This is a genomic window from Sphingobium ummariense RL-3, from assembly GCF_000447205.1.
GTDB classification, from domain to species: Bacteria; Pseudomonadota; Alphaproteobacteria; order Sphingomonadales; family Sphingomonadaceae; genus Sphingobium; species Sphingobium ummariense.
Genome location: NZ_AUWY01000022.1, coordinates 56,728 through 107,503, shown reverse-complemented (window position 1 = coordinate 107,503; position 50,776 = coordinate 56,728). Strand labels below are relative to the sequence as shown.

Here is a 50,776-nt window from a genome sequence, read left to right as displayed (position 1 = left end):
GGTGGAGGTTGCGCTCGACGCCTATCTCGACGCCTTCCGTGCCTGGACGCGCCCACCCCGGCCGCAACCTGCGCTGTCGCGCCCTTCGATGACGCGTTAGGCTGCTGCTTACGTCTCCGCGCTAGGAGGGCGGGGATATGGACAGCCGGGGGCCAGGGATGAATCGCTATCGCCGCGACCGGGAGGACGTCGTCCTCCCCTGCGTGCTGGACGATGTCGTCCTGCTCTACCACCGCGCGTCGGGCCAGACGCATATGGTCATCAGCCCGGTGCCGGAGATTTTCGAGGCGCTCGCGGACGGGGTGCCGGCCGGTGCGCGGGACGTGCATGCGCGCCTGTCCCGCACCTTCGACATGGGACCGGACGAGGACGCGGTGGCCGCGATCGACGCGCATCTGGCGCATCTTTCCGCGCTCGGGCTGGTGCGCGCGGCATGAGGCACAGGCTCACGGTCCGCATCGGTCCCGCCTCCTTCCGCATCGGCTCCGCCTGGCGCGCCCCGGTGGAGCAGCTCGCGCGCCTCTACGCCGGCTACCCCCAGGACGACGGCATCGCCGACTTCACCGTCCGGCTCCAGCCCGCCGGCTGGGCGCGCCAATGGCTGCGGCCGTCGATCTTCATCACCGGCGACCACGGCCTCGCCGACGCCGCGCCGATGAGCCTCGCCCACGGACTGCTGGCGGCGGAGATGGGGATGAACCTGCAGATGGCGCTCGGCTGGCGCCGCCATCTCCTCCTCCACGCCTCCAGCGTGGAGAAGGACGGGCGCGTCCTGGTGATGACGGGTGAATCCGGATCGGGCAAGTCGACGCTTGCGGCGCAGCTCGGAGAGCGCGGGTGGCGGCTGATGGGCGACGAATTCGCCCTGCTCGACCTCATCAGCGGCCACGTCTTCCCCTTCCCCCGGCTCGTCTCGCTCAAGAACCGCGCGATCGACGTCCTCGCGGCGGAGGTGCCGGGCGAGCGCATGGGACCGCTGCTGGCCGGAACCGCCAAGGGCGACATCCGCCATCTCGTCCCCCGCGCCGACGCCGTGGCGCGCATGGCGGAGGGCGCGCCCCCCGCGCTGCTCCTCTTCCCCCGCTTCGGCCACGGCCCCGATGTGCGGGCGGTGGGACAGGCGGAAGTCTTCATGCGGCTGACCCAGGCGTCGACCAACTATGTCGCGCTGGGCGAGCCCGGTTTCCGCGCGCTGACCCGCTTCGTCACCACCGTGCCGGCGCGGGCGATCGATTTTCCCTCGGGCGAGGAGGCCGCCGCGATGGTCGACCGGCTCTGGGAGGAACTGGCATGAGCGCGGCGCTGCTGGTGCGCGCGCTGCGTGACCCCGCCAGCGTCGCGGCGCTCGATGCGGACGGCTGGAACGCCCTCATCGCCGCCGCCCGCGCCGAGCGGCTGATCGGCACGCTGGCCCTGCGGATCGGCGAGCAGCCCGTGCCACAGGCCGTCCGCCCGATCCTGGCCGACGCCCGGCTCGACGCGGAGCGGGAGGCGCGGCAGGCCCTCTGGGAGGCCGATCGCGCAGCCGCCGCGCTGGCCCCGCTCGGCGTGCGGACGGTGCTGCTCAAGGGCACGGCCTATGCCGCCGCCGGGCTGGCGGCGGGGCAGGGGCGTTTCATCGGCGACCTCGACATATTGGTGCCGCGGGGTGCGATGGCGGAGGTCGAGCGCGCTCTGCTGGCGGCCGGCTGGGAATGGGTGAAGGAGGACGCCTATGACGATGCCTATTACCGCCAGTGGATGCACGAGCTGCCCCCGCTGATCCACCGCGATCGCGACCGGATGATCGACGTCCACCACACCGTGCTGCCGTTGACCGCCCGCCAGACCCCGGACGCCGCCGCGATGATCGCGGACGCCGTGCCCCTCGCCGGCGGGCTCTGCATTCTCTCGGCGGAGGACCGGGTCTGCCACGCCGCCGCGCACCTGCTGGCGGACGGTGACCTCGCGGGCGGGCTGCGCAACCTGTGGGACATCCACTGCCTGCTGGAGGAGGCCGATTCGCGGGCGCTGGACCGGCGCGCGGCGCTGCACGGTCTGTCGTCGCACGTCCGCCAGGCCCGGCGGATCGCCGCTGCCCTCTACGGCACGGGCGCATGGCTGACGCCCTGGGACCGGATCGTGGCGGCGCGGTTGCTGGCCCGCGACGGCTGGGGCCGGGAAAGGCGCAAGCTGCTCGTCTTCGCCTTCTACCTGCGCTCGCACTGGCTGCGCATGCCGCCGCTCATGCTCGCCCGGCATCTCTGGACCAAGTGGCGCAAGGGCTACCGGCCCGCCTGAAGGGATGTCCCATCCCCCGGCTTAACCATTTCCTTACCCCGAGCCGGCATGCTGGCGCCGAACCATGCGGCCAGGGCCATGAACGCGGAAAGACTGAGCAGTTCCGAGCGGACGAGCCGCCAGGCGGAGCGATCCTATGTACAGATCGGCGTCCGGGTCCGCCGCCCCGGCGAAACCTGGTTCAACAGCCGCGTCATGGACCTATCCCTCACCGGATTTCGGTTGCAGAGCTTCATGAAGCTGACCGTCGGCGGCGACCTGTGGGTGATGCTGCCGGGCTTTGAAGGGCGTCGCGCCCGCGTGCTCTGGACCCGTGCCCATGAATCGGGCTGCGCCTTCGAACGGCCGCTGCATCCCGCCATTCTCGATCACCTCGTCCGGCTGCACGGCAAACGTAGCGCCTGACGGTCCGGTTTCGCCCGGCCTCAGCCGACATCCTCGAACTGCAGGCTTGCCAGCCGCGCGTAGAGCCCGCCCCGCGCCACCAGCGCGGCATGGTTGCCCTGCTCGACGATCCGGCCCTGGTCCAGCACGACGATCCGGTCGGCCGCGCGCACCGTCGCCAGCCGGTGCGCGATGACGATGGTGGTGCGGCCCTGCATCAGCCGGCCGAGCGCATCCTGCACCAGCCGCTCCGATTCCGCGTCCAGCGCGGACGTCGCCTCGTCCAGCAGCAGGATCGGCGCATCGCGCAGCAGCGCGCGGGCGATCGACAGGCGCTGGCGCTGCCCACCCGACAGGCGCGCGCCGCCTTCGCCCAGCTGGCTGTCCAGCCCCTGCGGCAGGGCGCGCAGGAAATCCTCCGCATTGGCCGCCCGCGCCGCCGCCCACAGCGCCTCGTCGCTCGCGTCCCACCGGCCGTAGCGCAGATTGTCGCGCGCCGACGCGGCGAAGATCACGCTGTCCTGCGGCACCATCGCCATCATCGCGCGCAGCACGCCCGGGTCCGCCTGCGGCAGCGGCACGCCGTTCAGGCGGATCGTCCCCCGCTCGGGATCGTAGAAGCGCAGCGCCAACTGGATCAGCGTCGATTTGCCCGCGCCCGACGGCCCCACCACCGCGACGGTCTCGCCGGGCCGGATGTCGAGGTCGATGCCGTTCAGCGCCGCCTGGTCCGGCCGGGTCGGATAGTGGAAATGCACGTCCTCGAACTGCAGCCGCGCGCCCCGCATCTCCTGCGGGACGGGCACCGGCACGGGCGGCGGCGTGATCTCCGGCTCGGCGGTCATCAGCTCGTGCAGCCGGCTCGCCGCGCCCGCCCCGCGCAGCAAATCGCCCCAGGTTTCGGACAGCGCGCCGAACGCGCCCGCCACCAGCCCGCCGGTCAGGACGAAGGCAGCGATGCTGCCGCCGGAAAGGCGCCCGGCCGCCACGTCCAGCGCGCCCTGCCACATCACCGCCGTGATCGCCCCGAACACCAGCGCGATGACGATCGCGGTCATCGCCGCGCGCAGCCGGATGCGCTGGCGGGCCGTCGCGAAGCCGGACTCCACCGTCGCGTCGAACCGCGCCGCCTCCCGTGCTTCCTGCCCGAAGGCCTGCACGATCCGCATCGCGCCCAGCACTTCCGAAGCCATGCTGCCGACCTCCGCCAGCCGGTCCTGGCTGGCGCGCGACAGCTTGCGCACCCGCCGCGCCAGCCCGACGACGGCCAGGACGACCAGCGGGATGCCCAGCAGCAGCAGCGCGGCGAGCTTGGGCGCGAGGGCAAAGAGGTAGATCAGCCCGCCCACGCCCGTCACCACGTTGCGCAGCGCGACCGAGACGGTGGAGCCGACCACCTGGTCGATGATCGCCGTGTCCGCCGTCATCCGCGACGCGATCTCCGACGGGCGGTTCTCCTCGAAGAAGCGCGGCGCCTGCCGCAGCAGGTTGGCCTGCGTCGCGGACCGGATGTCGGCGACGACGCGCTCGCCCAGCCAGGACACGAAATAGAAGCGGAAGGCGGTCGCGATGGCCAGCACCACGACGATGAAGAACAGGTACTGGAACCAGCGGCCGATGTCGCCGCCACCCATGAAGCCGCGGTCGATCACCAGCCGGAAACCGCTCGGAATCGCCAGCGTCGCGGCGGAGGAAACCAGCAGAGCGACCGCCGCCCCCGCGATCCGGCCCGGATAGCGTCGGGCGAAGGCCCACACCATGCCGAGGCTGCCGATCGGCGGCCGCTCGCGGCGCGCGGTGGACTGGTCGCTATCCCTCATGGCCGGCGCTTAGCAGCCCGCCGCCCTTGCCTCAATGGGTGCGGGTGGCGGGATGGAGCCGCCTTGGCCACACGCGGACGCAAGGATCAAAGGCAGCTAGGCGTTGGAAGGGTTCCATTTCCTGTATCACCGGCGAAGATAGGGAAGATGCGCGCTTCCTCGATGGACGGAGAAGCGCGATACCAGCATGAATGACCGCGAAACGCGCGGAGACTCCCTGGCCTTCGTGTCCGGTGGCATCAATGGACGACAAATCTTGGGGTGAGGAAAATTCTGAAAGTGGCGGAATGGCAATGAAGGGGGGAAGCGTTGGTGTCGTTCTGGCTCAAAGATAATAAAGGAATTTTATAAGGCCGCTGCATCCAGTCGGATTGTCAAGGAATTAATCATTCGGAATCGGAGACATCTTCTGCTTTCAGAATGATAATCCGCTTCAATCGACCATCCACAGCTTCTACCCTGGCAAATGTGAGCCGGATTGGCGCAGGCAGCTTATTCGCATATCTGTTAATGCCAGCGGATAGAACGGTCATTGTTGACGGATCAGCATCCCGCGATACTCGAAAAGGAATGGTGCGATTTAGATCCAGAAAATAGGCTCGCCCTGTTCGGTCATTTACATTCAGCGCAGAGATCGCAACGTCTTGAACATCGTCGTCAGCTTCAACGCTGTCCTTCAAATATCTTTTTGAAGCGCTATCGAATTTTACTAGGACTCGGCGCGTGCGAGTTTCTTCGATTACGATTTCATTCATAGTTTCACCGATGCCATAATGCGCCTTTTTCAAGGCTGGCTCTATAGCTTCGACCAGAGCATCAATGTCTCCACTCCTGTCTTTATTTATTGCGTCAACCTGCTGGCTGATACCTGTCGGTTCCTCGCCAATAGCGCGTCCAATTGCGAGCTTCCCCAAATCATAGAGACCGTTTGTGGCGAGGCCTAACGCCAATGAACCAGCGATGGTGACTGTTAACTTCCAGTTGAAACTGCCTTGCTCAGTCCCCTCAAGATAAAACTGCACAGTCTCGTCGAACGGGAAGCGGTGCCGAACTGATCCCGTTGCGGCGTAATGTCCGATCAGTGTAAGTGCACGCGCAATGCCAGCCGCGCTTTCGATACCGGCAAATGCTTCGACATGACCCCTATCAGCATCCCTCCCGCGAAAAATAATGGTCAGACCGTCCATCTCAGATCCCCTCGGCAAACGATATTCAAGATAAAAATCAATTACTCGAGAAAATCGAGAATAAGCTATATTTGTCTTTACCGAAACGGCTATTTTAGGCTGGGAGTCCTATGATGCAGAGGGAAGCGTAGTATCGAGTAGGCTCCCTATCGGCAGGCAACGAATGACCGGCTTCAAGCGGAGGAATTTCTCACACGAATATCAAAAACTGCTCGATTCCCAACCATCCGAACGTCCCACATCCCGACTCTATCTCTCCACATCGCCTTCCCCGCGACCACTTCCAATGTAGGATAATCTCTGGTCTATCCTTGTCGATGGAACAGAACCTCACCCCCAATCCGCCCGCGCAGCCAGCGCTGTCCTCCACCCGCCGGGGCAGATGGTCGGCCGACCGGCAGCGCCTCTTTCTCACCGCCCTCCTCGCCACCGGCAATGTCTCGCAGGCGGCGCAGGCGGCGGGCATGTCGCGGTCGAGCGCGCATCGCCTTCGCCGGCGCCTGGCAGGCACCGGGTTCGACCGGACGTGGGATCGGGCGCTCGCGCTCTACGCGCAAGGCCTCGCCGATCCCTTCGCACCCGGTCCTGCCGGGCCGCGACAGGCGCGGGGGTGAGGCCTTGGTGGCGCGTTCCTGTGGCCTCGCTGTGGCTTCACTGTCGCGTCGCTGTGGCCTTTGTGGCGCGTCCCTGTCGCGTCGCCGTCGCTTCGCCGTGACTATCGGCCCTTTTCAGCTGCCAAAAGCCCGACAACGGTGTGAACTTCGGCGCTGTCGCCTAATTGTTGCCGCCGATGAAGTCGCCCAGCTCGCCCAGCAGCGATCCTTCGCCGCGATTCTGGCCGCCCCGGCTTCCCGCCGCCGCCAGCATTCGACCGGCGAGGCGGGAGAAGGGCAGGGACTGGATCCACACATGCCCCGGCCCGCGCAGCCGCGCGAAGAAGGCGCCTTCGCCGCCGAAGAACATCGACTTGACCCCGCCCGCCGCGATCAGGTCGAAATCGACGGTCGGCGTCATCGCCGCCAGGCAGCCGGTATCGACATGCAACTCCTCGCCGGCCGCCAGCTCCTTCTCGACCAGCGTGCCGCCCATCTGCACGAACACCCATCCGTCGCCGGACAGGCGCTGCATGATGAAGCCTTCGCCGCCGAACAGGCCGGTCATGATCCGCTTCTGGAAATGGACGCCGATCGACACGCCCTTGGCGGCGGCGAGGAAGCTGTCCTTCTGGCAGATCAGCGTGCCGCCATATTGATCCAGCTTCAGCGGCAGGATCGACCCGGGCGTGGGCGATGCGAAGGCGACCCGCGCCTTGCCGCTGCCCTGGTGGGTGAAGACGGTGGTGAACAGGCTCTCGCCCGTCACCAGCCTTTTGCCCGCGCCCAGCAGCTTGCCCATGAAGCCGCCGTCCTGCCCGCCGCTGCCGTCGCCGAACACCGTGGTCATGGCGACGCTGCCGTCCTTCCACACCATCGCCCCGGCCTCCGCCACGGCGCTTTCGCCGGGGTCGAGCTCGATCTCCAGGAACTGCAGTTCCTGCCCCTTGATCGCGAAGTCGATGTCGTCGGACAGGCCGGCGCTGCGATGATGGCTCCAGGGGGATGCGGGCATGGCGAGTCTCCTGCGGATGGTGCTTCCGTCTATCGCGACGACGGGGACCGGGCCAATGCTCTTTGCTCTGGCCTCGCCGGTAAGGTCCGGCTTCGCCGTTGTCCCATTCCGGGCCATCGCCGCGTTAACCCCGTTCGCGCATTGGCCCGCCTGCCGCGCGGGTCTATCCCGCTCGCCATGCGCACCCTTTCCATCACCCTGCTCGTCTCGGCGGCGATCACCGCCACCGCCTTTGCCCAGAGCGGCCCGTCGCCCTTCACGGTGGCGGAGAGCGGGCAGGGCTTCCCGACGCTCAGCGCCGCCATCGGCGCCATCGGGGACCGCAAGGGCACGGTGATCGTGGCGCCGGGCACCTATCATGAATGCGCGGTGCAGCAGGGCGGCGACCTCACCATCCGCGCCGCGACGCCCGGCACGGCGATCTTCGATGGCGTGCCGTGCGAGGGCAAGGCGGCGTTGGTACTGCGCGGCCGGACAAGCACCGTCGACGGCATCGTCTTCCAGAACCTGCGCGTGCCCGACGGCAACGGCGCCGGCATCCGCCTGGAAAGCGGCAGCCTGACTGTCGCCAACAGCCTGTTCCGCAACAGCGAGGAAGGCATATTGACCGGCGATGGCCCCGGCAGCGTGACCATCGACCGCTCGACCTTCCGCAAGCTCGGCCGCTGCGACCGCGATCTCGACTGCGCGCACGGCGTCTATATCGGACGGATGGCCAGCCTGACCGTCACCCGCTCGCGCTTCGACCAGGGGATGGGCGGCCATTATCTCAAGACCCGCACCGCGCGCGTCGCCATCACCGACAACAGCTTCGACGACAGCGCCGGGCATGTCACCAACTACATGATCGACCTGTCCAACGGCGCGACCGGCACCATCACCGGTAACGAGATGGTGCAGGGCCGCGACAAGGACAATTACAGCGCCTTCATCACCGTCGCGCCGGAAGGGCGGGAACATGGCAGCGCGGGCCTGGTCATCGACGGCAACAGCGCTTCCTTCGTCCCCGGACTGTCGCGCAGCAGCACCTTCGTCGCCAATTTCACCGACGACGCGGTGCGGATCGGCAGCAACCGGCTGGCGGGGGGGATCAAGGTGCAGGACCGGCGCTGATCCCCGCTTGCCAGCGCGGGCGCGCCGCCGGATAAGAGGGGGATGCGCACGACCTACGACACCGCCACCGTCCGCCTCTACCATCTGAGCGGCGGAGAGGAGGGCGGGGCGGCCACCACGCTGTTCTATGGCCCGCTGGCGGAAGCGATGCGGATCGCGGCGCAACAGCCGGAGGAGGTGCAGGACGGCCTGTTCCTCGCCACCGATAATGACGTGGTCGCCTATGTGGACCTGCTGGAAGGCTGAGCCTCAGGCCGGTTCGGCCACCCGGACCGGGAAGGGATCGCTCCAGCCGTCGAGCGCCATCATCCGCTCGTGCCAGCGGCTGACGGCGGGATAGTCCTCGACCGGGATATGCGCCTGCGCGGCATAGGGCAGGGTGACCGCGACCGCGAAGTCCGCGATGGTCGGCGCGTCGCCGACCAGCCATTGCCGTCCGTCCAGATGGCCGTCGAGGACGGCGGCATGGGTGCGAAAGTGCCCCGTCGCCTCCGCCACGGCGTCGGCATCCGGCTCGCCCATGCCGAACTTGGCGCGGATGACATGTTCGAAATAGAGGCTGCCGCCATGGCGGGTGAAATGCTGCGAATCCCAGCTCAGCCAGCGCTGCACCTCGATCAGCCGGTCGTCGAGCGGCAGATAGTCGGGCGCCAGCCGGCGAGCGAGCAGAGCCATGATGGCATTGGCTTCCCACAGCGTCCGGTCATGCTCAACCAGCGTCGGGACCTTGCCGTTGGGATTGATCGACAGATAGTCCGGCGCCTTGTGCTCGCCCTTGCTGAGGTCGAGATAGCGATAGTCGATGTCCGCGCCGACATGCCGGGCGAAGGCGCAGGCCTTCCGCGGCATCAGCACGTCGGAATAGTAAAGCGTGGTCATTTCAGGACTCCGGGAAAGGGGTGGCAGAAGACGCGCGGAACGAAGTGGTCACCGGCGGCCATGTCCTGCAGTGACCAGGCCAGCGCCGCGCTGGCCCCGGTCAGCAGGGCGATGGCGGCCGCCCAGCCGATGGCGCGGCGCCACCGGGCAAGGACTGCGCCCGCCATCGCCGTCAGTGCGAGGAGACAGCACAGCATCGCCGCCGCTCAGGCCGTCACGGCCTCGCCAAGTGCCGTGGCCGGGGACTCATCCTCATATTCGTCATGCCGCCGCATCCATCCCATGATCTCGGTCTCGTTGCGGCCCAGCGGCGCGCGGTCGAGTATCATATAGGTCGCGAGCAACTCCTCCACGCCCCGCGCATAGCTGGAATAGCTGTGATAGACCGTCCCGTCCTCGCCCCGCACGAAGGCGCTGAGGCCAGGCAGTTCGGCTGCCTCCTTGGCGTCGTTGGTTGCGGCCTCGAAATTATAGATTGCGGCATCGTCATCGGCCCGCAGCGACACCTGATAATCATAGTTGAACTCGCTGCCGTTCGACGACACCCAAGGGAAGCGCCAGCCCATGCGCTGCTTGTAGCGCTCGATCTCCCCAAGCGGCGCGCGTGACACCACGAGCAGCGTGACGTCGTGATGGTTGAGATGCGGCAGCGTGCCGTCGAGATGGTCGGCGACGAAGGAGCAGCCCTTGCACCCCGCCTCCCAGCCGGGCGCGAACATGAAATGATAGACCACGAGCTGGCTGCGGCCGTCGAACAGCTGTGCCAGCGTACGGCGCCCGGCAGCCGTGTGGAAAGCATATTCCTTCTCCACCTTCACCCATGGAAGTGCCAGCCGTTCGGCGTTTACGGCATCGCGTAGCCGCGTCTGCTCCTTCTCCCGCAGAAGCAGTGCTTTGCGCGCTTCCAGCCATTGGGCGCGCGACGCGATCGGATGGTCCACCATGTCCTTCTCCTCCTGCAATGGGCTTCGCTCCGCGAGTCCCGCTTGACAGAAAGAGTTGATATCAACATAATTGCGTTATGTCAAAAGACCGGCCTGTTCCGTTCGAAACCACTCTTTTCGTGCGCGATCATTGTCTGTGCCTGCACGCGCAGCGCGCCGCCCGTGCCGTCGCCCGCCGTTTCGACGAGGCGTTGCGTCCGGTGGCCCTGACCAGCGGGCAGTTCTCCCTGCTGATGTCGCTCAACCGGCCGGTGCCGCCGACGATCGGATCGGTCGCGTCGCTGCTGGCGATGGACCGCACGACCCTGACCGCGAACCTCAAGCCGCTGGAGCGTGAGGGGCTCGTGACCGTCGCCGTCGACCCCGATGACCGCCGCAGCCGCCTGCTGACCCTGACCGAAGCGGGACAGGCGGTGCTGGCATCGGCCGTGCCCATTTGGGAAAGCACCCACGCGGCGATCGAAGGCCGCCTGCCGGGCGGCGGACCGGGCGTATTGCGACCACTGCTGGTCGCGCTTTCATAACGGCTACCCGTCCGCAAAGCCGAAAGGCGCGTGCATCCGGCGATAGTCGTCAGCTAGCATCTCGCGGCCGATCGGCGGGGCGGAGCGGGCCATGCACTGGATGCGGTGGCAGAGGCGACAGGTCACCCCGATCGGTGTCGGCTGCATCGGCGCTTCGGGCTGGACATACACCAGCCGGTGCGCATGCTCGGCGGCGCAGCATAGCGCAACGGCGCGTTCGACCTTAGGCGTGCCCCAGCCGCCGCCGCCAGCGGTCACTGTCCGGGCGATCGAGAAGAAGCGCTGGCTGTCAGGTAGCTCCAGCCATTGGGTGATGACTTCGCGCGGCCGCTCGAACGCGCGATGGACCGACCAGAGCGGGCAGGAACCGCCATGGCGAGCAAAGGGGAAGCCTGCGCCGTCCAGCCGCTTGCTGACATTGCCCGCCGGGTCGATGCGAAGGAAGAAGAAGGGCACCCGCTCCTGCCCGGGTTTCTGGAGAGTGGTCATGCGGTGAGCGGTCTGCTCGAAGCTGGTTCCGAACTGGCGCGCGAGCGCCTCGACGTCATAGCGGCGCGCCTCCACCGCCTTGGCAAAAGGGGTGTAGGGCATCAGGATCGCGGCAGCGCCATAGCTGGCGAGCGCGCGCCGGGTCAGACGGCGGCCGCTTTCGGTCGCGAACTGACCGCCCTTCAGAATGGCGTCAAAGATCCCGCGCATTTCCAGATAGGCGATCTGGAGCGCGAGTTGAAATTGCGCGCTCGCTCCGTCGAGCGAATCATCGAGCAGTACGGCGTCACGATGGCGGTCGAGCCGCCGCATCGAGCCTGCCATGACGTCCGAAGGCAGGCGGCGCACGCGCAGATTATGCTTCGCCCTCAGCCATCCGGACAGGCCGCCTGCCTGCTCCGCTTGCGTCGCCAGCGCTTCGGCCGCGTCGTCCAGTGCCGGGAAGCTGTTGCGCCGCGCGGCGACGAAGCGGCGCGATTCAGCCACCGGGTCGGCCTGGTCAGTTGCCTCGGCCCCGCTTGCTTCCTTGTCGGCCAGCGCGAGTTGCTCCTCCCGATAGGCGGTGTGCAGCCGCAGCAGCGCTTCTGTTATGCCGGGATAGTTGACGGCCACGTCGTCTGTGGCGAGTGCGGGCAGGTCTATATCGGCGAACATGGGATCCTTGAGCACCGCATGCAGTCGGGCCGTCTGCTCTGCGCCGCCGTCCCCCGCCACTTCGGCCATGTCGAGCCGGTAAGTGCGTGCCAGGCGCAGCAGCATGTCGGCGGTCAGGGGCCGCTGGTTGCGCTCCAGCAACGCGACATAGCTGGCGGAGATTTCAAGGTCGGCCGCCATGTCAGCCTGGGTCAGGCCAAGTTCCCGCCGCAACCGCCGCAATCGTGGCCCCATGTAAACCGGACGATCTTTCGCCATGCCTGACTCCGTACGTTCCTTACAACTTTACACAGGATTTTTGTAAAGATCGACAACTATACGTCATGGCCTCTGCCGCGTCGCAGAAACGGGTCCTAGATCGAGGCATCTTTCAAGCGATCAAGGACTGACCATGGGTTATCAACAGGAAATCGCGAAGGCCGGAGACCTTATCGGCGGCCAGGCCAGTTGGGACGGTATCGCGCCAGAATCGGTTGCGCGCATGCGCCTGCAGAACCGCTTCCACACCGGCCTCGACATCGCCAGGTACACAGCCGGCATCATGCGCCGGGACATGGCCGCCTATGATGCCGACCCGGCCAACTACACCCAGTCGCTGGGCTGCTGGCATGGTTTCATTGGCCAGCAGAAGCTGATCTCCATCAAGAAGCATTTTGGCACCACCAAGGGACGCTACCTCTATCTGTCCGGCTGGATGGTGGCCGCTCTGCGCAGCGAATTCGGTCCGCTGCCCGACCAGTCGATGCATGAGAAGACGAGCGTTCCGGCACTGATCGAGGAACTCTACACCTTCCTGAAGCAGGCGGATGCTCGCGAACTGGGCGGCCTGTTCCGCGACCTGGACAAGGCTCGCGACACCGGCAATGCGGTGGAGGTGCAGCGCATCCAGCAGGCGATCGATGCCTATGAAACCCATGTCGTCCCGATCATCGCGGACATCGATGCGGGCTTCGGCAATGCGGAAGCCACCTATCTGCTTGCAAAAAAGTTCATCGAGGCGGGGGCCTGCTGCATCCAGATCGAGAATCAGGTTTCCGACGAGAAGCAGTGCGGCCACCAGGACGGTAAGGTCACCGTGCCGCACGAGGACTTCCTGGCGAAGATTCGGGCGGTTCGCTATGCCTTCCTGGAACTGGGCGTCGATGACGGCGTGATCGTTGCGCGCACGGATTCGCTTGGCGCGGGTCTCACCAAGCAGATCGCCTATGTCCGCGAGAAGGGTGATATTGGCGACCAGTATAACAGCTTCCTCGACGTGGAAGAGGTCGATCCGACCGCTGTGGGCCATGGCGATGTGCTCATCAGCCGCGATGGCAAGCTGGCGCGGCCCAAGCGCCTGCCCTCCAACCTCTACCAGTTCCGGCCCGGCACCGGAGAGGATCGCTGCGTGCTCGACTGCATCACCGCGCTCCAGAACGGGGCCGACCTGCTGTGGATCGAAACCGAGAAGCCGCATATCGGCCAGATCGGCGGCATGGTGCGCCGCATCCGTGAAGTCATCCCGAACGCTAAGCTGGTCTACAACAACTCGCCCTCGTTCAATTGGACACTGAATTTCCGTCAGCAGGTGTTCGATGCCTGGACCGAAGCGGGCAGGGACGTGTCGGCCTATGACCGGACGAAGCTGATGAGCGTGGACTATGACGCGACCGAGCTGGCGGCGGAGGCCGACGAGCGCATCCGCACCTTCCAGAAGGACGCGGCGGCGCAGGCGGGCATCTTCCACCACCTCATTACTCTGCCGACCTATCACACGGCGGCGCTCAGCACCGATAATCTCGCCAAGGAATATTTCGGCGATCAGGGCATGCTGGGCTACGTCAAGGGCGTGCAGCGGCAGGAAATCCGCCAGGGTATCGCCTGCGTCAAGCACCAGAACATGGCGGGCTCCGACATTGGGGACGATCACAAGGAATATTTTGCGGGCGAGGCAGCGCTCAAGGCTGGCGGCGCCCACAACACGATGAACCAATTCGCCGCCTGACGGTCGTCGGTGGAAACCGTTCGCGGCCCACCGGTCCGCAACCAACCTGAGTGCGGGGAAGTGCAGACCCCCGCATAGAGGGTGGAGGAACCTTGGCGGCCTGGAGCTTCCCTCCTAGGCCGCCTTTTTCCTATGGTAGTAGTCGGAGTCAGGCGATCCCCGCCCGCTCCCGCACCGCGCTTTTGAGAATGTCCAGCGGCATGGCGCCCAGGGTCAGCACGTCGTGGAAACCCTTGAGATCGAAGGCCGCACCCTGCTTGCGCTTGACCTCTTCGCGCAAGTCGTTCCAGACCGTGTGCCCGATCTTGTAGCTGCACGCCTGGCCCGGCCAGACGGTGTAGCGGTCTATCTCGCCCTGGCTCCGGCCACGGGCGATGCCGGTGGTGGCGATCAGATAGTCGGTCGCCTTCTCCCGGCTCCAGCGCTTGGCATGCATGCCGCTGTCGACCACCAGCCGCGTCGCGCGGAACAGCAGCGACTGAAGATAGCCGACACGCCCGAGCGGATCGCCTTCGAACATGCCCATCTCGTCGGCAAGCTGCTCGGCATAGAGCGCCCAGCCCTCGGAATAGCCGCTATAGCCGCCGCGCCGCCGGATCAGCGGAATGGCGGTCGATTCCAGCGCCACCGACACCTGAAGATGATGGCCCGGCACCGCCTCGTGGTGGGTCAGCGTCGCGAGGCCGAATTTGGGCCGGTCGAACGTGTCGCGCAGGTTGATGAAGTAGATGGCAGGCCGCGACCCGTCGAGCGAGGCATTCTGGTAGTAGCCACCCGGCGCGCCCGCCTGGATCGTCGGCGGCACGCGCCGCACCTCGACCGGTGCCTTGGGCAAAATGTGGAAGGCCTCGCCCAGCCGCGCCTGCATCGCCTTGATCTGGGTGTTCAGCTGGGCGAGCAGTGCCTCGCGCCCTGGGTCTGTGTTGGGGAAGAGCTGGTCGGGCCGCTGGTTGAGCGCCACCAGCCGGTCGCCGACAGTGCCCTGACCCATCCCTTCGCCCTTGAGGATCGTGTCGATCCGCGCGCTGATCTCCGCCACTTGGTCGAGACCGAGTTGGTGGATTTCCTCGCCGGTCATCCGCGTGGTGGTGGCCGCCTCGGCGGCCGCGGCGTAAAAGGCCTCGCCATCGGGCAGGCGCCACACGCCGGCATCATGCACGGCCTTCGCCCGTAAATCCCGCACCAGGGCACGCTGGCGATCGACGGCGGGGAAAATCCGCTCGGTGACGATCTTCTCCGCTTGCGCGGCGCGGTCGGCCGGGAGGCCCGCTGCTGCCAGCTTCTTTGCGAAGGACGCGACCAGCACCGTCTGCGCGGCTGGCTGATCGCGCAGCGCGGCCTGCATCTTCATCGTGGTGTCGAGGATATAGTCGGGCGCGAACACGCCCTTTGCGGCATCGGCCTTCTGCCGTTCCAGTTCGCCGTCCATCGCCACCGGGAAGGCTTCGAGGCGCGACAGATAGGCATCGGCATCCGCCGCGTCCTTCACCCGATGCTGGGAATCGAGGAAATCAGGGGTTTCGCGATAGGAGCCGGTAAGCTGGCTGAGGATATAGGGGGCATATCGCCCCGCCGTCTCGCCATAGCCGAAGCGCTCGCCGACGATGGCCCGGTCGAGCTGATAGGCGACGACGTCGCGGTCGAGCCTGCCGGCGGAACTCAGCTTCGTGCGGTCGATGCCGGCCAGCTGGCGCGCCTGCGCCTTGGTGCGTGCAAGGTCGCGTGCGACCCCGGCGGCGCTGGTGTCACCGAGCTTGCCGCGCAGCGCCGCGCGTGACCCGGTATCGAGCCCGAGCCGTGTCGCCTGCTCGGGCGAATCGTCCAGACGCTCATAGAAGAAGGCATCAAGCATCGTGCGCAGCCGCGCGTCCTCGCTTGCGGGTTGGGCGAACACGCGCTGTGTTGTCATCGCCGCGATCGCGCCGGCGCTGGTGGTGAGGAATTGGCGTCGGTCCACGAAGATACTCCATGAGGGGGCGGGGCAGGGAGGCCGCTCTTGTGACGTGATTGCAAGGGCTTGGCTAGGGCAAGGAAATCGCTTCCACTGCATGGGGGATGCAGTCGGTCGAGGCGGCGCTTTTTTTGTCGCAAGGGCAGAATGCCGGGACAGGCGCCCGCAAATGGCCGGGGGAAAGCTCGTTCATAAGCCTTCCTTATGCAACCCTTGCAAGGTTCCTGCTTTTCCCCGTCATGCGGTCGCCCTATCGGGCGCGCAGGCAAAAAGGGGAGAACCGATGTCCTACACGCTCGTCACCGCCAACCGGAATTATTCGAGCTGGTCGCTGCGGCCCTGGGTGCTGATGAAGGCGCTCGGCATCCCGTTCGAGGACCGGATCGAGCCCTTCACGCAAGCGGTCAACTATGCGGCGTTCCGCAGCTTTTCCCCCACTGGGCAGGTGCCTGTACTGCTCGACGGGGATCGCACCATATGGGATTCGCTCGGCATCGCACTCTATGTAGGAGAACGGCATCCGGGCGTCTGGCCATGGGAAAAGGAAGCGCGCGCCTGGGCGCAATGCGCTGTCGCTGAAATGCACAGCGGCTTCGCGACGCTGCGCAATGACTGCCCGATGAATGTCGGCGTCCGGGTCGAGACGCATCTGCCGTCGCCCGCCCTTAACAAGGATATCGGCCGTCTCAAGGAGCTGTGGGAGGAGGGGCTGGAACGCTTCGGCGGTCCGTTCCTCGCCGGCGCGGCCTTCACCGCCGTGGACGCCTTCTATGCGCCCGTCGCTTTCCGCATGCGAACCTATGGGCTGGATGTCGGACCGGTTGCGCGGACATGGGTCGATCATATGCTGGCGCTGCCCGCGATGCGCGAATGGGAAGCGGCCGCGCTTGCCGAAACCTGGCGGGAGGAAAGCCATGAGGCGGAGGTCGGAGCGGCCGGCCGTATCCTCGAAGATCATCGCGCGATGTAACTTTCTTGCCTCTCGAAGGGGGAAAAGGGCACGAAGCGATCCCTTTCCCCCTTTTCGGACCCGGATTCCGGGTCTAGGGGGAGGGGACCATGGTTAAGCTCCGCACCCTTTATGAGAAGATCTGGGACGCGCATGTCGTCGAGCGCCGCCCGGACGGCACGTGCCTGATCTATATCGACCGTCACCTCGTCCATGAGGTGACGAGCCCGCAGGCGTTCGAAGGGCTTCGTCTCGCAGGGCGCAAGGTGCGCCGGCCCGACCTCACTCTGGCGGTGCCTGATCACAACCTGCCGACCACGGCGCGTCGTGACGCGGCCGGCAATCGCATCCCGATCGCCGATCCGGAAAGCGCGCAGCAGCTTGCCGCGCTGGAGCGCAATGCGCCCGAATTCGGTGTCCGCCTGATCGGCGATGCCGATCCCGAGCAGGGCATCGTCCACGTGATCGGGCCGGAACAGGGCTTCACCCTGCCGGGCACGACGCTGGTCTGCGGCGACAGCCACACCAGCTCGCACGGCGCGCTGGGCGCGCTGGCCTTCGGCATCGGCACGTCGGAGGTTGAACATGTGCTCGCCACGCAGACTCTGCTCCTGAAGCAGTCGAAGACGATGGAAGTCGTGGTCGAGGGCGAGCTGGGCTTCGGCGTCACGCCCAAGGACGTCGCGCTTGCGATCTGTGGCCGGATCGGCACGGCGGGCGGCACGGGCTATGTCATGGAATATCGCGGCTCCGTCTTCCGCGACATGTCGGTCGAAGGACGGCTGACCGTCGCCAACATGTCGATCGAGGCGGGCGCCCGTTCGGGCCTGTTCGCGCCGGATGAAAAGACCTTCGCCTATCTGGAGGGCCGGCCGATGGCGCCCAGAGGCGAGGCGTGGGACGCTGCCGTCGCCTGGTGGAAGACGCTGCACACGGACGAGGGCGCCGTGTTCGACAAGACCGTGGTGATCGACGCTGCCGACATCTCTCCCAGCGTCACCTGGGGTACCAGCCCGGAGGACGTCGTGCCGGTGACCGGCGTGGTGCCAGATCCGGAAAGCTTCGCCGACGCGTCCAAACGGGCCGCCGCGCAGAAGTCGCTCGACTATATGGGTCTCTCGGCCGGGCAGCGGATGGAGGATGTCGCGGTGGAGCACATCTTCATCGGCTCCTGCACCAACAGCCGGATCGAGGATCTGCGCGCTGCCGCCGCGCTGCTGCAGGGGCGCCGGATCGCCGACAGCATCAAGCATGCCATGGTCGTCCCCGGCTCCGGTCTGGTGAAGCGCCAGGCGGAGGCGGAAGGGCTCGACCGCATCTTCACTGCCGCCGGCTTCGAATGGCGCGAGCCTGGCTGCTCGGCCTGCCTGGGCATGAACCCCGACAGGGTGCCCGCCGGCGAGCGCTGTGCATCGACCAGCAACCGCAATTTCATGGGACGGCAGGGGCCGGGATCGCGGACGCATCTCGTTTCGCCGATCATGGCGGCGGCAGCAGCAATCACCGGGCGTCTCACCGACGTGCGCGAATGGATGGATAAGAAAGAGGGGGTTGCCGCGTGAAGAAGATTTTCTGGGTGCTGGCGCTGGGCGCGCTGGCGAGCGCCGCCATGGCCGCCACGCTGGGCCGCGCGGAGGACACCCCCGCTCCGGAGACGAAGCAGGTCCGCTGATGGAAAAGCTCACCAGCGTCGAAGGGCGCGCCTATCCTTTCGGCATGAAGAATGTCGATACCGACATCGTGATCCCGGCCCATTGGCTCAAGACCATCAGCCGCGCCGGGCTGGGCAGGGGCGCGTTCGAGGTGCTGCGCAAGGAGCCGGGCAACGTCTTCGACGATCCCGAATATGCCGGCAGCCCGATCCTGATCGCCGGCGATAATTTCGGTTGCGGGTCGAGCCGGGAGCATGCCGCCTGGGCGCTTGGCGACCTCGGCATCCGCGTGGTGATCGCGCCCAGCTTTTCCGACATCTTCTCCGGCAATGCCTTCAAGAACGGCATCCTGACCGTCGTCCTGCCGCAGGAGGCGATCGACCGGCTGATGGAGGTCGCGAAGACCGATCCCATCCACGTCGATCTGGAGAGCCAGACCGTCACGACCGAATTTCAGGACCGCTTCGGTTTCGACATCGACCCGTTCCGCAAGCATTGCCTGCTCGGCGGTCTGGACGAGATCGGCCTGACCCTGGATGAGGCGGATGTGATCGACCGCTATGAGGCGCAGGTCGCCGGGGAGCGCCCCTGGCTTGTTCCCGCCATTGCGTAAGCGGGCCGATCCGCATATCTGCGGATCGATAACCTCCTTCTACAGGGCTAGAGCATGACCACTTTCGACGACCGCGAGCGCGCCTTTGAGAATATGTTCGCGCACGACCAGGAAATGCAGTTCCGCATTCAGGCGCGGCGCAACCGCTTGCTGGGTGAATGGGCGGCTGCAAAGATGGGCCTCACCCCGGAGGAAACCGATGCCTATGCCAAGGCTGTGGTGCAGGCCGATTTCGAGGAAGCCGGCGACGAAGATGTGATCCGCAAGGTGCTGGGCGACATGACCCAGGCTGGAATCGACATCGACGAGGCTGGCGTGCGCGCGGCGCTGGAAGAGCAACAGGTCGTCGCTCGCCGTCAATTCATCGAAGCGCAGTAAGCGGATCGCCCATATGCCGATGGCCGCCGAGGAAATCGCCGACATGATCCGGGCCGCGATCCCGGACGCGCAGGTCGAGATTACCGACCTTGCCGGCGACGGGGATCATTATGCCGCGCGGGTGGTGGCGGAAAGCTTTCGTGGCCTCAGCCGGGTGGCGCAGCAACGCGCGGTCTATGCGGCACTTGGCGGGCGGATGGGCGGCGTGCTCCACGCCTTGCAACTGACGACCGCCATTCCCAACTAGACGATCAACGGAATTTGCGTTCCTCGACCGAAGCGAGGATGCCTGACAGGAAGACCAGGATCATGACCGACGCCGTGCAGCAGCGGATTGCCGAGATCGTCAACGGCCACGACGTGGTGCTCTTCATGAAGGGTACGCCGCTCTTCCCGCAATGCGGCTTCTCCAGCCGCGCGATCGCGATCCTGGAGCATCTTGGTGTCGCCTATGACACGGTGGATGTGCTGCAGGACCAGGCCATCCGCCAAGGCATCAAGGCTTTCTCTGATTGGCCGACCATTCCCCAGCTTTATGTGAAGGGCGAGTTCGTCGGCGGCAGCGACATCATGATGGAGATGTATGAGGCCGGAGAGCTGCAGCAGTTCATGACCGATCAGGGTGTCGCCGCAGCGAACTGAGCGCCGCCCCGCGGCCGTCGAATTGCCGATGTCGGACATAAGCCGTCCGATCCCGATCATTGAATAGAGAACGAAATCCACCGGGTGGGGGATGCGGCGGAGACTGCCGGCATCCCCCGGATAGTTGAACGGTGGAACACTCTTTTCCTCGCAATCCGCGTGCCAAGCCGCAGAAAAGGCGGCATTTCCTTGCCTTCGAGGGTTAACGCAGCGAGCTGTCTTGTTCCCGCTGTAAACCCCACCGACGCTTTGCTTCTCGCTATTGACTACAGACGTAATCAGTGCGATTACAGCTGTAGATGAAATCCAGCGTGAGTCGGGACGGCGTGAGCGAGAAGATCAGCGAAGCGGAACTGGTGGTGATGGAGGCGCTGTGGGAGCATTCGCCACAGACTGCCAACGACGTCGCCGATCGCGTCGCTGGCGCGAGAGACTGGAGCGTGCAGACGGTAAAGACGCTTCTGTCCCGTCTCATGGCCAAGGAGGTGATCGCCGCCGACCAGGATGGCCGCCGCTTCCTTTATCGCCCGCTGATTGCGCGTGACGATTATGTCGCGAGCGAATCCGGTCGGCTGGTCAACCGCCTGTTCGGCGGCCGCGTCTCACCGCTGATCGCCCAGTTCGCGCAACAGGACCAGCTGACGGCGGAAGACATTGCTGAGCTTGAGGACATCCTGAAGGGATTGAAGTCATGAGCGTATGGATGGCCGAGACGCTGATCGCCACCACCTTGCTAATGGCGCTCGTGATGATGTTGCGGCGGCCGGTGGCGCGCTGGCTGGGGGCGGGCGCGGCCTATGCGCTCTGGCTGCTGCCGCTGGCGCGGATGCTGTTGCCGGTCATTCCGCGCGAAGTCGCCGACCCCTCGCCGTTGCAGGCCGCCGTCGACCAGGTCGGCCTGCCCATGCTGTTCGCGCCGGCTTCCGCTTCGCTGCCGGCAGCGGTGGAGTCGGCCCCCTCAATCCCCTGGCTGGAGATCGGTGTTGGCATATGGCTGCTGGGCACGCTTGCCTTCCTGGTCTTGCAGACGGTCGGATATGCTCGTTTCCGCGCCCAGATTCTGCTTGGATCGACCTTAGTCGGGGAGGAGGGGCGGCTGCGTATCGTCACCAGCCCGGCCGCTGCGGGCCCACTCGCCTTCGGCGTGCTGCGCCCGACGATCGTGCTGCCCGTCGATTTCGCCCTGCGCTACGACAGTCAGGAGCAGGAGATGGCGATCGCCCATGAGCGCGCCCATCATGAACGGGGTGATCTGGCTGCCAACATGGTGGCGCTGGGGCTGCTGGCGCTGCACTGGTGCAATCCGATCGCCTGGATCGCCTATCGCGCTTATCGGGCGGACCAGGAACTGGCCTGCGACGCCCGCGTGCTGGCGCTCTACGGCCAGGATCAGGCCCATGCCTATGGCCGCGCCATTTTGAAGGCGGCCGGTGGCCGCCCGGTCGCCGGCGCCTGTCATCTCACCCGACTTGCAACCCTGAAGGGGAGGCTCAAGATGCTGTCCACCCATGAAAGCTCTCTTCAGCGCATCAGCTGGGGAATGGCCGCCGTCGGCCTCGTTACCGCCACTGGCCTGGCTCTTACAGCGTCGGGCAGCCGCGCCGCGCAGCAAATGGCGGCCATTACCGAAAAGGTTGGCGATGTTGACTTCGCTCGCCTGAGCGACTTTGTCGCTCAGCCTGCCCAGGCCAGCTTGGCGGACGTACCGCAAGCGCCCGAGGCTCCTGCTGCCCCGGCCGCGCCTGCCGCGTCGAAGTTCGCCAAGGGCGACATCGCCATTCCGCCGGTTCCATCCGTCCCCGCAGCGCCGCCCGTACCCCCCGTCCCGGCCGTCGACATGGTGCCGCCCGTGCCGCCGATGCCACCGATCCCTCCTGTCTCGGTGCATAGCGAGAATGGCCGCATCACCGTGCGTCATCGCGATGGCCGGGTCGAAACCCATCGCATTCCGGATGCTGCTGAGATCGCGCGCCGGGTCCCGCAGGTAGACGTGCGCGAGGGCTGCGAGGGGGATGAGCCAGTTTCGCGGCGCGAGAGCGTGAACGCCGATGGCCGCCGCGTCATCCGGGTTCGGATCTGTCAGGCAGCGATCGAGAGCCAGGCGCGGGCTGCTGGACGCCAGGCGGAGCGTGCCGGCCGGATCGCCGAGGCCCAGGCACGTTCGGCGGAACGCATGGCAGAGCGAATCGCGGCGAATGCGGAGCGTAACGCCCGGCACAGCGAACGTTCTGCCCACATGGCTGCGCTGAACGGCCTGCGTACCTCCCGCGCGATGATCGCGCGTAACACTTCCATGCCAGAAAAGGCCCGCAGCGAAGCCCTGCACGACATCGATGAAGAGATCGCCGACATGCGCCGGGAATTGGACGGCCTCGACGATTGAGGTTGCTCTGGCCAGTTAGACCCTGACAATTTCCGGCAGGATCGCGTCGAGTAGCAGCATGCCCGCCGGTTCGACGTACAGTGCTGCCTGATCCTGCGACAAAAGGCCGAGCCGCCTCAGGCGCGCGATCGCATCGGTGTCCACGAGCTGCGCAGGCGGGAGGCCGGACAGGGCAGCAATGCGGTCGAGGTTGACGCCCTCTCGCAGGCGAAGCCCCATCAGCAGCGCTTCGCGCGCACGGTCCTCACCGCTCAACGCGTCCTCGCTCTGCAATCCGTGCCCGTTGCGCGCCAGGGCGCTCGTCCAGTTCTCCGGTTTCCTGTGCCGCAGCGTCGCCAATCCGCCGCGCCGGCCATGGGCGCCCGGCCCCACGCCGACATAGTCGCCATAGCGCCAGTAAGTGAGATTGTGCCGGCTTTCCTGACCGGGCCGGGCATGGTTGCTGATTTCATAGGCGGGAATGCCCGCCGCTGCCGTTATCCCCTGCGTCAGTTCGTAGAGGTCGGCGGCATGATCCGGATCGGCGGGCGTAAAATCACCCTTCGCCACGAGCGTAGCGAAGCGCGTGCCGGGCTCGATCGTAAGCTGGTAGAGCGACAGATGATCCGTCCCGAAGCCCAGCGCCTTTGTCAGCTCGGCCTCCCATTCCGCCTCGGTCTGTCCTGGGCGTGCATAGATGAGGTCGAAATTCACCCGTTCGAACACGGATTGCGCAACGTCCAGCGCTGCCAGCCCCTCGCCGACATCGTGCGCCCGTCCCAGGAAGTGCAGTGCGGTGTCGTCGAGCGCCTGCAGGCCCAGGGACACGCGGTTGACCCCTGCCGCTGCCAGGTCCGCGAAACGTGCTGCCTCTACCGAGCTGGGATTGGCCTCCAGTGTGATCTCGACATCGTTCGTCATCCGCCAGTGGTGGCCCGCCGCCTCGATCAGCGCGGCAACCGTGGAAGGCGGCATCAGCGAAGGCGTGCCGCCGCCGAAGAAGATGGAGGATAGAGGGCGCCCGCCGGTCAGTGCCGCCTCATGGGCGAGGTCGGCCAGCAGCGCGTCGCGCCACGCCCTCATGTCTACTTGCTCGCGCACATGGCTGTTGAAGTCGCAATAGGGGCATTTCGACACGCAGAATGGCCAATGCACGTAAAGTGCGATAGGATCGGCGGATGCTGATGGGGGCAGGGCGAATGGGGATGGCATGGGCGGGAGCTTCCGTAGACTGATCGGGGCCGCAGGGCCAGCGCTGGCGTTGCTGGCGGCAGGGCAGGCGATGGCGGCGGACTCGGTGCGAGCGGGTTCCTCCATGAGGCCTGCTGCCTACTATGGCATGGAAGAGGCAGAGCGATCGGACCGGCAGCTGCGTGATGCCATGCTGACGGCGCACAATGAGGAACGGGACGCCTGGAAACTGCCGCCGCTTGCCTGGGACGAGGCGCTGGCCTCAGATGCCGCGCGCTACGCGGCGCAGATGGCGCGCACCGGCGCCTTCCGTCATTCCGCCCGTACCATGCGCACCATACCCAGCGGCGAGAACATCTGGATGGGAGTTCGCGGTGTTTACAGCTATGCCATGATGGCCGACACCTTCCTGAAGGAAAGGGAGATGTTCCGTCCTGGCGAGAAACTGCCAGCCTTCAGCGTTACGAGCCGCTGGCAAGATGTCGGCCACTATACTCAGATGATCTGGCGTGGCACCCGGCAGGTCGGCTGCGCGCTCGGCGAGAGCGAGCAATTCGACTATCTGGTCTGCCGTTATTATCCGGCCGGTAATTCCTTCGGCAAGGGGCCGCTCGACGAAGATGCGCCGGCTTCCCCGCTGGATGGGTCGCAGCATGCCAGCGCTCCCGTCATGCCCGGCGGGAACTGACGGCGATCAGAACACCGCTGCTACCAGCTTTGCGAATGCGTCGGCGCGATGGCTCATCGCGTGTTTCTTCTCGGGCTCCATCTCGCCGAAACTGATCTCATGCCCCAGCGGCACGAACATCGGATCGTAGCCGAAGCCCTGATTTCCCCGCGGCGGCCAGACCAGCGTTCCGTCGACCCGGCCCTCGAACGCCTCGACATGGCCATCGGGCCAGGCGAGCGCCAGCACGCAGACGAAATGCGCGTCATGGCTGGCATCCGGCCCCTTGGCTTCGACCGCGTTCCACACGCGCCGCATCGCAAGGTCGAAATCGCGGCCTACCGTGCCTTGCTGCGGCTCTACCCCCGGCAATCCCGGATCGCCCAGCGCCCAGCGGGCGGAAAAGATGCCCGGATCGCCGTTCAGCGCATCTACGCACAGGCCGCTGTCGTCGGCCAGTGCAGGCAGGCCGGAAAGGTCCGCCGCCTGCATCGCCTTCAGCTCCGCATTGGCGATGAAGGTGGTGCCGGTCTCTTCCGGCTCCGGCAGGTCGAGCGCGGCGGCCGACACCGTCTCAATGCCGAAGGGGGCCAGCAGTTCCCCGATCTCCCGCACCTTGCCCGCATTGTGGCTGGCGATCACCAGCCGGCCGGGCGCCAGCTTGCGGATCGCCTGTTCCTGTCCGAAATCGTCCGACATCAATCGCCCTTTTCGTCATCCCGGCCTTGCGCCGGGATCCCGCTTTTCTTCACGTCAGTCAAAGGGAAGCGGGATGCCGGGTCAAGCCCGGCATGACGGCATTCCTTGTGATGACCGTTTACCGTCCCGTCGCCTTGTCCTGCGCCGCGAAGATCTTCGCACAGCCGATCCGCGCGAGCCGCAGCAGCCGCAGCAATTCTTCTTCGTCATAGGCGGCGCCCTCGGCGGTCGCCTGCACCTCGGCGAACTTGCCGTCGCCGGTCAGGATCAGGTTGGCGTCGGTTTCGGCGTTGCTGTCCTCCGCATAGTCGAGGTCGAGCACCGGCGTCCCCTCATAGATGCCGCAGCTGATCGCCGCGACCTTCTGGATGATCGGGTCTTCCGTCAGGGCGCCGCTTGCAAGCAGCTTGTCGATCGCGATGCGCAGCGCGACCCAACTGCCGGAAATGGCGGCGGTGCGGGTGCCGCCGTCCGCCTGGATCACATCGCAATCGATCACGATCTGACGCTCGCCGAGCTTCTTGAGATCTACGATGGTGCGCAGCGACCGGCCGATCAGGCGCTGGATCTCCTGGGTGCGACCCGACTGCTTGCCCTTGGCGGCCTCGCGCGATCCGCGCATATGGGTGGCACGGGGCAACATGCCATATTCGGCCGTCACCCAGCCCGACCCCTTGCCGCGCAGGAAGGGCGGCACCTTCTCCTCGACCGAAGCGGTGCAGAGCACGCGAGTGTCGCCGAAGCTGACGAGGCAGCTGCCTTCGGCGTGGATGGTGAAGCCGGGCTCCATGGTGATGTCGCGCATCTGGTCGGGCGCGCGGCCGGAAGGACGCATAAAATTCTAACTCCGAAGCGTTCAGGCGGTGGGGATTAGCGCCGGGTGCGGCGTCTTGCCAGTGGCAAGCCAGGAAAAGATGGATAAGAGAGACGATATGGGGATGCGGGCGATCATCATAGCGGCTGGTGCGGTAATGCTGGCGGGCTGCGTAACGGATCGGGAGGCGGAGCTGGAGCCGCCGCGCGCGCCGGGCGATGTCATCCGCTTCACCGCCGGCCCCTGCTTCGGCGCCTGCCCCAGCTACACGCTGCGCGTGACGCCGGACGGGTCGGGCTTGCTGGAGCCGCAGCGCTTCACCGCAGTGCCCGGACCGACCCGCTTTACCGTTACCCCGGTGCAATACCGCCGCCTGCGCACGCTCCTCGCGCCCTATCGTCCGGCTACCGGCACGGAGCGGCGCATTGCCAATGGCGAGAATTGCGTGCGCTTCGCCACCGACATGCCCGGCTACACCGTCGAATGGGCGCGGGGCGCGGGGAAGCCGACCCGGCTGGAGTTCCAGTCGGGCTGCATGGACGCGCGCTATGCCAGGCTGCGCACCGCCATCGCCGCGATACCCAAGCTGCTCGATATCGAGCCGATGCTGAAGCAGTCGGTCAAAGGGTGACTTCCTTCCAGAGGCCTTGTCCTTCCAGCTTGAGCAACGCCGCCCTCTCCCCTAGATAAGCGGCATGGCGGTCACCCCGATCTCCGAGCTCAACGAACGCGCGCGCGACGTCTTCCGGCTGGTGGTGGAAAGCTATCTGCTGACCGGTCAGCCGGTGGGTTCGCGTACGATCAGCCGCCTGCCTACGCTCAGCCTCTCACCAGCATCGATCCGCAACGTGATGCAGGATCTGGAGGAGCTGGGGCTGCTCGCCGCGCCGCACACTTCGGCAGGACGGATGCCCACCGAAACCGGGCTGCGCCTGTTTGTAGACGGCATGATGCAGGCCGCCGAGCCCTCGGTCGAGGAGCGCCGCGCGATCGAGGCCGGCTTGGCGGAAGGCGGCCCGATTGAGGAGGCGCTCTCCGCCGCCACCGCCGCGCTTTCGGGCTTGTCGGCCTGTGCGGGTATTGTAATGGTTCCCAAGCGCGAGCCCATGCTGCGGCAGTTCGGATTCGTGCCTCTCAACGATCGGCAGGCGCTCGCCGTGCTGGTGGGGCAGGACGGATCGGTCGAGAACCGGGTGCTCGACCTGCCCGACGGCGTTACCCCTTCCATGCTGCATGAGGCTGCGAACTTCATGTCGGCGCGTTTCGGCGGCCTCACCCTGCGCGAAGCGAACGAGGCGTTGCGGCGCGAGCTGGAGGCGGAACGCGGCGCACTGGACGGAGCAGCGCGCGACCTTGTGGCGCGGGGCATCGCGATCTGGTCGCACGACGCGGACGACCGCCCGGTGTTGATCGTGCGCGGCCAGTCGCATCTGCTGGACGACGGCACCGCCGCCGACCTGGAGCGTGTAAGGCTGCTGCTGGAGCAGCTCGAGAGCAAGCAGGAGATTCTGGGCCTTCTGCAGGGGGCTCTGGCGGGGAACGCGACCAAAATCTTCATCGGCTCGGAAAACAAGCTCTTTTCCCTGTCGGGTTCTTCGGTCATAGCCGCGCCTTACCGGGGCGGTGACGGCCGGGTAGTGGGCGTGGTCGGCGTGATCGGCCCTACACGCTTGAACTATGCGCGGGTGATCCCCATGGTGGACTTCACTGCGCAGACGCTGTCGAGATTGATGAGATGAGCGAAGACACCAAGAATATCGAGAACACCGAAGTCGTGGACCAGCTTCCGGAGGACGAGGCGCCCGCGGGCGACCCCGTGGCCGAACGCATCGCGACGCTGGAGAACGATCTGGCCGCGGCGAAGCAGGACGTGCTTTACGCCCATGCCGAGACGCAGAATGTGCGCCGTCGTCTGGAAAAGGAGCTGGCCGATGCCCGCGCCTATGCCTCGACCTCCTTCGCGCGCGACATGCTGTCGGTCGCCGACAACCTCTCCCGCGCGCTGTCGGCGATCCCCGCCGATCTGCGCGAGGACGAGAAGTTCAAGGGGCTGGTGACGGGCCTAGAAGCGACCGGGCGCGAACTCGAGGCCGTGTTCGGCCGCAACGGCATCGCGAAGCTGGAGTCGGTCGGCCAGCCGCTCGACCCGAACAAGCACCAGGCGATGATGGAAGTCCCCTCCGCCGATGCCGAACCGGGCACGATCCTGGTCGAGATGCAGGCAGGCTACACCATCAAGGACCGCCTGCTGCGCCCGGCGCTGGTCAGCGTGGCGAAGAAGCCGGAATAAGCTCTCTTCTCCGTTCGGGCCGAGTCTGTCGAAGCCCCGTTCTTTCCTTGAAGAAGTGCAGCCGTTGGCTTCGCCGACCTACGGTTCGACAGGCTCAGGGCGAACGGGGATTTTCACGTGCGCCACGATCTCAACCTCACCATCGATCGCCCGACATTCGTCACCCACCTCGAATGCTCGCTGACCGGCGAGCGCTATGAGGCAGACCGGTTGCACGGCCTCTCGGCGGCGGGCAAGCCCTTGCTCGTGCGCTACGACCTCGACGGCGTGAAGGCCGCGCTGACGAAGGACGCGCTGGCCGCCCGGCCGATGGATCTATGGCGCTGGCGCGAACTGCTGCCGGTTCGCCACACGAAGAATATCGTCAGCCTCGGCGAGCAGGCGACGCCGCTCATCCCCCTGCCGCGCACCGCGGCGCGTATCGGTGGCTCGGGCACGCTGCTCGCCAAGGATGAAGGGCGCCTGCCTACCGCCTCGTTCAAGGCGCGCGGGCTGGTGATGGCGGTTTCCATGGCGAAGGAACTAGGCGTGACTCAGGTCGCCATGCCCACCAACGGCAATGCGGGCGCGGCGCTGGCCGCCTATGCGGCGGTGGCGGGCATGGAGGCGATCATCTTCTGCCCCGCCGACACGCCGGAGGTGAACGTGCGGGAGATCGCGGCGCAGGGCGCTCGCGTCTATCGCGTCAACGGCCTGATCGACGATTGCGGAGCGATCGTGGGCGAAGGCGCGAAGCAGCGGGGCTGGTTCGATTTCTCGACGCTCAAGGAGCCCTATCGGATCGAAGGCAAGAAGACGATGGGGCTGGAGCTGGCCGAGCAGCTCGGCTGGGAGCTGCCCGACGCGATCTTCTATCCCACCGGCGGCGGCACCGGGCTGATCGGCATGTGGAAGGCGTTCGACGAGCTGGAGAAGATCGGCTTCATCGGATCGAAGCGCCCCAAGATGTTTGCGGTGCAGGCGGAAGGCTGCGCACCGATGGTCCGCGCCTTCGAGGCAGGGGAGGAGTTCGCGCCGCGCTGGGAGAATGCCCACACCATCGCATCGGGTATTCGCGTGCCGCGTGCGGTCGGCGACTTCCTGATCCTGCGCGCGGTGCGGGAAAGCGGCGGTGCGGCGCTCGCGGTCTCGGACGAGGCCATCGCGGCCGCGGTCCGCGACGTCGCCCGGGACGACGGGCTGCTGATGTGCCCGGAGGGCGGGGCGACCCTTGCGGCCTATCAGCGGGCACTGGACGAGGGGCTGATCGCCCGCGACGCGCGGGTCGTGCTGTTCAATTGCGCCAGCGGCCTCAAATATCCGCTGGAGGACCAGTCCCGTACCCTCGATCGCCACGCGCCGATCGACTTCGCGGCGCTTTAGCTCCTTTCGCCCCTCCTTCAGGGGAGGGGCTGCTCACCACGCGCTTGAGATATAAAAAGATATATCTTATCCCTTGCGCGATCAGAACATAAGATATATCTAAATGCATCATGACACATATGAAAGGTGCAATGATGCATTTCCATTCCCACCATCTCCATGGCCGCTGCGGTCATGGACAGGGCGACCACGCCCGCTTCTTCGGTCCCGGCTTCATGGAACGGGGCGGCGGTTTTGGCCGCGGCTTCGGCGGCCCCATGGGCGGCGGCCGGCACGGAGGGCCGGGCGGAGGACGGCGCAAGCTGTTTACCAATGACGCGCTCCAGCTCATCCTGCTGAAGCTGATCGCTGACGTGCCCCGCCATGGCTACGATCTGATCCGCGAGATCGAGGCGCTCTCGGGCGAGATCTACGCTCCCAGCCCGGGCGTCGTCTATCCGACGCTGACCCTGCTGGCTGACATGGGGCTGATTGCCGAGCAGCCGGGCGAGGGCAGCCGTAAGCTGTTCGCGATCACCGATGCGGGCACCGCCCATCTCGCCGAACAGGCCGAGGCCGTTACAGAAGCCATGGATCGCCTGGCTTCGCTCGCGAGCAAGGCGGAGCGCACCGACGGAGCGCCGGTGCGCCGGGCGATGCACAATCTGGGTCTGGCCGTGCGTGCGCGCCTGGAGAAGGAAGGTGCCGATGCCGACACGATGTTCGACGTCGCGGCCCTGATCGACGAGGCGGCGCGCAGGATCGAAAGGCTTTGACCATGGCGATCGTCGCAACGGTGCCCACGGCGCATGCCAGCCGCTACCTCCAGCAGCTTTGCAAACATTGGGGGCACAAGTTCGAGACGGCGTTCGACGCGGAAGAGGGGTGGATCGGCTTCCCTATGGGGCCGATCCTCCTCAAGGCCGACGCAGAAGCGTTGACCGTCAGGCTGGAACCCAAAGCGGATGCCGACGTCGGTCGCTTCAAGCAGGTCGTCGCCGAGCATCTGGACCGCTTCGCCTTCCGTGAGGCGCCGCTCCCGTTCGACTGGGCAGAGGGCTAGTTTCCGTTCAGCGGTCGTTCGCCGCAACGGCCAGCGCCCGCATCCGGTCGGCGTCGGGCCAGCGATAGCGCAGCGGGCGATAGTTCTGGGTCCGCCACCACGGCTCGGCGACCTGGAACAGCCCCTTCTCTTCCGCCCGGCGTCCCAGATCCTTGCGGGCCGTGACCGCTGCCAGAACCGGCGCGAGGAAGAGGCCGAGCACCACCGGGACCATCCAGCCGAAGGAAGTGCCCGAGGCCAGCGCCAGGGCGGTGAGGCCGGCGCCCAGCAGGATATGCCATTTGAACAGCCAGATGGCGCTGGTTATCGCCATGCCGTCGCGATCGCGGGTCTGCCCGTTCCAGGACGCCTTTCGGCCCATCATGATGCTGAACAGGTTGATGGTCTGGGTCAGCATGCTGACCGGCGCCATCAGGATCGACAGGCCTATATCGGCGAAGACACCGCGCAGCATCCGGGCCGCGCCGCCGAAGCCGATGCGCCGCGCGGGATCCGCCATGGCCCAGGCCACGGCCAGGAACTTGGGACCGAAGAGCAGCACCGCCGTCAGCCCGAGCAGGCTGCCCGACGGCAGGATCGCGGCGGGGGGCCAGAGTCCTGCCAGCGCGCCGCCCAGCACGACCAGCATCAGCAGCAGCCACAATGGCGAGGTGCAGTAGGCCGACGCGCCCACGAACAGCTGGAAGCGGCTGACGGGGTGCATGCCGGCGATCTTCGCGATCAGCGGGACGTGCTGGATATTGCCCTGGCACCAGCGCCGGTCGCGGGTGAAGAGATCGGGCATCGAGGGCGGGAACTCCTCGAAGCTGTCGTCGGCCGTCACCATGTGCACGTCCCAGCCGCGGCGGCGAAGCAGCGCGGCCTCCAGCATGTCGTGGCTGAGGATATGGCCGCCGAAGGGCGCCCGTCCGGGCAGTTCGGGCAGGCCGCAGCTCTGGGCGAAGGCGCGCACGCGCACGATTGCGTTATGGCCCCAGAACATGCCTTCCGACCCGGCCCACCAGATCATGCCGGCGGCCGAGATCGGGCCGAAGAGGCGGCTGGCGAACTGCTGCCAGCGGGCGAACAGGGTGGCGGCGCCGACCACCGTCGGCACCGTCTGGATGAGGCCGACATGCGGGTGCAGCTCCATATCGACGGCGAGCCGCGCCATGGTCTGCCCGCTCATGATGCTGTCGGCGTCGAGCACGATCATATGGTCGTAGGCGCCGCCGAAGCGCTGCACCCATTCGGCGATGTTGCCGGGCTTGCGACCGATGTTCAGTGCGCGGCGGCGATAGTGGACAGGGCGGGAGAAGGCCTGCCGCATCTCGAGATAGGCTTGCCGCTCGGTCTCGCCATTCTCGGCGTTGGAGTCGCTCAGGATGAAGAATTCGAAGCGCTCCTTGCCCATCACCTGGTCGAGCGAGCGCTCCATGATGGAGACGCGGCCCAGCACTTCCAGGAAATCCTCGTTGCAGACGGGCAGCAGGATAGCGGTGCGGCCCTGCAGCGGGCGGCTGGCGTGGAGCGCTGCGGGGCGAATGCCCTTGCGGCGGGAGACGGTCAGCAGGAGGAAGCCGATCAGGCTGGTGGCGAAGCCGAAGGCGATCCACGCGAAGAGCGGGATGAAAAGAGCGAGATAGACCCCTTCCCAGAAGGAGATGCCGTCGAGGCCGATCGAGCGGCGCATCTCATGCGCGGCCATCGACGCGGGGAGCAGGGCGAGCAGCACGACCAGCAGGCGGCGGGCCCACAGGTCGATGTTGAACCGGCGTCGCACCAGCACCTCCGGCCGCGTGCCGAAATCCTGCACCGGCATCGCCAGCGGCGCTTCCGGCGGCACCTTTTCGAAGGCGCGGGGCGCTGGTTCCATGTCAGCCATGGAGGTGCGAATACCCTTGAACGTCGTCATTGTTAACCCGCCGTCGTCTGACCCGAACGCTCGAACGGTTCGCGAGCGTCACGGTTCCGTTCATGCGCCCAGCGGGTAATGAACATATTCGCTGAACGCGCGATTGCCGGAGCGCAGTTGCAGGCGGATATCGGACGAAGCGTTGCCCTGGCGCCGGAGATCGAGCACCACGCGGAAGAGACCCGCCTTGCCGAGCACGGGATAGCCGGCCTTCGTTTCCAGAGTAGCGCCCTTGAGGTCGACCCAGATTTCGGGTTTTTCGGTACCCGGCAGGCCGGCGAAATCCACCACCAGCTTGTCGGCGCCGGGCTGCTCGCCGCGCCCGCGCCAGACATTGTCGACGATGGCGAGGCTGCTGGCGGCGGGGGAGCGGGCGGAATCCCAGACGAGGCGATAGGCGGCATCGATCCGTATGCCGGGAGCCGGCGCGGCAGAAGGGGTCCAGTAGGCCGCGACATTGTCGGTATATTCGCTGTCGGTCGGAAAGGTGTAGAGCCGCACCTCGCCTGCGCCCAGCGGCTGCGTCGGCGTTGCCCAGAGCGACGGACGGCGGTCGTAGAACACGCCATCGTCCTGATAATGGTCAAAATCGCGGTCGCGCTGGAGCAGGCCGAAGCCGCGCGCGCTTGGCTCCGCGAACACGTCGACGCGCGGCGCGGAAGGGTTCACCAGCGGGCGGGCATGAACGGTGCCGTCGCTGCCGGCGAAGGCGAGCATGTCGGAATCGTGGATTTCCGGGCGCCAGTCGGTCGCCTTGTCGCGGTGCGCCTGGTCGTACCAGAACATGCTGGTCATCGGCATCAGCCCGAGTTCGGGGATCGCGCGGCGGGGGAAGAGGGCGGCGGTCACCTCCTGCGTCACGCCCTGGGGACTGAGGCTGTTGTCGAAGCGGAAGGCGCCGGTGACCGATGCGCCGTCGAGCAGCGCATAGACCCGCACGCCATGGTCGCCCGTCCGCTCCAGCCAGAAATGGGTGAAGCGGGGAAACTCCTCCTTGCCCAGGCTGGTGTTGATCGCGACGGCGCGGGCCGACAGGCCGAACTGCTTCTGTGCGCCCGCCGCGCGGAAATAGCTGGCGCCCAGGAAAGACAGCCAGTCCGCGTCGCGCGCCGCGTTCATGATGCGGAAGCCGGCAAAGCCCGCATCGGGGCCGAGCTGCGTGACGGCATTGCCCGCCGGGGCGTCGAACAGCGTCGGGTCGTAGGGAAAGGGCCTTTCCCGCCCGCCTTCCAGGAGAGCGATGCTGACGGGCTGGGCCGCGTTGGCACTGAGCGGAAAGAAGCGGATGCCGGTGTCGCCGGGAAGATCGCCCCAAAGCGTGCGGTCCTCGCGGAAGCGGGCCGCGTGGAGTGCGTCATAGTCGACCGCGGCGGCGCCGGGATGCGGCGGCGTTTCCGCGAATCGGCTGCGAGAGAGGCGCTCGGCGCGCTGGACGAGGGCGCTCCACGAGAAGGCGGCGCGGCTCTGGCCGAAGGCGGGCCGCGTCAGGAGCAGCGCGGCACTGGAGGCGGCCAGCATGGCCCGCCGGTCGATCGTCGTCATAAAGCCATGATGGGGCTTACCGCCCGCATTGCAAGCCCGGCGGATGTCCGGGACTGGCGCATTACGACGCGCCGGCAGCGCGCCACGGCGAAGTTCACAGTGTCGTCGGGTTTTTCGGGCGGAAAGTAACGGAAAGGTCCCTGCGAGGCGACAGCTACGCGACAGCGGCGCGCCACCGAAGCGACAGTTGGGTAACGGGAAGGTCACAGCGACGCGACAGTGAGGCGACAGCTGGGGAGTGGAAAAGTGGCCGGGCGGCGGATGCTGGCCATGGCCCTGGCAAGTGGCGGGATGCGGCTCCATCGCCATGGTAAACCACGGGAAATCCAACATTGGAAGGATGGATGTGCGGTGCGGCTCTACAGGGGCGCAACCGATACTGGGTTGGGCCGAGGTCAAGATGGGTGGTTTGCGGAAAGTCCGGTTTTGAGTTGAGGATGCGACTATGCGGACTTAGGTTCGTGTGATGCCTCTGGACTATCTGCACCTCTGGCCTGACCAGCCCATGCCCCAGATGGCCTCTAAGCCCTACCGAGCAGTCTTGGTTGCTGAACAGGCCGTGAGCAAGGTTTGGCGTGAGGAAGTAGTCAAATGGCTCGTAGGCAGCGGTTGCCTATACTTTGTCGCTTGGGGCATAGTTTGCGAGGAATGGCACGATGCCGTGGATTGGGCCGTCTTAGAGGCTTTCGACTTTGGAGAGATACCGGACGACAAGTTTGTTATGACGACGTGGCATGACAAAGAACCACTGTCAGAGGCGCTATGGTTTGCTGAGAACTGTGCTTCTCATCCCGATGTGGACCTTGCAGACACGGTAGTCGTGCATGTCTCGCTCAGCGAACGTAGAGCGGCCATGTTAGAGCTTTACCACGACAGCCAAGACATAGAGGACGACACCTAACGCCCGGTTTCTGGCGTCATCGGCCAAGGCGTAAACGGCCGCAAAATGGTCGCTTCGCGCCAGGCAGCTATCCTGCCCAGGAACGGACAAACCGCTATCGGGACAGCCGGGCGCCGGACGGCTTGGCGAACGGCGATAGAGGGTGGTTAGGGGGCAGGGCAAAGGTATCCTGAATCTCCCACTGCCTTAATGAAAGCGCGCCCTCAGCCAATCTATACGTTGCAGCGCTTCTGCCTCCGCCGTTTCGAGAGTATCATATATTCCGCAATCTGGCCCTAGCGGACCCCAACCATAGTCAGGTCCGGTTGAAACCGTGAGGTCAGCCCATTGCATGCGGAAGGTGAAATTACCATCAGACCGGCGGCAAAGAACCACGCGCTGATCGCCCTCCGGACTTTCAAAAGTGGTAAGCCTGACTTCCATTTGCCCCGGATGCCATCATCAGCGGCTGTCCGCAATTGGACGCTTCTTTGAATTGCTCTAATGGCAACAAATGGGTCGTCACAGGACATCCGCCCAATTCCCCGCCGGATCCCGAACAGGACGAAGCCTCCGCCCGGGGGGACGGAGGCTTCTGGTTTTGGTCGTTCGATCGAAGGTTCGACCCCGGACACGGTGGGGACTGTTGATGTGCCTGGGGACGGATGGCCGGCTGGCGGTGACCAAGACCTCAGCCGGCCAATAGGGTGTGACCCGGGATTAGCGGATCAGGTTCAGCACGCCCTGCTGGCTCTGGTTCGCCTGGGCGAGCATCGCGGTCGACGCCTGGCTCAGGATCTGCTGCTTGGCGAGCGCGGTCGTTTCGGCCGAGAAGTCGGCGTCCTCGATGCGGCTGCGGGCGTCGGTCAGGTTGGTGATGTTGCTCGTCAGGTTGTTGACCGTCGATTCGAGGCGGTTCTGCACGGCGCCGAGGTTGGCGCGGGTCGTGGAGATCGTGTCGAGTGCGGTGTCGAACAGCGCGAGGTCGGCCGAGGAGAAGGCGACGTCGGTCACGTCGACGGCCGAGGCGGTCGCACCGGCGACGGCGGTGATGTCGGCCGAGCCGGCCAGGTCGTCGAGGGTGATCGTGACCGAGTCCGAGGCGTTGGCGCCGGCCTGGATCGCCACCGAAGCGGTCGAGCCGTCGAACAGCTTGATGCCGTTGAACGAGGAGTTCGTCAGCGTGTCGGTGATCTGGGTCGAGAGCTGGTCCATTTCCGACTTGATGTTGGCCTTCGCCTTGTCGTCATTGGTGCCGTTCAGCGCCTGGACGGCCAGTTCACGCATGCGCTGCACCATGTTGGACACTTCGCCGAGCGCGCCTTCGGCGGTCTGCGCCAGGCTGATGCCGTCATTGGCGTTGCGCACGCCCTGGGTCATGCCGCGGATCTGGGCGGTCATGGTGGACGCGATGGCGAGGCCGGCGGCGTCGTCCTTCGCGGAGTTGATGCGCTTGCCGGTCGACAGGCGCTCCATCGACGTGCTCAGCGACTTGCTGGCCATCGACGAGGCGTTGGCGGCCCGCAGCGCCGAAGAGTTGGTTCCGATAACAGTCATGATATTCCCTTTCCATTCAACATCAGGTCGCTGCCATCAGGGCGCTTGCGGCCTCGTTGGGGCATAACGGCGGGCGGCAGATCGGCTTTAGCGGCGAGGCATGTTTTTTCCGCCCGGAAGGGTGCGCGGCGGGCTCCCTACGCGCGCGCGGAAAAAGGAAGCGGGAAAATCGTGGATTTGCGGGCGGAAAAAAATTGCCGCGTCCGGCAAGCGCGGAACAGCGTTAACCATCCGATAACCACATCGGGTTAGATTTCCCTCATCGAAGGGGTCAGGGGCGTGCGGGGGCACAATCCGGCCGGATCATTGGGGACAGTTTCATGTCATCGCTTGACGTGAGCCGAGGAGTCTGCGCGCTCGTTCCGGGGCTGCAGCACTGGCTTGAAAATGCCTTCTACACGGTGCGCATCGTCGATGCGGCGAGCCCGCGCGAGCGGGAGGACCGCCGCGTGCTGCTGGCGACCGAGATCGCCCATGCCACCCATCGCGACATCCTGATCCACTGCCATGCCGACGCGCCGTCGCTGGTGCCGGCGGCCAACGGGCTGCCTGCCCGCGTCGCCTTCGCGCTGGAGGACATGGGCTTCGCCTTCGCGCTGATCGCCGAGCTGGCGCGCCCGGCCTGCATCCCCGCGGTGGGCGACGCCGGCAGCGCCCGCCTGATGACGCTGGCGGGCCGCGTGGCGCGCAGCGACGCGACCGTGCTGATCCAAGGCGACACCGGCACCGGCAAGGAAGGCATGGCGCGCTTCCTGCACGCCCAGTCGGGCCGGGCGAACCGCGACTTCATCGCCGTCAACTGCGCGGCGCTGCCGGAAACGATGATGGAAGCGATGCTGTTCGGCCATCGCAAGGGCAGCTTCACCGGCGCGGTGAACGCATCGGAAGGCCTGTTCCTGGCGGCCGACGGCGGCACGCTGTTCCTCGACGAGATCGCCGAGCTGCCGCTCGCGCTGCAGGCCAAGCTGCTGCGCGCGCTGCAGGAGGGCGAGGTGCTGCCGGTGGGCGCGACCCATCCGGTGCCGGTCAATGTCCGCGTCATCGCAGCCTGCAACCGCAACCTGGCCGAGGAATGCGCCGCAGGGCGTTTCCGCGAGGATCTCTACTGGCGGCTCAACGTCATGCCGCTGGAGCTGCGCCCGCTGGCCGAGCGTCCGGGCGACGTCGCCGCGATCGCCGCCGCGATGCTGCTGCGCTTGTCGGACATGGCGAAGGACGCCTTCGTCTGGCCGACCGCGGCGGCGCTCGACAAGCTGTCGGACCACGCCTGGCCGGGCAATGCCCGCGAGCTGGGCAATGTGCTGCAGCGCGCGCTGGTGCTGCGCGAAGGCGACCGCATCGAGGCCGCCGACCTGCACATGGCCGGCGCGCCGCAGCCGCTGCGCATCGTTGCCCCGACGCCGGCGCCCGCGCCCGCCGAGCCCGTCCGGCTGCGCGACGTGGCGCGCCAGTCGAAGCTGGAGGCGATCCGCACCGCCCTGCGCGAAACCGACGGCCACCGCGCCGCCGCCGCGCGCAAGCTGGGCATTTCCGAACGTACGCTGCGCTACCGGCTCGCCGAGATGCGCGAGCTGGCCGCGGCCTGAGCGAAGGGAGCTAGACCATGGCAGTCAACGGCATTTCCCCCGCCGACAGCGTGATGGCGATCCGCAACGCCATCCTGCAGAAGAACGCGGCCCTGCGCGACGTCGCATCGACCGGAGCGCCGGCCGGTCCGGCCGGCACCGGCGCGGCCGAGGGCACGCAGCCCGGCGGCTTCACCCAGGCGCTCAACGACGCGCTGAAGCAGGTCAACGGCCTGCAGAACCAGGCGGGCGAGGCCGCCGCCGCGTTCGAGCGCGGCGAAACCACCGATATCGCCGCCGTCATGCTGGCCAAGCAGCAGGCGTCGGTCAGCTTCGAAGCGACCCTCCAGGTCCGCAACAAACTCCTGTCCGCCTACAAGGACATCATGAGCATGCCGGTGTAATCCATGAGCGAGAACGCATTGACCATCAACGGCGGCAGCGCCGCTCCCGCCCTTCCGGCCTCCCTGTCGCCCGCCATCGGCGGCGGCAAGGGGATCGACGCGATCCGCGCCCGGATCACCGGCTTCATGAAGCAGCCCGCCGTGGCGAAGAGCCTGCCTCTGCTGGGCCTGCTGGGCGTGGCGGCGATCGCCGGCGCGGCCTGGCTGGCGCTGCGCGAGCCGCCGCAGCGCGACCTGTTCCGCGGGCTGCCCGATGCGGACAAGTCGGCCGTCGCGCAGGTGCTGGACCAGAACGGCATCCGCTACGACTTCGACAATGGCGGCGGGATGACCGTGGCCGAGGACGATTATTTCAAGGCGAAGATGATGCTCGCCGCGCAGGGCCTGCCCAAGAGCGCGCCCGACGGCAACAGCATGATCGACAGCCTGCCGATGGGCGCCAGCCGCGCCGTCGAGGGCGAGAAGCTGCGCTCCGCCCGCGAGATGGACCTAGCCCGCACGATCGAGGCGATCGACAGCGTCGAGAGCGCGAAGGTGCACCTGGCGGTCGAGCCGCCCAGCGTCTTCCTGCGCGACCGGGCGAAGCCGTCCGCTTCCGTCATGCTGCGCCTGGCGCAGGGGCGGACGCTGACCGATGCGCAGGTGAGCGCCATCGTCCACCTCGTCGCCTCGTCGATCCCGGAGCTCAGCCCCGACGATATTTCCGTGGTCGACCAGAATGGCCGGCTGCTCAGCAACAATGACGGCAACGCCGCCGACGACCGGCAGCTCGCCATCCAGACGCGGATCGAGGACCGCTATCGTCAGTCGGTGGTCGCGCTGCTGACCCCGATCCTGGGCGCCGGCAAGTTTTCGACCGAGGTCCATGCCGAACTGAACTTCGCCGAGCGGCAGGCGACGCGCGAAACCTATCCGCAGGACGAGGCGCGGCTGCGCAACGAACAGGGCAGCTGGTCGTCCGACGAACGCGGACAGAAGGCGGGCGAGGCGAGCGGCGTCCCCGGTGCGCTCAGCAACCAGGCGCCGGTCAACCCGACCGTCACCCAGACCAATCCGAACGGCCAGGCGGTTGCGCAGGGCCAGACCGCTGACGGCAGCCAGGCGAACCAGCCCGCGACCCCCGGCCTGCCGCCGATGAAGACCGAGGAGACCTTCAACCGGAGCTTCGAGCTGGGCCGCGAGGTTTCCGTCACCCGCGACGCGGTGGGCACCGTCAAGCGCCTGTCGGTCGCCGTGGCGCTCGACACCGGCGCGGACGGCAAGCCGCGCAGCGCGCAGGAAATCGCCGCGCTCGAGGCGCTGGTGAAGGGCGCGATCGGTTTCGACCAGACGCGGGGCGACGTGGTCGCCCTGTCCTCCCGCGGCTTCGCCAAGGCGGAGGAAGTGCAGACGCCCTGGTACGAGGCGGACTGGATGTCGCCGCTGGTGCGCAACGTGTCGGCCCTGCTGGTCGCGCTGCTGGTGATCTTCGGCATCGGCCGCCCGCTGCTCAAGCGCCGCGCCGCCGCCCAGGAGGCGCAGGCGGCGCAGGCCGCAGCGACCGGGCAGAAGATCGGCCGGGAGATTTCGGGCGAGCTGACCCGCCAGGCGGTGGAGGCCCCCGATCCCGCGCGCCCCGTCACGCTCGACATGATTTCCTCCACCCATGATTATGCCCAGCGCGCCGACTTGATCCGCAACTTCGTGAAGCAGGATCCCGACCGCGCCGCGCTGGTGGTCCGCGACCTCCTGAAGGAGGGGAAGAAGGAAAATGCCTGAGATCGTCCCCGGCCGCCCCGAGCCGCTGAAGGGGAGCGCCGCCGCCGCCGTCCTGCTGATGCTGTTCGACGAGGATGAGGCCGCCCAGATCCTGTCCCGGCTGGAACCCGAAGAGGTCCGCCAGCTCGGCTATGCGATGTACGATGTCGCCGACGTCGAGATCGAGGAAGTGAACGAGGCGCTCGACCATTTCGTCACCAAGGCGAAGAAGCGCACCACCATCGGCTATGGCGCGACCCGGCACATCCGCGGCGCGATGACCAAGGCGCTGGGCGAGGAGCGGGCCGAGACCATCCTGGCGCGGATCACCCCGCCGACGCGCTCGACCCAGCTCGAAATGCTGAAGTGGATGGACGCCAAGGAGATCGCCGCGCTGATCGAGGCGGAGCATCCGCAGATCATGGCGATCGTGCTCGCCCATCTGGAAGCGCCCGTCGCCGCCGACGTGCTGCAACTGCTGCCGGCCGAATATCAGGAGGAGATCGTCTATCGCATCGCCACCCTGGGGCCGGTTTCCAACGAGGCGCTGGACGACCTGGAGCAACTGCTGCTGCGCGGTCCGGCGAAGAAGCAGGGCGCGGCGTCGCAGCGCGGCGGCACGGTCGAGGCCGCGGCGATCATGAACAACGTCCGCAAGGACAATGAGCAGCGGATCATGAAGGCGGTCGCCAAGCGCGACAAGATGATCGCCCAGACCATCGAGGAGGAGATGTTCGTCTTCGACAACCTCATCGACATGGACGACAAGAACCTGGGCACGCTGATGCGGACCATCGACAGCACCGTGCTGGTGGTCGCGCTGAAGGGCACCAACGACATGCTGAAGGCCAAGATCTTCGGGTCGATGTCGGCGCGCGCCGCGCAGGCCATTGCCGACGAGATCGAGGAGCGCGGACCCATCCGCCTGGCCGAGGTGATCGATGCGCAGAAGCTGATCATCGCCACCGCCCGCCGCATGGCGGACGCGGGGACGATCATGCTGGGCGGCAAGGGGAATGATTTTGTCTAGGATCTGGTCTGCCGGTGGGCAGGACGTGGCGAGCGTATCCGTCGCGGGCGTGCGCCCCGTTTCCGGCGGCGGATTCCGCAGCCTCTATACGGGGGTGCCGGGGCGGCAGGCTGCGGTCTATGCCGATCCCGAACCGGACGCCGACCCGGTCGAGCAGGCGCGGATGGAAGCGTTCGCGCTTGGCTTCGACGAGGGATGCCGCGTGACCGGCGAGGCGATGCAGGCCGAGACCGACGCCTGCCAGCGGCTCGCCGAGGCGCTGGAACTGCTGGCCCCCGCGCCGAGCGGGATGCTGTCCACCATGCTGTCCGCCACCGTGGTCCGCCTGGTCGAGCAGATCGTCGGCGAGGTGGAGATCGACATTGAGCGCCTGCTCCAGCGCTGCGACAGCGTCGCCGCCTTCATCGAGGACAATGAGGGGAAGGGCGCGCTGCACCTGCACCCCGAGGACGTCGCGCTGGTCGAGGGCCATGATGTCGGCGTCCGCCTGGTCGCCGACCCCGCGATGAAGCGCGGCTGCGTGCGGCTGGAGACGGCGGACGGCTGGGTCGAGGACGGCCCGGACGTGCGCCTGTCCCGCCTGCGCGCGCTGCTCGACGACATGGAGGGCAAGCCTTGATCCGCGCGGCGCTGGCGCAGGCCGAAACGCTGTTCGACCATCTGCAGGTGCAGAACCGCCAGCCGCGCCATGTCGGCCGGCTGGTCAGCCATGACGCGGGCATGCTGGAGGTGACGGGTTTCCGTCGTCCCATCGGCGCGGGCGCGCGGGTGATCGCCGCCGACGACACGGTGGCGCGCGCCGAGGTCGTCGGCTTCCGCGGCGACCGCACCCTGCTGGTGCCGCTTGACAGCGATGCGCCGCTGGAAAATGGCGCGCGGGTCGAACCCGATAGCCAGGCCAACATGGTGCAGGTGGGCGAGGGTCTCATCGGCCGCGTCATCGACGCCATGGGCCAGCCGCTCGACCGCAAGGGACCGATCATCGCGGGGGGCTCCTGGCCGCTCAACGGCGTCAAGGGCAATGTCCTCGACCGGGGCAGGGTCACCGAGCCGTTCGACCTCGGCGTGCGCGCGGTCAACGCGCTGCTGACCGCTGGGCGCGGCCAGCGCATCGCCATCATCGCCGGGTCGGGCGTCGGCAAGTCGGTGCTGATGGGCCAGATGATCCAGGGCGCCGAAGCCGACATCGTCGTCGCGGGCCTGATCGGCGAGCGCGGCCGCGAGGTCAGCGATTTCCTGGAAACGAAGCTCAAGGGCGCGATGCACAAGTCGATCGTCGTCGCCGTGCCGGCCGACCATCCCCCCGTCCTGCGCCTGCGCGCCGCCGCGCGCGCCACCGCCATCGCCGAATATTTCCGCGCGCGGGGCAAGAAGGTGCTGCTGCTGATCGACAGCCTGACGCGCTGCGCCCATGCCCAGCGCGAAATCGGCCTGGCACTGGGCGAGCCGCCCGCGATGAAGGGCTATCCGCCCTCCGCGCTCGCGCTGATCCCGCGGCTGGTGGAGCGCGCCGGGGTCGATGCCCGCAGCGGCGGGTCGATCACCGCGCTCTACACCGTGCTGGCCGACGGTGACGACACCGACGATCCGATCGTCGACGCCGCCCGCGCCATCGTCGACGGGCATTTCGTGCTGTCGCGGCACCTGTCCGAGCAGGCGATCTTCCCCGCGATCGACATCGGCAAGTCGCTGTCCCGCGTCATGGCCGATGTCGTGCCGGACGCCCATAGGCAGGCAGCCGCCGCCTATCGCCGCCTGTGGGCCGCCTATGAGGAGAATCGCGACCTGATCCTGATGGGCGCCTACCGCCCGGGCAACGACCCCGTGATCGACGAGGCGGTGCAGCGGCGGCAGGAGATCCTGGATTTCATCCGGCAGGACCAGAAGAGCCGCATCGACCTGCCCACCAGCGCCGCCGCGCTCGTCGCCGAGTTCGGCGCGTGAAGGGGCTGGTCGCCCGCCGTCAGCGCGTGCTGCGCGTGCGCCACGTCCAGCACGCCATGGCCGTCGCCGACACCGCGCGCGCCCGCGACGAGGCGGAGGGCATCGCCCGCAATGTCGAGCGGCTGCGCAAGGTGCGCGGCGACCTGTTCGCCAATGAAGGCGTCGCCACCGGCGCGTCCTTCGCGGCGATGCAGGAGCTGGCGGGCCGGCTGGAACGGGCGGGGCGCCAGCTGGACGGCGCGCTCTACGACGCCCGCCGCAAGGTGGAGGCGAAGGAGGGCGCGACCATCGCCGCCAATCGCGAGAAGGAGATCGCCGCCCGGCTGAAGGAGCGCGCCCGCGCCGAGCTGGAGGAATGGCGCGAGAACAGGCTGGCCGCGCTGCCGCGCTACCGCCGGATGCAAAGGGCTGGAAGGGACGAATGACGATCATCTCAAGCCTGAAGGCCCTGCTCTTCGCGCCGGCGCAAGCGGGGGCAGCGGCGGGCCAGCCCGCCACGGCGAAGGAAGGGGGCTTTGCCGCCCTGCTCGACCGGACGCTCGGCACGCGCGAGGGGAAGGTGACGGGGCTGACGCTTGCCCTGCCGCTGCCACTGCCGATCCTGCCCGTTGCCGAAGAGGCGGCTGCCGCCATGCCTGGCGAGGGCAAGCAGGAAGCGGGGGAAGCCAAAGGCGATGACCTGCCGGTGGTCGCCGACGATGAGGCTGCTGCGATCCCCGTGTTCGCCATGGCCGCAGCGCCCGTTCCGCCGCCCGCTTCGCCACAGGCCGAAGCGGGTACCGCGCCGTCGCAGGGCGCGACCGCACCCTCTCTTCCAGGTCAACCGCCTATTCCGCCCAAGGCGCAGGAGTCCGTCCCGCCCATGGTGCAGCACGCCGAGGGGGAGAAGGTTTCCGCGCCCGATGCGCTTGCCCTGCTCCAGATCGTCCAGCGGCAGGCCGCCGGACAAGCGGACACCGCTGCTGCGAGCACTGACGCGGATTCCGCGCGGAGGTCGGACGACACGCCATCATCGACGCCGCCGGTGGCAAGTGCGCCTCCGCCGCTTGCGGCTCCCGCCTCTCCGGCACAGCCGCAACCTGGCGCGCCGGCCGCTCCGATTCCGGATCTGTCCGCCAGCATCGGCGGGCAGATCGTGGACATGGGCGTGTCGGGCCAGTGGATCGACCGGCTCGCGCATGACATCGCAGGGCTATCGGCTGACGGGGCGCAGGGCCGGTTCCAGCTGCAAACCGAGGCGTTGGGGCCGGTGCAGGTCGATATCCGCCACGGCGCGGAGGGCGCAGCGATCAGCCTGACTGTCGCCACCGAAGCCGCCGAGACCGTACTGCGGCGCGAGAGCGCGCAACTCCGCGTCGAGGCCGAACATGCCTCGGTGCGGATCGCCGATGTGCGGATCGAGCGCGCACCCGTCGCGGAGGCGGCGCGCAGCGACGGCGGATTGGCGCAGCAGCAGCATCAACATCCCGGCCATGGCGGATCGCACGCCTGGCAGGGCACCCAGCAGGGCATGGGACAGCCGTCCGGCCAGGGACGCTGGCAGCAGCGCGAAAATATCGTGCCGGCCCATAAAGCGCCCGCCGACCCGGCCGTTCTTAACCATGAGGACGCCGCCCGGCCGGGCGCGGACGCCGCGCGTGCGCGCTACGCCTGAGCGGCATCACTAGGGGACTTTCGACGATGAGCGACGACGCCAAGGCCAAGAAGAAAAAGGGCGGGGGCATGAAGATGATCATCATGCTGGTCGTCGCCATGATCCTGGGCGGCGCCGGCGCGGCAGGCGGCCTGTACGCGGCCGGATTCTTCAGTCCCAAGGCGGAAGGCCCCAAGGAAGACCCGAACAAGCCCGTGCTCGTCCTGGCCGGCGAAAGCGCCGAGGACGTCGCCAAGGCGCATGGCTGGAGCGGTGGCGGCGGCGAAGGCGGCGGCCATGGCGGGGGCGCAGAGGGCGCGCACGCCACGGCCGGTCATGCTCCGGGCAAGGGCATCGACCTGCCTACCCCGGCGAACCCGGCCGCCTATCAGGCGACCTATTTCCAGCTGCAGACGCCCTTCACCTCTAACATGTCGGACACCGACGCCTTCGCGCAGATCTCCATCGCCGTGTCGACCTATTACGACATGCGGGTGATCGACGCGATCAAGACCCATGAGATGGCGATCCGCAGCCAGGTGCTGATGCTGCTGGCGCAGCAGCCCGAGGCGATGCTGTCGACGCCCGAAGGCAAGCAGCAGCTGCAGAAGAAGATCAAGGCGACGATCAACGACATATTGAAGCAGAAGACCGGCTATGGCGGCGTCGACAATGTCTACTTCACCAATTTCGTGATCCAGTAGGATATTTTCGATGAGATCGACCCGTTCGTCCTGAGTAGCCACTGAGCCTGTCGAAGTGGCGTATCGAAGGTCGGGGCCAGGCGCGACGGTGCTTCGATACGGGTCTTCGCCTTCGTTCAGCCCCTACTCAGCACGAACGGCTGTGCCTTTGTCGAAGCGTCGGGCCGGGCGTCGACGCGTGCTTAACGTTTCCTTTACCAGATTCGTTTGTAATGGCCCTGCCTGAATGCCGGGAAGTCCCCCGGCCGCCAGGCAGGGGACCAACATGCAGGACGTTCAGACCTACGCCTTCGGGCGCGGGGAGCCGCAGGCGCCAGTGATGCTGTCGGGGCTGGACCGGCTGGGCGAGAAGCTCGGCCGGCGCCTTCGTGCCGTGATCGAACCGATTTCGGGCGTGCGCCCGCATGTGACGGCGCACGAGGCGCAACTGATCGACTTCGGCGCCTGGTCGGCGCCATTGCCACCCTTCTGCAGCATTTCGCTTTATCGCCTGCTGCCGCTCAAGGGCCAGGTGCTGCTCCGCATGGACGCGGAGATGATCTCCACCCTGGTCGACTGTTTCTATGGCGGCATCGGCAACCGGCCGCTGCCCGCGCGCGGCGAGTTCACCCCCACCGAAGACCGGCTGATCGCCCGCCTGTCCGACGCCGTCATGGTGCGGCTGGTCGAGACCTGGGCCGATGTCCTGCCGCTGGAGGCCGGGCTGATCCTGCGCGAGAACGGCATCGGCCATGCCTCCGCAGCGCAGCCGGGCGACCAGATGGTGCTCCAGCGCTTCGAGATCAGCCTGACGCGCGACCAGGCGTGGCCGATCGACATTCTTTTCCCGCTGTCCGCGCTGCGCGCCGTCGAGGGGCTGACCGGCACCAAGGTCGCCGCCGACGAGGAGCATGTCGACCCGATCTGGCAGGCGCGGATCGCGCGGCGCATGCACGACATCCGCCTGCCCGCGCGCACCGTGCTGGCGCGGCCCCATCTCTCGCTGGCGGAGCTGATGCAGCTCAAGGCCGGCGACATCATTCCGGTGACGATCGGACGCAGCATGCCGCTGATCGTCGGCAACCGCATCGTGGCGCACGGCACCATCGGCGAACAGGACGGGCGCGCCGCATTCCAGATCGAAAAGCTTGCACAGGGAAACGACCAATGAGCGACATGACCGAAGCCCCCAAGCTGGATGCCGCCGGCATCGATCCGGTGGGCCGGATGACCAGCAACCGCCAGTTCAAGCTGCTGGCCGACATTCCGGTGCGCATGTCGGTGGAGGTCGGATCGACCTCGCTGCGCCTCGCCGAAGTCATGGACCTGGCCGAGGGCGCCATCGTGGAGCTGGACCGCCAGGCCGACGACCTGCTCGACATCATGGTCAACGGCGCCCTGATCGCGAAGGGCGAGGTGGTCACCATCAACGGCCGCTACGGCATCCGCATCGTCGAGATCGCCGCCACCGAGACCCGCCTTGCCGGCGTGGAACGGCGCGGCTGATCGCATTCCCGGCTTTTTAGCGCTTGCCATAAGGCGCGTTTGTGCTGATCGGATGGCGCGTTAACCATATTCGCGGGGCCGCATCATGTTCTGGTATTTCGTCAAACTGCTGATCCTGCTGCCGCTGGTCGGCGGCATGGCCTTTGGCGCGCTGTGGCTGTGGCGCAAATACCAGCCGGGCATGATGGTCGGCCAGTCCGACCGCTCGCTGAAGGTGCTGGAGGCGCTGCCGATGGGCACCTTCGGCAAGCTGGCGGTGGTGGAGTTCGAAGGGAAGAAGATCCTGCTGTCGGTCACGCGCGGCAAGATCGAGAAGATCGCGGAAGGCGACCCCTATCGTGCGCGCTAGGACGTTCCTGATCGGGGGCATCGCCGTCGCCGGCGCGCTGCTGCTGATCGAACCCGCCTTCGCCCAGGCCGTGCCCGCCGCGGCGCCGCCCGCGCCCGTCGACAATGGCGGCGCGCTGACCCGGGCGATGGGCCAGATTTCCGGCGACGGCCGCCCGCTGTCGCTGTCGCTCCAGATCCTCGTCCTCATGAGCCTGCTGACGGTGCTGCCGTCGCTGATCCTCATGATGACCAGCTTCACCCGCATCATCATCGTGCTGTCGCTGCTGCGCCAGGCGCTGGGATTGCAGCAGACGCCGCCCAACCAGGTGCTGGTCGGCCTGTCGCTGTTCCTGTCGCTGTTCGTGATGCGTCCCGCCATCGACCAGATCAACGCCCAGGCCTTCGACCCCTATGGCAAGGGGCAGATCCCCATCGAGGAGGCGGTCGGCCGCTCGGGCCGGGTGCTGCACGGCTTCATGGTGAAGCAGACGCGCGAGAGCGACCTCAAGCTGTTCCAGAACCTGGCGGAGGCGCCCGCCTTCCGCAGTTCGGCCGATATTCCCTTCACCATCCTGTTGCCGGCCTTCGTGACGAGCGAGCTCAAGACCGCCTTCCAGATCGGCTTCATGATCTTCCTGCCCTTCCTCATCATCGACCTGGTCGTCGCCTCCACGCTGATGGCGCTGGGCATGATGATGCTGTCGCCCACGATCATCTCCATGCCGTTCAAGCTGCTGCTGTTCGTGCTGGTCGACGGCTGGGCGCTGACCATGGGGTCGCTCGCCGGCTCCTTCGCGACCTAGGCGGACCATGGAGAACGCCGATTTCTTCATGGGCCTTGCCCAGCAGGCGCTGTGGATCACGGCGCTTGCGGCCGCGCCCATCCTGATCCCCGCGCTGATCGCGGGCGTGCTGATCGGCATGGTGCAGGCCGCGACCTCGATCAACGAGCAGACGCTGAGCTTCATCCCCAAGATCATCGTGGTGGGCGCGATGCTGGCGCTGTTCGGCGGGTCGATCATGGTGCTGCTGGCCGACTTCACCCGCGAGATATTTGAGCGCATCCCGGACCTGCTGCAATGATGGCGCCGGGCTTCGCCAATGTGGAGGTGCAGCTCTGGATCTGGCTGATCGCGATGATCCGCCCCGGCGCGGCCTTCATCGCGGCGCCGGTGTTCGGCGCGCCCGCCGTCCCGCTCCAGCTGCGCCTGATCCTCAGCCTCGCGCTCGGCATGGCGGCGCTCAACAGCGTGACGATCCAGCTGCCGCAGGACGGCATCGCCAGCTTCGAGGGCGTGATGCTGGTCGCGGGCGAGGTGCTGGCGGGGCTCGCCATGGGGTTCGCGGTGCAGATCGGCTATGCCGCCGCCTTCGTCGCGGGCGAGACGATTGGCAACGCCATGGGGCTGAACTTCGCCGCCATGGTCGATCCGTCATCGGGCCAGGCGACGCAGGCGGTGGGGCAGTTCCTGTCGATCCTGTCCACCTTCCTGCTGCTGGGCATGGACGGGCACCTGCTGCTCGTCAGCTTCGTGGTGCACAGCTATCAGGCGTTGCCGCCGGGCGCGGCGATGCTGGGCAACGACACGGTGTGGCGCCTCGTCGAGTTCGGCGGCACGCTGCTGGGCGCGGGGGTCACGATCGCCCTGCCGGTCGGCTTCGCGCTGGTGCTGGTGCAGATCGTCATGGGCATGCTGGCGCGCACCGCGCCGTCGCTCAACCTGTTCGCCGTCGGCATGCCGGTCGCCATGATGGCCGGCCTCGTCCTGCTCGCCATCGCCGCGCCGGTGATGGGCGAGGGGGTGACGGCGGCGCTCAAGGCCGGGCTGGACCAGGCCCAGTCGATCGCGGAAGGACGCTGAGCGATGGCGGAAGGCCAGGGCGGCGAAAAGACCGAGAAACCGACAGCCAAGAAGCTGCAGGATGCCGCCAAGAAGGGCGACATCCTCCAGTCGCGCGAACTGGCGACGGCGCTGGTGGTGATGGCCGGCATCGGCTGGATCGCCGTCACCGGGCCGTCACTGGTCGAGGCGCTGTCCGACATGCTGGTGGAGGCGCTGCGCTTCCGCCGCGAGGATATCGTCGACTTCGCCCCCGCCGACCGGGGCTGGGCGCTGCTGTCGGGCATTGCCCTGCCGGTCAGCGGCATCCTGCTCGCCACCCTGCTCGCCGCCATTGCCGCGCCCGCGCTGCTGGGATCGCTCGGCTTCCGCCCCGGCGGTTTCGCGCCCAAGGCGTCGAAGCTCAACCCCGCCGCCGGCCTCAAGCGCATGTTCGGCATGCAGGGGCTGATCGAGCTGCTGAAGTCGATCGCCAAGGTCGGCCTGCTGGGCGCGATCGGCCTCTGGGTGATCTGGGACCGGCTGACCGCGATCGTGGGCTTGGGCAAGGCTGGCGTGGCGCCCGCCATGGCGAGCCTGGGCGACATGTTCGTGATGACCTGCCTCATCATGGCGGGCGGCCTGTTCCTGATCGCCGGCATCGACGTGCCCGCGCAGATCATGCAGCGCGCCAAGCGCCTGGCCATGACCAAGCAGGAGATCAAGGACGAGAACAAGGAAAGCGAAGGATCGCCCGAGCTGAAGGGCCATATCCGCCGCAAGCAATATGAGGTGCTGAACGGTTCCACCCGCAAGGCGGTGCAGGAAGCCAGCGTCATCATCACCAACCCGACCCATTTCGCGGTCGCGCTGCGCTATCGCCCGGGGCAGGACGCCGCGCCCGTGGTGGTCGCGCGCGGCTGCGATGCGATCGCGGCGGCGATCCGCGAGCTGGCCGACGCGAGCAGCGTGCCGGTGCTGCAATATCCCGAACTGGCGCGCGCCATCTACTTCACGTCGCGCGCCGGGCAGATCGTCAACGAAGGGCTCTACATGGCGGTGGCGACGGTGCTGGCCTTCGTCTTCCGGGTCGAAAACCGCATGGCGAGCGAGATGGACCGGCCGTTCATTGCCGTGCCCGACGACCTGCGCTTCGATGCGGAAGGAAAGAAGTTGTGACGATCCGGCCGCTGCCGCCGGGGCTGGATCTGGCCGCGGTGGGCGCCGGGTTGTTGCTCCTCGTCGGCGTGCCCTTCTATCTGCTGACGCTGCAGACCGGCGTCGGCATCCCGCGCGACGGCACGTCGCTAGTGGTCGGGCGCGATTTCCTGAACCTCTGGATGGTCGGCCGCGCGGCCTGGGAGCCCGATCCGGCGCGCTATTACGACATCGCCACCTATCTGGCCGCATTGGGCGAGCAGGTGGGGGCGGGCTATCCGGGCCAGCTCTGGTCCTATCCGCCCTCCAGCCTGCTCATTGGCGCGCCGTTCGGCCTGTTGCCCTATTTGCCGGCATTGCTGTTGTGGACTCTGACGGGGCTCGGCGCCTTCGCCGCCGCGCTGCGGCTGTGGACGCGCGACTGGCGGGTGATCGGCATCCTTCTGGCGTCGCCCGCCGCGCTGTTCGGCCTCCTCTCGGGGCAGTTCGCCTGCCTCGCGGCGGCGATCATCCTGTCCGTCCTGCATTGGCGGGAAAGCCGGCCCTGGCTCGCCGGGGCGCTGCTCGGCCTGCTGACCGTCAAGCCGCAGCTGGGGCTGCTCTTCCCCGTGCTGC

At 67.0% G+C, this 50,776-nt stretch carries 56 protein-coding genes (1 of these 56 cut by a window edge); 42 read left to right on the top strand and 14 right to left on the bottom strand.

The features are described from left to right. Positions 1 to 158: 158 nt before the first annotated feature. The 4 genes from M529_RS26880 to M529_RS26865 all read left to right on the top strand — a co-directional run bounded on the left by M529_RS26880 (position 159) and on the right by M529_RS26865 (position 2,685). Positions 159 to 437 carry an HPr-rel-A system PqqD family peptide chaperone gene (locus tag M529_RS26880; protein ID WP_021316386.1) on the top strand — a complete coding sequence of 93 codons (279 nt, stop codon included), beginning with the start codon at positions 159 to 161 and terminating at the stop codon, positions 435 to 437. Then, a complete protein-coding gene (locus M529_RS26875) occupies positions 434 to 1,294 on the top strand; it encodes an HprK-related kinase A (RefSeq protein WP_021316385.1) in 861 nt (286 codons plus the stop codon). The genes M529_RS26880 and M529_RS26875 overlap by 4 nt, the downstream gene beginning before the upstream one ends. Next, positions 1,291 to 2,280 carry a nucleotidyltransferase family protein gene (locus M529_RS26870; RefSeq protein WP_021316384.1) on the top strand — a complete coding sequence of 330 codons (990 nt, stop codon included), beginning with the start codon at positions 1,291 to 1,293 and terminating at the stop codon, positions 2,278 to 2,280. Before M529_RS26875 ends, M529_RS26870 begins: the two co-directional genes overlap by 4 nt. A 78-nt stretch (positions 2,281 to 2,358) precedes the next feature. Further along, the gene (locus tag M529_RS26865) at positions 2,359 to 2,685 is read left to right on the top strand and encodes a PilZ domain-containing protein (protein WP_031294127.1); all 327 of its coding nucleotides are present in this window, start codon (positions 2,359 to 2,361) and stop codon (positions 2,683 to 2,685) included. Positions 2,686 to 2,705: 20 nt separating this feature from the next. Here M529_RS26865 and M529_RS26860 read toward each other — a convergent pair whose 3' ends face one another. Both M529_RS26860 and M529_RS48920 read right to left on the bottom strand, forming a co-directional pair. Continuing rightward, positions 2,706 to 4,484 carry an ABC transporter transmembrane domain-containing protein gene (locus tag M529_RS26860; RefSeq protein WP_021316382.1) on the bottom strand — a complete coding sequence of 593 codons (1,779 nt, stop codon included), beginning with the start codon at positions 4,482 to 4,484 and terminating at the stop codon, positions 2,706 to 2,708. Between the two features lie 386 nt (positions 4,485 to 4,870). Further along, on the bottom strand, positions 4,871 to 5,671 hold the full coding sequence (locus M529_RS48920; RefSeq protein WP_152522506.1) for a DUF7946 domain-containing protein: 801 nt from the start codon (positions 5,669 to 5,671) through the stop codon (positions 4,871 to 4,873). A 317-nt stretch (positions 5,672 to 5,988) separates the two neighbouring features. Between M529_RS48920 and M529_RS26855 the strand changes: the two genes are divergently transcribed. Then, positions 5,989 to 6,285, top strand: a complete 297-nt coding sequence (locus M529_RS26855) for a terminase small subunit (protein ID WP_021316381.1) — start codon at positions 5,989 to 5,991, stop codon at positions 6,283 to 6,285. A gap of 160 nt (positions 6,286 to 6,445) precedes the next feature. On the opposite strand, the gene M529_RS26850 is transcribed toward M529_RS26855, so the two are convergent. Next, entirely contained in the window at positions 6,446 to 7,279 is an 834-nt protein-coding gene (locus tag M529_RS26850) for a TIGR00266 family protein (protein ID WP_021316380.1), read from the bottom strand. Between the two features lie 177 nt (positions 7,280 to 7,456). Between M529_RS26850 and M529_RS26845 the strand changes: the two genes are divergently transcribed. After that, positions 7,457 to 8,392 carry a right-handed parallel beta-helix repeat-containing protein gene (locus M529_RS26845; protein ID WP_021316379.1) on the top strand — a complete coding sequence of 312 codons (936 nt, stop codon included), beginning with the start codon at positions 7,457 to 7,459 and terminating at the stop codon, positions 8,390 to 8,392. 42 nt (positions 8,393 to 8,434) lie between these two features. Next, complete coding sequence (locus M529_RS26840) at positions 8,435 to 8,638, top strand: hypothetical protein (RefSeq protein WP_021316378.1); 204 nt, start codon at positions 8,435 to 8,437, stop codon at positions 8,636 to 8,638. A 3-nt stretch (positions 8,639 to 8,641) separates the two neighbouring features. On the opposite strand, the gene M529_RS26835 is transcribed toward M529_RS26840, so the two are convergent. Genes M529_RS26835 through M529_RS26825 form a run of 3 tightly spaced genes read right to left on the bottom strand, consistent with a single transcriptional unit; the run spans position 8,642 to position 10,215 of the window. Then, complete coding sequence (locus M529_RS26835; protein ID WP_021316377.1) at positions 8,642 to 9,271, bottom strand: glutathione S-transferase family protein; 630 nt, start codon at positions 9,269 to 9,271, stop codon at positions 8,642 to 8,644. Then, positions 9,268 to 9,468 carry a hypothetical protein gene (locus M529_RS26830; RefSeq protein WP_021316376.1) on the bottom strand — a complete coding sequence of 67 codons (201 nt, stop codon included), beginning with the start codon at positions 9,466 to 9,468 and terminating at the stop codon, positions 9,268 to 9,270. The genes M529_RS26835 and M529_RS26830 overlap by 4 nt, the downstream gene beginning before the upstream one ends. Positions 9,469 to 9,477: 9 nt before the next feature. Further along, positions 9,478 to 10,215: a DUF899 domain-containing protein gene (locus M529_RS26825; protein ID WP_021316375.1), complete on the bottom strand. Its 738-nt coding sequence runs from the start codon at positions 10,213 to 10,215 to the stop codon at positions 9,478 to 9,480. Between the two features lie 77 nt (positions 10,216 to 10,292). Between M529_RS26825 and M529_RS26820 the strand changes: the two genes are divergently transcribed. Then, positions 10,293 to 10,739, top strand: coding sequence for a MarR family winged helix-turn-helix transcriptional regulator (locus tag M529_RS26820; protein ID WP_021316374.1), 447 nt, complete (start codon positions 10,293 to 10,295; stop codon positions 10,737 to 10,739). Between the two features lie 3 nt (positions 10,740 to 10,742). On the opposite strand, the gene M529_RS26815 is transcribed toward M529_RS26820, so the two are convergent. Continuing rightward, a complete protein-coding gene (locus tag M529_RS26815; protein ID WP_031294125.1) occupies positions 10,743 to 12,140 on the bottom strand; it encodes a helix-turn-helix domain-containing protein in 1,398 nt (465 codons plus the stop codon). Between the two features lie 133 nt (positions 12,141 to 12,273). Here M529_RS26815 and M529_RS26810 point away from each other — a divergent pair, with 133 nt between their 5' ends. After that, the gene (locus tag M529_RS26810; protein ID WP_021316372.1) at positions 12,274 to 13,866 is read left to right on the top strand and encodes an isocitrate lyase; all 1,593 of its coding nucleotides are present in this window, start codon (positions 12,274 to 12,276) and stop codon (positions 13,864 to 13,866) included. A gap of 148 nt (positions 13,867 to 14,014) precedes the next feature. Here the strand turns inward: M529_RS26810 and M529_RS26805 are convergent, their stop codons facing one another. Then, positions 14,015 to 15,823 (bottom strand): DUF885 domain-containing protein, encoded by a 1,809-nt coding sequence (locus M529_RS26805; RefSeq protein WP_021316371.1) that lies wholly within the window; start codon positions 15,821 to 15,823, stop codon positions 14,015 to 14,017. A gap of 277 nt (positions 15,824 to 16,100) precedes the next feature. Between M529_RS26805 and M529_RS26800 the strand changes: the two genes are divergently transcribed. The 8 genes from M529_RS26800 (at position 16,101) to M529_RS26765 (ending at position 22,434) form a co-directional block, all read left to right on the top strand. Continuing rightward, a complete protein-coding gene (locus M529_RS26800; RefSeq protein ID WP_021316370.1) occupies positions 16,101 to 16,787 on the top strand; it encodes a glutathione S-transferase family protein in 687 nt (228 codons plus the stop codon). A gap of 89 nt (positions 16,788 to 16,876) precedes the next feature. Continuing rightward, entirely contained in the window at positions 16,877 to 18,328 is a 1,452-nt protein-coding gene (leuC, locus tag M529_RS26795) for a 3-isopropylmalate dehydratase large subunit (RefSeq protein ID WP_021316369.1), read from the top strand. A gap of 109 nt (positions 18,329 to 18,437) precedes the next feature. Further along, on the top strand, positions 18,438 to 19,031 hold the full coding sequence (gene leuD, locus M529_RS26790; RefSeq protein WP_021316367.1) for a 3-isopropylmalate dehydratase small subunit: 594 nt from the start codon (positions 18,438 to 18,440) through the stop codon (positions 19,029 to 19,031). A 54-nt stretch (positions 19,032 to 19,085) separates the two neighbouring features. Then, on the top strand, positions 19,086 to 19,409 hold the full coding sequence (locus M529_RS26785; RefSeq protein ID WP_021316366.1) for a DUF1476 domain-containing protein: 324 nt from the start codon (positions 19,086 to 19,088) through the stop codon (positions 19,407 to 19,409). Between the two features lie 13 nt (positions 19,410 to 19,422). Continuing rightward, the gene (locus tag M529_RS26780; protein WP_021316365.1) at positions 19,423 to 19,656 is read left to right on the top strand and encodes a BolA/IbaG family iron-sulfur metabolism protein; all 234 of its coding nucleotides are present in this window, start codon (positions 19,423 to 19,425) and stop codon (positions 19,654 to 19,656) included. A gap of 62 nt (positions 19,657 to 19,718) precedes the next feature. Next, positions 19,719 to 20,051, top strand: a complete 333-nt coding sequence (gene grxD, locus M529_RS26775) for a Grx4 family monothiol glutaredoxin (RefSeq protein WP_021316364.1) — start codon at positions 19,719 to 19,721, stop codon at positions 20,049 to 20,051. A gap of 326 nt (positions 20,052 to 20,377) precedes the next feature. Continuing rightward, positions 20,378 to 20,746, top strand: a complete 369-nt coding sequence (locus M529_RS26770) for a BlaI/MecI/CopY family transcriptional regulator (RefSeq protein ID WP_031294123.1) — start codon at positions 20,378 to 20,380, stop codon at positions 20,744 to 20,746. Beyond that, positions 20,743 to 22,434 (top strand): M56 family metallopeptidase, encoded by a 1,692-nt coding sequence (locus M529_RS26765; RefSeq protein ID WP_021316362.1) that lies wholly within the window; start codon positions 20,743 to 20,745, stop codon positions 22,432 to 22,434. Before M529_RS26770 ends, M529_RS26765 begins: the two co-directional genes overlap by 4 nt. A gap of 15 nt (positions 22,435 to 22,449) precedes the next feature. Here the strand turns inward: M529_RS26765 and hemW are convergent, their stop codons facing one another. Next, on the bottom strand, positions 22,450 to 23,625 hold the full coding sequence (hemW, locus tag M529_RS26760; RefSeq protein WP_031294121.1) for a radical SAM family heme chaperone HemW: 1,176 nt from the start codon (positions 23,623 to 23,625) through the stop codon (positions 22,450 to 22,452). Between the two features lie 103 nt (positions 23,626 to 23,728). Between hemW and M529_RS0124025 the strand changes: the two genes are divergently transcribed. Continuing rightward, positions 23,729 to 24,292, top strand: a complete 564-nt coding sequence (locus M529_RS0124025; RefSeq protein ID WP_051184005.1) for a CAP domain-containing protein — start codon at positions 23,729 to 23,731, stop codon at positions 24,290 to 24,292. 6 nt (positions 24,293 to 24,298) lie between these two features. Here M529_RS0124025 and rdgB read toward each other — a convergent pair whose 3' ends face one another. Both rdgB and rph read right to left on the bottom strand, forming a co-directional pair. Then, positions 24,299 to 24,970 carry an RdgB/HAM1 family non-canonical purine NTP pyrophosphatase gene (rdgB, locus tag M529_RS26755; RefSeq protein WP_021316359.1) on the bottom strand — a complete coding sequence of 224 codons (672 nt, stop codon included), beginning with the start codon at positions 24,968 to 24,970 and terminating at the stop codon, positions 24,299 to 24,301. Positions 24,971 to 25,088: 118 nt separating this feature from the next. Continuing rightward, positions 25,089 to 25,805 (bottom strand): ribonuclease PH, encoded by a 717-nt coding sequence (gene rph, locus M529_RS26750; protein ID WP_021316358.1) that lies wholly within the window; start codon positions 25,803 to 25,805, stop codon positions 25,089 to 25,091. Between the two features lie 79 nt (positions 25,806 to 25,884). On the opposite strand from rph, the gene M529_RS26745 reads away from it, so the two are divergent. The 6 genes from M529_RS26745 (at position 25,885) to M529_RS26720 (ending at position 30,478) form a co-directional block, all read left to right on the top strand. Next, the gene (locus M529_RS26745; RefSeq protein WP_236617631.1) at positions 25,885 to 26,415 is read left to right on the top strand and encodes a DUF6438 domain-containing protein; all 531 of its coding nucleotides are present in this window, start codon (positions 25,885 to 25,887) and stop codon (positions 26,413 to 26,415) included. 64 nt (positions 26,416 to 26,479) lie between these two features. Beyond that, positions 26,480 to 27,523: a heat-inducible transcriptional repressor HrcA gene (gene hrcA, locus M529_RS26740; protein WP_021316356.1), complete on the top strand. Its 1,044-nt coding sequence runs from the start codon at positions 26,480 to 26,482 to the stop codon at positions 27,521 to 27,523. Then, the gene (gene grpE, locus M529_RS26735; RefSeq protein ID WP_021316355.1) at positions 27,520 to 28,074 is read left to right on the top strand and encodes a nucleotide exchange factor GrpE; all 555 of its coding nucleotides are present in this window, start codon (positions 27,520 to 27,522) and stop codon (positions 28,072 to 28,074) included. Before hrcA ends, grpE begins: the two co-directional genes overlap by 4 nt. Before the next feature lie 117 nt (positions 28,075 to 28,191). Beyond that, positions 28,192 to 29,436 carry a threonine synthase gene (locus M529_RS26730; RefSeq protein WP_021316354.1) on the top strand — a complete coding sequence of 415 codons (1,245 nt, stop codon included), beginning with the start codon at positions 28,192 to 28,194 and terminating at the stop codon, positions 29,434 to 29,436. A 131-nt stretch (positions 29,437 to 29,567) separates the two neighbouring features. Next, on the top strand, positions 29,568 to 30,191 hold the full coding sequence (locus tag M529_RS26725; RefSeq protein WP_021316353.1) for a PadR family transcriptional regulator: 624 nt from the start codon (positions 29,568 to 29,570) through the stop codon (positions 30,189 to 30,191). Positions 30,192 to 30,193: 2 nt separating this feature from the next. Continuing rightward, a complete protein-coding gene (locus M529_RS26720) occupies positions 30,194 to 30,478 on the top strand; it encodes a DUF2218 domain-containing protein (protein ID WP_021316352.1) in 285 nt (94 codons plus the stop codon). 7 nt (positions 30,479 to 30,485) lie between these two features. Here M529_RS26720 and mdoH read toward each other — a convergent pair whose 3' ends face one another. Beyond that, positions 30,486 to 32,372 (bottom strand): glucans biosynthesis glucosyltransferase MdoH, encoded by a 1,887-nt coding sequence (mdoH, locus tag M529_RS26715; protein WP_021316351.1) that lies wholly within the window; start codon positions 32,370 to 32,372, stop codon positions 30,486 to 30,488. A gap of 60 nt (positions 32,373 to 32,432) precedes the next feature. Then, positions 32,433 to 33,914, bottom strand: a complete 1,482-nt coding sequence (locus tag M529_RS26710) for a glucan biosynthesis protein (protein ID WP_021316350.1) — start codon at positions 33,912 to 33,914, stop codon at positions 32,433 to 32,435. A 466-nt stretch (positions 33,915 to 34,380) separates the two neighbouring features. Between M529_RS26710 and M529_RS26705 the strand changes: the two genes are divergently transcribed. Then, the gene (locus M529_RS26705; protein WP_021316349.1) at positions 34,381 to 34,815 is read left to right on the top strand and encodes a DUF7684 family protein; all 435 of its coding nucleotides are present in this window, start codon (positions 34,381 to 34,383) and stop codon (positions 34,813 to 34,815) included. 699 nt (positions 34,816 to 35,514) lie between these two features. Here M529_RS26705 and M529_RS26700 read toward each other — a convergent pair. Further along, positions 35,515 to 36,351 carry a flagellin N-terminal helical domain-containing protein gene (locus M529_RS26700; protein WP_021316348.1) on the bottom strand — a complete coding sequence of 279 codons (837 nt, stop codon included), beginning with the start codon at positions 36,349 to 36,351 and terminating at the stop codon, positions 35,515 to 35,517. A gap of 320 nt (positions 36,352 to 36,671) precedes the next feature. On the opposite strand from M529_RS26700, the gene M529_RS26695 reads away from it, so the two are divergent. The 17 genes from M529_RS26695 to M529_RS26615 form a co-directional block, all read left to right on the top strand. Beyond that, on the top strand, positions 36,672 to 37,937 hold the full coding sequence (locus M529_RS26695) for a sigma-54 interaction domain-containing protein (protein ID WP_021316347.1): 1,266 nt from the start codon (positions 36,672 to 36,674) through the stop codon (positions 37,935 to 37,937). A 17-nt stretch (positions 37,938 to 37,954) separates the two neighbouring features. Further along, positions 37,955 to 38,320 (top strand): flagellar hook-basal body complex protein FliE, encoded by a 366-nt coding sequence (gene fliE, locus M529_RS26690; RefSeq protein WP_021316346.1) that lies wholly within the window; start codon positions 37,955 to 37,957, stop codon positions 38,318 to 38,320. A 3-nt stretch (positions 38,321 to 38,323) separates the two neighbouring features. Then, positions 38,324 to 40,078: a flagellar basal-body MS-ring/collar protein FliF gene (fliF, locus tag M529_RS26685; RefSeq protein WP_021316345.1), complete on the top strand. Its 1,755-nt coding sequence runs from the start codon at positions 38,324 to 38,326 to the stop codon at positions 40,076 to 40,078. Beyond that, on the top strand, positions 40,071 to 41,087 hold the full coding sequence (gene fliG / locus M529_RS26680; RefSeq protein ID WP_021316344.1) for a flagellar motor switch protein FliG: 1,017 nt from the start codon (positions 40,071 to 40,073) through the stop codon (positions 41,085 to 41,087). The genes fliF and fliG overlap by 8 nt, the downstream gene beginning before the upstream one ends. Then, a complete protein-coding gene (locus M529_RS26675) occupies positions 41,074 to 41,706 on the top strand; it encodes a FliH/SctL family protein (protein WP_031294113.1) in 633 nt (210 codons plus the stop codon). Before fliG ends, M529_RS26675 begins: the two co-directional genes overlap by 14 nt. Beyond that, entirely contained in the window at positions 41,703 to 43,031 is a 1,329-nt protein-coding gene (locus M529_RS26670) for a FliI/YscN family ATPase (protein WP_021316342.1), read from the top strand. The genes M529_RS26675 and M529_RS26670 overlap by 4 nt, the downstream gene beginning before the upstream one ends. Further along, on the top strand, positions 43,028 to 43,456 hold the full coding sequence (locus tag M529_RS26665; protein WP_021316341.1) for a hypothetical protein: 429 nt from the start codon (positions 43,028 to 43,030) through the stop codon (positions 43,454 to 43,456). The genes M529_RS26670 and M529_RS26665 overlap by 4 nt, the downstream gene beginning before the upstream one ends. Further along, complete coding sequence (gene fliK, locus M529_RS47595) at positions 43,453 to 44,685, top strand: flagellar hook-length control protein FliK (protein ID WP_021316340.1); 1,233 nt, start codon at positions 43,453 to 43,455, stop codon at positions 44,683 to 44,685. The genes M529_RS26665 and fliK overlap by 4 nt, the downstream gene beginning before the upstream one ends. 26 nt (positions 44,686 to 44,711) lie before the next feature. Then, positions 44,712 to 45,368: a flagellar basal body-associated FliL family protein gene (locus M529_RS26655; protein WP_021316339.1), complete on the top strand. Its 657-nt coding sequence runs from the start codon at positions 44,712 to 44,714 to the stop codon at positions 45,366 to 45,368. A gap of 265 nt (positions 45,369 to 45,633) precedes the next feature. Next, positions 45,634 to 46,518, top strand: a complete 885-nt coding sequence (locus M529_RS26650) for a flagellar motor switch protein FliM (protein ID WP_021316338.1) — start codon at positions 45,634 to 45,636, stop codon at positions 46,516 to 46,518. Continuing rightward, the gene (gene fliN / locus M529_RS26645) at positions 46,515 to 46,853 is read left to right on the top strand and encodes a flagellar motor switch protein FliN (protein WP_021316337.1); all 339 of its coding nucleotides are present in this window, start codon (positions 46,515 to 46,517) and stop codon (positions 46,851 to 46,853) included. The genes M529_RS26650 and fliN overlap by 4 nt, the downstream gene beginning before the upstream one ends. 85 nt (positions 46,854 to 46,938) lie before the next feature. Then, positions 46,939 to 47,202: a FliO/MopB family protein gene (locus tag M529_RS26640; RefSeq protein ID WP_021316336.1), complete on the top strand. Its 264-nt coding sequence runs from the start codon at positions 46,939 to 46,941 to the stop codon at positions 47,200 to 47,202. Next, the gene (gene fliP, locus M529_RS26635; RefSeq protein WP_021316335.1) at positions 47,192 to 47,986 is read left to right on the top strand and encodes a flagellar type III secretion system pore protein FliP; all 795 of its coding nucleotides are present in this window, start codon (positions 47,192 to 47,194) and stop codon (positions 47,984 to 47,986) included. The genes M529_RS26640 and fliP overlap by 11 nt, the downstream gene beginning before the upstream one ends. 7 nt (positions 47,987 to 47,993) lie before the next feature. Next, on the top strand, positions 47,994 to 48,266 hold the full coding sequence (gene fliQ, locus M529_RS26630; protein ID WP_021316334.1) for a flagellar biosynthesis protein FliQ: 273 nt from the start codon (positions 47,994 to 47,996) through the stop codon (positions 48,264 to 48,266). Beyond that, a complete protein-coding gene (gene fliR, locus M529_RS26625) occupies positions 48,263 to 49,045 on the top strand; it encodes a flagellar biosynthetic protein FliR (RefSeq protein WP_021316333.1) in 783 nt (260 codons plus the stop codon). Before fliQ ends, fliR begins: the two co-directional genes overlap by 4 nt. Positions 49,046 to 49,048: 3 nt before the next feature. Further along, positions 49,049 to 50,182 carry a flagellar type III secretion system protein FlhB gene (gene flhB, locus M529_RS26620; RefSeq protein ID WP_021316332.1) on the top strand — a complete coding sequence of 378 codons (1,134 nt, stop codon included), beginning with the start codon at positions 49,049 to 49,051 and terminating at the stop codon, positions 50,180 to 50,182. Beyond that, a protein-coding gene (locus tag M529_RS26615; protein WP_021316331.1) for a glycosyltransferase family 87 protein crosses the window boundary here: on the top strand, positions 50,179 to 50,776 show its 5' portion. 596 nt of this gene lie beyond the right edge of the window; 598 of the gene's 1,194 nt are visible here — the first part of the coding sequence; the start codon lies at positions 50,179 to 50,181; its stop codon lies off the right edge, out of view. The genes flhB and M529_RS26615 overlap by 4 nt, the downstream gene beginning before the upstream one ends.

Excerpts from the sequence above, each read along its gene's own strand:
- M529_RS26880 (WP_021316386.1), top strand. The coding sequence starts at position 159 with ATGAATCGCTATCGCCGCGACCGGGAGGACGTCGTCCTCCCCTGCGTG.
- M529_RS26875 (WP_021316385.1), top strand. The coding sequence starts at position 434 with ATGAGGCACAGGCTCACGGTCCGCATCGGTCCCGCCTCCTTCCGCATC.
- M529_RS26870 (WP_021316384.1), top strand. The coding sequence starts at position 1,291 with ATGAGCGCGGCGCTGCTGGTGCGCGCGCTGCGTGACCCCGCCAGCGTC.
- M529_RS26865 (WP_031294127.1), top strand. The coding sequence starts at position 2,359 with ATGAACGCGGAAAGACTGAGCAGTTCCGAGCGGACGAGCCGCCAGGCG.
- M529_RS26860 (WP_021316382.1), bottom strand. The coding sequence starts at position 4,484 with ATGAGGGATAGCGACCAGTCCACCGCGCGCCGCGAGCGGCCGCCGATC.
- M529_RS48920 (WP_152522506.1), bottom strand. The coding sequence starts at position 5,671 with ATGGACGGTCTGACCATTATTTTTCGCGGGAGGGATGCTGATAGGGGT.
- M529_RS26855 (WP_021316381.1), top strand. The coding sequence starts at position 5,989 with ATGGAACAGAACCTCACCCCCAATCCGCCCGCGCAGCCAGCGCTGTCC.
- M529_RS26850 (WP_021316380.1), bottom strand. The coding sequence starts at position 7,279 with ATGCCCGCATCCCCCTGGAGCCATCATCGCAGCGCCGGCCTGTCCGAC.
- M529_RS26845 (WP_021316379.1), top strand. The coding sequence starts at position 7,457 with ATGCGCACCCTTTCCATCACCCTGCTCGTCTCGGCGGCGATCACCGCC.
- M529_RS26840 (WP_021316378.1), top strand. The coding sequence starts at position 8,435 with ATGCGCACGACCTACGACACCGCCACCGTCCGCCTCTACCATCTGAGC.
- M529_RS26835 (WP_021316377.1), bottom strand. The coding sequence starts at position 9,271 with ATGACCACGCTTTACTATTCCGACGTGCTGATGCCGCGGAAGGCCTGC.
- M529_RS26830 (WP_021316376.1), bottom strand. The coding sequence starts at position 9,468 with ATGCTGTGCTGTCTCCTCGCACTGACGGCGATGGCGGGCGCAGTCCTT.
- M529_RS26825 (WP_021316375.1), bottom strand. The coding sequence starts at position 10,215 with ATGGTGGACCATCCGATCGCGTCGCGCGCCCAATGGCTGGAAGCGCGC.
- M529_RS26820 (WP_021316374.1), top strand. The coding sequence starts at position 10,293 with ATGTCAAAAGACCGGCCTGTTCCGTTCGAAACCACTCTTTTCGTGCGC.
- M529_RS26815 (WP_031294125.1), bottom strand. The coding sequence starts at position 12,140 with ATGGCGAAAGATCGTCCGGTTTACATGGGGCCACGATTGCGGCGGTTG.
- M529_RS26810 (WP_021316372.1), top strand. The coding sequence starts at position 12,274 with ATGGGTTATCAACAGGAAATCGCGAAGGCCGGAGACCTTATCGGCGGC.
- M529_RS26800 (WP_021316370.1), top strand. The coding sequence starts at position 16,101 with ATGTCCTACACGCTCGTCACCGCCAACCGGAATTATTCGAGCTGGTCG.
- leuC (WP_021316369.1), top strand. The coding sequence starts at position 16,877 with ATGGTTAAGCTCCGCACCCTTTATGAGAAGATCTGGGACGCGCATGTC.
- leuD (WP_021316367.1), top strand. The coding sequence starts at position 18,438 with ATGGAAAAGCTCACCAGCGTCGAAGGGCGCGCCTATCCTTTCGGCATG.
- M529_RS26785 (WP_021316366.1), top strand. The coding sequence starts at position 19,086 with ATGACCACTTTCGACGACCGCGAGCGCGCCTTTGAGAATATGTTCGCG.
- M529_RS26780 (WP_021316365.1), top strand. The coding sequence starts at position 19,423 with ATGCCGATGGCCGCCGAGGAAATCGCCGACATGATCCGGGCCGCGATC.
- grxD (WP_021316364.1), top strand. The coding sequence starts at position 19,719 with ATGACCGACGCCGTGCAGCAGCGGATTGCCGAGATCGTCAACGGCCAC.
- M529_RS26765 (WP_021316362.1), top strand. The coding sequence starts at position 20,743 with ATGAGCGTATGGATGGCCGAGACGCTGATCGCCACCACCTTGCTAATG.
- hemW (WP_031294121.1), bottom strand. The coding sequence starts at position 23,625 with ATGCCATCCCCATTCGCCCTGCCCCCATCAGCATCCGCCGATCCTATC.
- M529_RS0124025 (WP_051184005.1), top strand. The coding sequence starts at position 23,729 with ATGAGGCCTGCTGCCTACTATGGCATGGAAGAGGCAGAGCGATCGGAC.
- rdgB (WP_021316359.1), bottom strand. The coding sequence starts at position 24,970 with ATGTCGGACGATTTCGGACAGGAACAGGCGATCCGCAAGCTGGCGCCC.
- rph (WP_021316358.1), bottom strand. The coding sequence starts at position 25,805 with ATGCGTCCTTCCGGCCGCGCGCCCGACCAGATGCGCGACATCACCATG.
- M529_RS26745 (WP_236617631.1), top strand. The coding sequence starts at position 25,885 with ATGGATAAGAGAGACGATATGGGGATGCGGGCGATCATCATAGCGGCT.
- hrcA (WP_021316356.1), top strand. The coding sequence starts at position 26,480 with ATGGCGGTCACCCCGATCTCCGAGCTCAACGAACGCGCGCGCGACGTC.
- grpE (WP_021316355.1), top strand. The coding sequence starts at position 27,520 with ATGAGCGAAGACACCAAGAATATCGAGAACACCGAAGTCGTGGACCAG.
- M529_RS26725 (WP_021316353.1), top strand. The coding sequence starts at position 29,568 with ATGATGCATTTCCATTCCCACCATCTCCATGGCCGCTGCGGTCATGGA.
- M529_RS26720 (WP_021316352.1), top strand. The coding sequence starts at position 30,194 with ATGGCGATCGTCGCAACGGTGCCCACGGCGCATGCCAGCCGCTACCTC.
- mdoH (WP_021316351.1), bottom strand. The coding sequence starts at position 32,372 with ATGACGACGTTCAAGGGTATTCGCACCTCCATGGCTGACATGGAACCA.
- M529_RS26710 (WP_021316350.1), bottom strand. The coding sequence starts at position 33,914 with ATGACGACGATCGACCGGCGGGCCATGCTGGCCGCCTCCAGTGCCGCG.
- M529_RS26705 (WP_021316349.1), top strand. The coding sequence starts at position 34,381 with ATGCCTCTGGACTATCTGCACCTCTGGCCTGACCAGCCCATGCCCCAG.
- M529_RS26700 (WP_021316348.1), bottom strand. The coding sequence starts at position 36,351 with ATGACTGTTATCGGAACCAACTCTTCGGCGCTGCGGGCCGCCAACGCC.
- M529_RS26695 (WP_021316347.1), top strand. The coding sequence starts at position 36,672 with ATGTCATCGCTTGACGTGAGCCGAGGAGTCTGCGCGCTCGTTCCGGGG.
- fliE (WP_021316346.1), top strand. The coding sequence starts at position 37,955 with ATGGCAGTCAACGGCATTTCCCCCGCCGACAGCGTGATGGCGATCCGC.
- fliF (WP_021316345.1), top strand. The coding sequence starts at position 38,324 with ATGAGCGAGAACGCATTGACCATCAACGGCGGCAGCGCCGCTCCCGCC.
- fliG (WP_021316344.1), top strand. The coding sequence starts at position 40,071 with ATGCCTGAGATCGTCCCCGGCCGCCCCGAGCCGCTGAAGGGGAGCGCC.
- M529_RS26675 (WP_031294113.1), top strand. The coding sequence starts at position 41,074 with ATGATTTTGTCTAGGATCTGGTCTGCCGGTGGGCAGGACGTGGCGAGC.
- fliK (WP_021316340.1), top strand. The coding sequence starts at position 43,453 with ATGACGATCATCTCAAGCCTGAAGGCCCTGCTCTTCGCGCCGGCGCAA.
- M529_RS26655 (WP_021316339.1), top strand. The coding sequence starts at position 44,712 with ATGAGCGACGACGCCAAGGCCAAGAAGAAAAAGGGCGGGGGCATGAAG.
- M529_RS26650 (WP_021316338.1), top strand. The coding sequence starts at position 45,634 with ATGCAGGACGTTCAGACCTACGCCTTCGGGCGCGGGGAGCCGCAGGCG.
- fliN (WP_021316337.1), top strand. The coding sequence starts at position 46,515 with ATGAGCGACATGACCGAAGCCCCCAAGCTGGATGCCGCCGGCATCGAT.
- M529_RS26640 (WP_021316336.1), top strand. The coding sequence starts at position 46,939 with ATGTTCTGGTATTTCGTCAAACTGCTGATCCTGCTGCCGCTGGTCGGC.
- fliQ (WP_021316334.1), top strand. The coding sequence starts at position 47,994 with ATGGAGAACGCCGATTTCTTCATGGGCCTTGCCCAGCAGGCGCTGTGG.
- fliR (WP_021316333.1), top strand. The coding sequence starts at position 48,263 with ATGATGGCGCCGGGCTTCGCCAATGTGGAGGTGCAGCTCTGGATCTGG.
- flhB (WP_021316332.1), top strand. The coding sequence starts at position 49,049 with ATGGCGGAAGGCCAGGGCGGCGAAAAGACCGAGAAACCGACAGCCAAG.